At 35.4% G+C, this 57671-nt stretch carries 47 protein-coding genes and 1 riboswitch (2 of these 48 only partly in view); of the genes, 43 read left to right on the top strand and 4 right to left on the bottom strand.

Annotated elements, in window-relative coordinates; translation table 11 throughout:
- The 41 genes from truB to mutL form a co-directional block, all read left to right on the top strand.
- Positions 1-127: the 3' portion of a tRNA pseudouridine(55) synthase TruB gene (gene truB / locus ACYFX0_RS03600; RefSeq protein ID WP_460269892.1), read on the top strand. 797 nt of this gene lie to the left of the window's left edge; only the last 127 of its 924 coding nucleotides appear in the window; the start codon falls outside the window, past its left edge; the stop codon is at positions 125-127.
- 43 nt (positions 128-170) lie between these two features.
- Positions 171-1142 carry a bifunctional riboflavin kinase/FAD synthetase gene (gene ribF / locus ACYFX0_RS03595; RefSeq protein WP_106081600.1) on the top strand — a complete coding sequence of 324 codons (972 nt, stop codon included), beginning with the start codon at positions 171-173 and terminating at the stop codon, positions 1140-1142.
- A 100-nt stretch (positions 1143-1242) separates the two neighbouring features.
- Positions 1243-1512, top strand: coding sequence for a 30S ribosomal protein S15 (gene rpsO / locus ACYFX0_RS03590; protein WP_001229392.1), 270 nt, complete (start codon positions 1243-1245; stop codon positions 1510-1512).
- A 160-nt stretch (positions 1513-1672) separates the two neighbouring features.
- On the top strand, positions 1673-3811 hold the full coding sequence (gene pnp / locus ACYFX0_RS03585; RefSeq protein ID WP_000076744.1) for a polyribonucleotide nucleotidyltransferase: 2139 nt from the start codon (positions 1673-1675) through the stop codon (positions 3809-3811).
- Positions 3812-3963: 152 nt separating this feature from the next.
- A complete protein-coding gene (locus ACYFX0_RS03580; protein ID WP_000868231.1) occupies positions 3964-4863 on the top strand; it encodes a polysaccharide deacetylase family protein in 900 nt (299 codons plus the stop codon).
- An 87-nt stretch (positions 4864-4950) separates the two neighbouring features.
- A complete protein-coding gene (locus tag ACYFX0_RS03575; protein WP_000592996.1) occupies positions 4951-6192 on the top strand; it encodes a M16 family metallopeptidase in 1242 nt (413 codons plus the stop codon).
- A gap of 135 nt (positions 6193-6327) precedes the next feature.
- Entirely contained in the window at positions 6328-6579 is a 252-nt protein-coding gene (locus ACYFX0_RS03570) for a YlmC/YmxH family sporulation protein (protein WP_001239759.1), read from the top strand.
- A gap of 170 nt (positions 6580-6749) precedes the next feature.
- Positions 6750-7652 (top strand): dipicolinic acid synthetase subunit A, encoded by a 903-nt coding sequence (gene dpaA / locus ACYFX0_RS03565; protein ID WP_000954737.1) that lies wholly within the window; start codon positions 6750-6752, stop codon positions 7650-7652.
- Positions 7649-8248, top strand: coding sequence for a dipicolinate synthase subunit B (gene dpaB / locus ACYFX0_RS03560; protein WP_000053596.1), 600 nt, complete (start codon positions 7649-7651; stop codon positions 8246-8248). Before dpaA ends, dpaB begins: the two co-directional genes overlap by 4 nt.
- A gap of 150 nt (positions 8249-8398) precedes the next feature.
- Positions 8399-9445, top strand: coding sequence for an aspartate-semialdehyde dehydrogenase (asd, locus tag ACYFX0_RS03555; protein ID WP_000414849.1), 1047 nt, complete (start codon positions 8399-8401; stop codon positions 9443-9445).
- Between the two features lie 23 nt (positions 9446-9468).
- A complete protein-coding gene (gene dapG / locus ACYFX0_RS03550; RefSeq protein WP_000692458.1) occupies positions 9469-10701 on the top strand; it encodes an aspartate kinase in 1233 nt (410 codons plus the stop codon).
- An 11-nt stretch (positions 10702-10712) separates the two neighbouring features.
- Complete coding sequence (gene dapA / locus ACYFX0_RS03545) at positions 10713-11591, top strand: 4-hydroxy-tetrahydrodipicolinate synthase (protein ID WP_106081617.1); 879 nt, start codon at positions 10713-10715, stop codon at positions 11589-11591.
- A 914-nt stretch (positions 11592-12505) separates the two neighbouring features.
- A complete protein-coding gene (locus tag ACYFX0_RS03540) occupies positions 12506-14176 on the top strand; it encodes a ribonuclease J (protein ID WP_000823089.1) in 1671 nt (556 codons plus the stop codon).
- A gap of 104 nt (positions 14177-14280) precedes the next feature.
- A complete protein-coding gene (gene tepA, locus ACYFX0_RS03535; protein ID WP_000139825.1) occupies positions 14281-15030 on the top strand; it encodes a translocation-enhancing protein TepA in 750 nt (249 codons plus the stop codon).
- Positions 15027-15230: a YlzJ-like family protein gene (locus tag ACYFX0_RS03530; protein WP_000605020.1), complete on the top strand. Its 204-nt coding sequence runs from the start codon at positions 15027-15029 to the stop codon at positions 15228-15230. The genes tepA and ACYFX0_RS03530 overlap by 4 nt, the downstream gene beginning before the upstream one ends.
- A gap of 212 nt (positions 15231-15442) precedes the next feature.
- Positions 15443-17824, top strand: a complete 2382-nt coding sequence (locus tag ACYFX0_RS03525; RefSeq protein WP_001118795.1) for a DNA translocase FtsK — start codon at positions 15443-15445, stop codon at positions 17822-17824.
- Positions 17825-18026: 202 nt separating this feature from the next.
- A riboswitch (purine riboswitch) is annotated at positions 18027-18128 on the top strand.
- A gap of 233 nt (positions 18129-18361) precedes the next feature.
- Positions 18362-19087 (top strand): GntR family transcriptional regulator, encoded by a 726-nt coding sequence (locus tag ACYFX0_RS03520; protein ID WP_000114182.1) that lies wholly within the window; start codon positions 18362-18364, stop codon positions 19085-19087.
- A 92-nt stretch (positions 19088-19179) separates the two neighbouring features.
- Entirely contained in the window at positions 19180-20256 is a 1077-nt protein-coding gene (locus tag ACYFX0_RS03515; RefSeq protein WP_000725767.1) for a BMP family lipoprotein, read from the top strand.
- A 117-nt stretch (positions 20257-20373) separates the two neighbouring features.
- Positions 20374-21906 carry an ABC transporter ATP-binding protein gene (locus ACYFX0_RS03510; protein ID WP_000456928.1) on the top strand — a complete coding sequence of 511 codons (1533 nt, stop codon included), beginning with the start codon at positions 20374-20376 and terminating at the stop codon, positions 21904-21906.
- The gene (locus ACYFX0_RS03505) at positions 21899-22957 is read left to right on the top strand and encodes an ABC transporter permease (RefSeq protein ID WP_001085255.1); all 1059 of its coding nucleotides are present in this window, start codon (positions 21899-21901) and stop codon (positions 22955-22957) included. The genes ACYFX0_RS03510 and ACYFX0_RS03505 overlap by 8 nt, the downstream gene beginning before the upstream one ends.
- Positions 22958-23917 carry an ABC transporter permease gene (locus ACYFX0_RS03500; protein WP_000008857.1) on the top strand — a complete coding sequence of 320 codons (960 nt, stop codon included), beginning with the start codon at positions 22958-22960 and terminating at the stop codon, positions 23915-23917. It abuts the gene before it with no gap.
- 209 nt (positions 23918-24126) lie between these two features.
- Positions 24127-25401 (top strand): EF-P 5-aminopentanol modification-associated protein YfmF, encoded by a 1275-nt coding sequence (gene yfmF, locus ACYFX0_RS03495; RefSeq protein ID WP_016098850.1) that lies wholly within the window; start codon positions 24127-24129, stop codon positions 25399-25401.
- On the top strand, positions 25402-26688 hold the full coding sequence (yfmH, locus tag ACYFX0_RS03490; protein ID WP_106081618.1) for an EF-P 5-aminopentanol modification-associated protein YfmH: 1287 nt from the start codon (positions 25402-25404) through the stop codon (positions 26686-26688).
- 100 nt (positions 26689-26788) lie between these two features.
- Complete coding sequence (ymfI, locus tag ACYFX0_RS03485) at positions 26789-27502, top strand: elongation factor P 5-aminopentanone reductase (RefSeq protein WP_000759625.1); 714 nt, start codon at positions 26789-26791, stop codon at positions 27500-27502.
- Positions 27503-27577: 75 nt separating this feature from the next.
- Positions 27578-27826 (top strand): DUF3243 domain-containing protein, encoded by a 249-nt coding sequence (locus ACYFX0_RS03480; protein WP_000114444.1) that lies wholly within the window; start codon positions 27578-27580, stop codon positions 27824-27826.
- A gap of 138 nt (positions 27827-27964) precedes the next feature.
- Complete coding sequence (locus ACYFX0_RS03475; RefSeq protein WP_000574107.1) at positions 27965-28750, top strand: DUF3388 domain-containing protein; 786 nt, start codon at positions 27965-27967, stop codon at positions 28748-28750.
- A gap of 21 nt (positions 28751-28771) precedes the next feature.
- Positions 28772-29671 (top strand): helix-turn-helix domain-containing protein, encoded by a 900-nt coding sequence (locus tag ACYFX0_RS03470; RefSeq protein ID WP_000137467.1) that lies wholly within the window; start codon positions 28772-28774, stop codon positions 29669-29671.
- Between the two features lie 65 nt (positions 29672-29736).
- Positions 29737-30315, top strand: coding sequence for a CDP-diacylglycerol--glycerol-3-phosphate 3-phosphatidyltransferase (gene pgsA, locus ACYFX0_RS03465; protein ID WP_001052967.1), 579 nt, complete (start codon positions 29737-29739; stop codon positions 30313-30315).
- Positions 30316-30335: 20 nt separating this feature from the next.
- On the top strand, positions 30336-31574 hold the full coding sequence (locus tag ACYFX0_RS03460; RefSeq protein WP_460269881.1) for a competence/damage-inducible protein A: 1239 nt from the start codon (positions 30336-30338) through the stop codon (positions 31572-31574).
- Between the two features lie 144 nt (positions 31575-31718).
- On the top strand, positions 31719-32750 hold the full coding sequence (gene recA / locus ACYFX0_RS03455; RefSeq protein ID WP_001283853.1) for a recombinase RecA: 1032 nt from the start codon (positions 31719-31721) through the stop codon (positions 32748-32750).
- 483 nt (positions 32751-33233) lie between these two features.
- Entirely contained in the window at positions 33234-34799 is a 1566-nt protein-coding gene (gene rny / locus ACYFX0_RS03450; RefSeq protein ID WP_000099770.1) for a ribonuclease Y, read from the top strand.
- Between the two features lie 158 nt (positions 34800-34957).
- Positions 34958-35752 (top strand): TIGR00282 family metallophosphoesterase, encoded by a 795-nt coding sequence (locus tag ACYFX0_RS03445; RefSeq protein ID WP_001221092.1) that lies wholly within the window; start codon positions 34958-34960, stop codon positions 35750-35752.
- 149 nt (positions 35753-35901) lie between these two features.
- On the top strand, positions 35902-36162 hold the full coding sequence (gene spoVS, locus ACYFX0_RS03440; RefSeq protein ID WP_000404341.1) for a stage V sporulation protein SpoVS: 261 nt from the start codon (positions 35902-35904) through the stop codon (positions 36160-36162).
- A 22-nt stretch (positions 36163-36184) separates the two neighbouring features.
- Positions 36185-37144 (top strand): dipeptidase, encoded by a 960-nt coding sequence (locus ACYFX0_RS03435; RefSeq protein ID WP_003279695.1) that lies wholly within the window; start codon positions 36185-36187, stop codon positions 37142-37144.
- Positions 37145-37369: 225 nt separating this feature from the next.
- Positions 37370-39127, top strand: a complete 1758-nt coding sequence (locus ACYFX0_RS03430; protein ID WP_000625417.1) for a 2-oxoacid:acceptor oxidoreductase subunit alpha — start codon at positions 37370-37372, stop codon at positions 39125-39127.
- On the top strand, positions 39114-39980 hold the full coding sequence (locus tag ACYFX0_RS03425) for a 2-oxoacid:ferredoxin oxidoreductase subunit beta (protein ID WP_000190155.1): 867 nt from the start codon (positions 39114-39116) through the stop codon (positions 39978-39980). Before ACYFX0_RS03430 ends, ACYFX0_RS03425 begins: the two co-directional genes overlap by 14 nt.
- Before the next feature lie 428 nt (positions 39981-40408).
- Entirely contained in the window at positions 40409-41938 is a 1530-nt protein-coding gene (gene miaB / locus ACYFX0_RS03420; protein ID WP_001005392.1) for a tRNA (N6-isopentenyl adenosine(37)-C2)-methylthiotransferase MiaB, read from the top strand.
- Between the two features lie 3 nt (positions 41939-41941).
- On the top strand, positions 41942-42373 hold the full coding sequence (locus tag ACYFX0_RS03415) for a YlbF/YmcA family competence regulator (protein ID WP_000870460.1): 432 nt from the start codon (positions 41942-41944) through the stop codon (positions 42371-42373).
- A gap of 126 nt (positions 42374-42499) precedes the next feature.
- Complete coding sequence (gene cotE / locus ACYFX0_RS03410; RefSeq protein WP_001288799.1) at positions 42500-43042, top strand: outer spore coat protein CotE; 543 nt, start codon at positions 42500-42502, stop codon at positions 43040-43042.
- A gap of 180 nt (positions 43043-43222) precedes the next feature.
- On the top strand, positions 43223-45901 hold the full coding sequence (gene mutS, locus ACYFX0_RS03405) for a DNA mismatch repair protein MutS (RefSeq protein ID WP_000195990.1): 2679 nt from the start codon (positions 43223-43225) through the stop codon (positions 45899-45901).
- Positions 45902-45909: 8 nt separating this feature from the next.
- Positions 45910-47853, top strand: a complete 1944-nt coding sequence (gene mutL / locus ACYFX0_RS03400) for a DNA mismatch repair endonuclease MutL (protein WP_460269876.1) — start codon at positions 45910-45912, stop codon at positions 47851-47853.
- Positions 47854-48130: 277 nt separating this feature from the next.
- Here the strand turns inward: mutL and ACYFX0_RS03395 are convergent, their stop codons facing one another.
- Positions 48131-48316 (bottom strand): hypothetical protein, encoded by a 186-nt coding sequence (locus tag ACYFX0_RS03395; protein WP_000461138.1) that lies wholly within the window; start codon positions 48314-48316, stop codon positions 48131-48133.
- Between the two features lie 504 nt (positions 48317-48820).
- Between ACYFX0_RS03395 and ACYFX0_RS03390 the strand changes: the two genes are divergently transcribed.
- Entirely contained in the window at positions 48821-51604 is a 2784-nt protein-coding gene (locus tag ACYFX0_RS03390) for a dynamin family protein (RefSeq protein WP_001235292.1), read from the top strand.
- Positions 51605-51701: 97 nt separating this feature from the next.
- On the opposite strand, the gene ACYFX0_RS03385 is transcribed toward ACYFX0_RS03390, so the two are convergent.
- The 3 genes from ACYFX0_RS03385 to ACYFX0_RS03375 form a co-directional block, all read right to left on the bottom strand.
- Positions 51702-53621 (bottom strand): LTA synthase family protein, encoded by a 1920-nt coding sequence (locus tag ACYFX0_RS03385; RefSeq protein ID WP_086397843.1) that lies wholly within the window; start codon positions 53619-53621, stop codon positions 51702-51704.
- Between the two features lie 504 nt (positions 53622-54125).
- A complete protein-coding gene (locus tag ACYFX0_RS03380) occupies positions 54126-55463 on the bottom strand; it encodes an NAD(P)/FAD-dependent oxidoreductase (RefSeq protein ID WP_074790738.1) in 1338 nt (445 codons plus the stop codon).
- A gap of 266 nt (positions 55464-55729) precedes the next feature.
- Complete coding sequence (locus tag ACYFX0_RS03375; RefSeq protein ID WP_000771008.1) at positions 55730-56527, bottom strand: cell wall hydrolase; 798 nt, start codon at positions 56525-56527, stop codon at positions 55730-55732.
- A gap of 294 nt (positions 56528-56821) precedes the next feature.
- On the opposite strand from ACYFX0_RS03375, the gene ACYFX0_RS03370 reads away from it, so the two are divergent.
- On the top strand, positions 56822-57671 hold the 5' portion of the coding sequence (locus tag ACYFX0_RS03370) for a S8 family peptidase (RefSeq protein WP_000689211.1). 992 nt of this gene lie beyond the right edge of the window; 850 of the gene's 1842 nt are visible here — the first part of the coding sequence; it begins with the start codon at positions 56822-56824; its stop codon lies beyond the right edge, outside the window.

The following is a 57671-nucleotide window of genomic DNA, read 5'->3' as shown; positions in this document are numbered from 1 at the left end:
GGCACCATTTATTACAGTGTTTGATAAAAATGATCGGTGCTTAGCAATTTATGAACATCATCCGAAACATCCTGGCATGTTAAAGCCGATGAAAGTACTTGTGAATAATCAAGAACTAAAGCTATAATGAATTATTGGAAGGATTATTACAGAAAAAGGTGAATTCAAGCGTGAAACTTATTCATTTAACTCATCCACATGAACAAAATAAATTAGAATTACCACCTACTGTAATGGCATTAGGATTTTTTGATGGCATTCATTTAGGACATCAATGTGTAATTCGAACTGCGAAAAAAATAGCGGACGACAGAGGATATAAAAGTGCAGTTATGACATTTCATCCTCACCCATCTGTTGTTTTAGGGAAAAAGGATGCGCATGTGGAGTATATTACACCAATGCGTGATAAAGAAAAAATAGTCGAAAGCTTAGGAATCGATATATTATATGTAATTAAATTTGATGAATCATTTGCAGGGTTATTACCGCAACAATTTGTAGATGATTATATTATTGGTTTAAATGTAAAGCATGTAGTAGCAGGGTTTGATTATTCATATGGACGTTTAGGAAAAGGAAAGATGGAGACTTTACCATTTCATGCAAGAGGGGAGTTTACACAGACTGTGATTGAAAAAGTTGAATTTCAAGAAGAGAAAGTAAGTTCTACAGCATTACGAAAGTTAATTCGAAATGGCGAAATGGAACAAATTCCATCTATTTTAGGTAGAGCCTATACTGTAGCGGGAACAGTTATACACGGCGACAAACGTGGGCGTCAAATTGGTTTTCCAACAGCTAATGTAGGTTTAAGTGATGAGTATTTATTGCCATCTGTAGGTGTTTATGCAGTGAGATTAAAAGTTCACGATGAATGGTACGATGGTGTATGTAATATTGGATATAAACCGACTTTTAAAGAAGATGAGCGTCAATTATCAATTGAAGTGCACTTATTTGAATTTAACAAAGATATATACAACCAAAATGTTACAGTAGAGTGGCATATGCGTATAAGAGAAGAGAAGAAATTCAATGGCATTGATGAGTTAGTTGAACAAATCGCAAAAGATAAGAAAACAGCACAAGAATATTTTGCGAGCGAAAAGAATATACTTGCTTTTTCAAATGAAAAGTAGTATTCTATGTTATGTACTTTATGACAACCATTGCTTGGCATTGCGACTCACCGACGCTTGCTAGGTAATTGGGGGTTTAATTAATAGGAGGTGAAATAGGATGGCTTTAACACAAGAGCGTAAAAACGAAATCATTGCACAATTTAGAACTCATGAGACTGATACTGGTTCTCCAGAGGTTCAAATTGCTGTCCTAACGGAGCAAATTAACACTCTAAACGAGCACTTACGTACTCACAAGAAAGATCATCATTCACGTCGTGGTCTATTAAAGATGGTTGGTAAACGTCGTAACTTACTAACTTACCTTCGTAATAGCGATATCACACGTTACCGTGAATTAATCACAAAGCTTGGCTTACGTCGATAGTCAAAGAAGCGGGAATATTCCCGCTTTTTTGTTAGGTAAAAATATATCTTCTACGCTTTATAGCTTACTTAATTTTAGGCAATACTAGAGGTAGAATATTGTGATATACTATCCATTTACATAGAAGAATTGAATACTTTAAATTGAGAGGGGTACTTAAATGAGTCAAGAAAAGCAAGTCTTCTCGATAGATTTAGCTGGTCGCCAGCTAACAGTTGAAACTGGTCAGCTTGCCAAACAAGCGAACGGAGCAGTATTAGTAAGATATGGCGATACAGCGGTTCTATCTACAGCAACTGCATCAAAAGAAGCTAAAAATGTAGATTTTTTCCCACTTACAGTAAACTATGAAGAGCGTTTATATGCAGTCGGAAAAATTCCTGGCGGTTTTATTAAGCGTGAAGGTCGTCCAAGTGAAAAAGCAATTTTGGCAAGTCGTTTAATCGACCGTCCAATTCGTCCGCTATTCGCAGATGGTTTCCGTAACGAAGTGCAAGTTGTCAGCATTGTAATGAGTGTTGATCAAGATTGTTCTTCTGAAATGGCAGCTATGCTTGGTTCTTCATTAGCGTTATCGATTTCAGATATTCCATTTGAAGGTCCAATCGCTGGTGCGACAGTTGGTCGTATTAATGGCGAATTCGTTATTAATCCAACAGTAGAACAGCAAGAACAAAGTGATATCCACTTAGTTGTAGCTGGTACGAAAGATGCGATTAACATGGTTGAAGCAGGAGCAGATCAAGTGCCTGAAGAAACAATGTTAGAAGCAATTATGTTTGGTCATGACGAAATTAAACGTTTAATTGCATTCCAAGAAGAGATTGTACAAGCTGTAGGTAAAGAGAAATCAGAAGTGAAACTTTATGAAGTTGACGCTGATCTTAATCAAGCTGTACGTGAAATGGCTGAGAAGGATATGCATTCTGCAATTCAAGTACATGAGAAACATGCACGTGAAGATGCAATTAACGAAGTGAAAAAGCGTGTAATTGAGCATTACGAAGCTGAGGAAGCTGACGCTGATACATTAGGACAAGTAAATGAGATTTTATATAAAATTGTAAAAGAAGAAGTACGTCGTCTTATTACAGTTGAAAAAATCCGCCCAGATGGCCGTAAAGGTGACGAAATCCGTCCTTTAGCATCAGAGGTTGGTATTTTATCTCGTACACACGGTTCTGGTTTATTCACACGTGGACAAACACAAGCATTAAGTATTTGTACATTAGGTGCATTAGGCGATGTGCAAATTTTAGATGGTCTTGGTGTAGAAGAATCAAAACGCTTTATGCACCATTACAATTTCCCATCATTTAGTGTTGGTGAAACAAGACCGATGCGTGGACCAGGTCGTCGTGAAATTGGTCACGGTGCACTAGGAGAGCGCGCACTTGAGCCTGTAATTCCATCTGAAAAAGATTTCCCATACACAGTACGCCTTGTATCTGAAGTATTAGAATCAAATGGTTCTACTTCACAAGCAAGTATTTGTGGTAGTACTTTAGCAATGATGGATGCGGGTGTTCCACTTAAAGCTCCAGTTGCAGGTATTGCAATGGGTCTGGTTAAATCTGGTGAGCATTACACAATTTTATCTGATATTCAAGGTATGGAAGATCATTTAGGTGATATGGACTTTAAAGTAGCAGGTACAGCACAGGGTGTAACTGCACTGCAAATGGACATTAAAATCGATGGTTTATCACGTGAGATTTTAGAAGAGGCATTACAACAAGCGAAAATTGGTCGTGTGCACATTCTAAATCATATGTTATCTGTTATTGCAGAGCCACGTACTGAATTATCAGCTTACGCTCCAAAGATTATTACAATGACAATTAACCCAGATAAAATCCGTGACGTTATTGGACCAAGCGGTAAACAAATCAATAAAATTATTGAAGAAACTGGCGTTAAAATTGACATCGAGCAAGATGGTACAGTATTCATTTCATCAATAAATCAAGAAATGAACGACAAAGCTAAGAAGATTATCGAAGATATCGTTCGCGAAGTACAAGTAGGTGAGATCTACGAAGGAAAAGTGAAACGTGTTGAGAAATTTGGTGCTTTCGTTGAATTATTCAGCGGTAAAGATGGATTAGTTCATATTTCTGAACTTGCACTTGAGCGTGTAGGTAAAGTAGAAGACGTTGTGAAAATCGGTGATGTAATTACAGTTAAAGTTATCGAGATTGACAAGCAAGGTCGCGTAAATCTATCTAGAAAAGTATTGCTAAAAGAAGAGCAAGAAAAAGAAGCTGCTAAAGAAGAAGACAAACAAGAGCAGCAATAAGTAAAAGCCAGTTAAACTGGCTTTTTTTGTTATGTAAAAAACATGATGTTCATATATTTTTATGTCGGTATAGGTATAGTTTTCATTATAACGCTCAAATTAACAAAGATAAGAAGAAAATGTTTTTATATAGTTAATTTGGGAGGGTTTATATGAAAGTTCGTATATTGGCATACATATGTATATTTTCTTTATATGTCAGTTTAGGCTCTTATTCTGTTTTTGCACAAGATAACTTGCATGAAGAAATTCAAAAGTATGCAAAACAGTATGAGATTGCACCTCAAAATGCGATGATTGATAAAATATGGAAGGCAACACCTGGATATAATGGAAGACAAGTGGATATTGAAGCATCGTATAATAATATGAAGAAGCTAAAGGAATTTGATCAAAAATATCTTGAATTCAAAGAAGTCTCACCGAGTGTTCATTTGGAAGATTTATCACCAGCTCCAATTTATAGAGGGCATCCAAATAAAAAGATGGTAGGATTAACAATAAATGTGGCATGGGGAAATGAGTATTTGCCACGTATATTAGAGATATTGAAAAAGCATGATGTGAAGGCCACTTTCTTTTTAGAAGGACGTTGGGTGAAAGAAAATTTGCGGTTTGCAAAAATGATTGTCGATGCAAAACAAGAAGTTGGAAATCACTCATACACACACCCTAATATGAAAACGTTATCCTCAGATGAAATACGAGATCAGTTACAAAAAACAAATCGAATGATAGAAGTAGCAACGAATCAAAAAGTAAGATGGTTTGCCCCGCCGAGTGGAAGCTTTCGAGATGAAGTCGTAAAGATTGCAGATGATTTTCAAATGGGAACGATTATGTGGACTGTAGATACGATTGATTGGCAGCGACCTGAGCCAGATGTACTATTGCAGAGAGTAATGAGAAAAATACATCCAGGTGCTATCATATTAATGCATCCTACTTCGTCTACAGCAGAGGCTTTAGATATAATGATTACAAAATTGAAGGAACAAGGATATAAAGTGGGGAATATAACTGAATTACTGGATGAAAAACGTGTGGATTAAATACATTTGCATGACATTCATCCTTAAACTTGTTATCATTAAATAATAGCGTTTTATTTAGAGAAACTGGCAGTAGGAGGAAAGTTTTTGATTAAAAAATATACTTGTAAAAATGGTGTAAGAATAGTTATGGAGAATATACCAACTGTAAGATCGGTTGCAATTGGTATTTGGATCCATGCGGGATCAAGAAATGAAAATGAAAAAAATAATGGGATTTCTCACTTTTTAGAGCATATGTTCTTTAAAGGGACAGAGACACGTAGTGCACGAGAGATTGCAGAATCATTTGATAGCATTGGTGGTCAAGTGAATGCATTTACTTCAAAAGAATATACTTGTTACTATGCAAAAGTATTAGATGAGCATGCTAAATATGCTTTAGATGTTTTAGCAGATATGTTCTTTAATTCAACATTTGATGAGGAAGAACTGAAAAAAGAGAAGAATGTCGTATGTGAAGAAATTAAAATGTACGAAGATGCTCCAGATGATATTGTGCATGATATGTTAACGAAAGCAACATATGAAACGCATCCACTCGGATATCCTATTTTAGGAACAGAAGAAACGCTTAATACGTTTACAGGTGATACGTTACGTCAATATATAAAAGATCATTACACACCTGAAAATGTAGTTGTATCAATTGCAGGAAATATTGATGAAGCATTTTTACAAACAGTGGAGCAATATTTCGGTAGTTATGAAGGAACAACAAACCGTGAACAAGTACATAGCCCAATTTTCCATTTCAATAAGGTAGCCCGCAAAAAGGAAACGGAACAAGCTCATTTATGTCTAGGATATAAAGGCTTACAAATGGGACACGAAGATATTTATAACTTAATTGTATTAAATAACGTTTTAGGCGGTAGTATGAGTAGCCGTTTATTCCAAGAAGTACGTGAGCAACGTGGATTAGCTTACTCAGTATTTTCTTACCACTCTTCTTATGAAGATACAGGCATGTTAACACTTTACGGTGGAACTGGTAGCCAACAATTAGATACATTGTATGAAACAATGCAAGAAACATTAGAGACATTGAAAAATACAGGTATTACAGAAAAAGAGCTTATGAATAGTAAAGAGCAATTAAAAGGAAACTTAATGTTAAGTTTAGAAAGTACAAATAGCCGTATGAGCCGTAACGGTAAAAATGAATTGCTTCTTCGTAAGCATCGTTCACTTGATGAGATTATTGAAAGTGTAAACACTGTAACAAAAGAAAATGTGGACGGATTAATTCGCAACATGTTTACTGATGAATTCTCTGCGGCACTTATTAGTCCAGACGGAAAACTTCCAAAAGGAATAAAACTATAATCGATTTTTATAATGTATCTGATAATAACCTTCTCTCTTTTTAAATGAGAGAAGGTTATTTTTTTTATCCATATAGAATAGGTACTAATTATAGACAATGCAAATGAAAAATTCAGTAGGGGGAGTGGAGTATGTATGCGATTAAGTGAATTAAGTGGTAAAGAGGTTGTAGATATAGAAAAAGCGGAAAAAATGGGAGTCTTAGGTTATATGGATTTAGAGATTAATGAGAAAGACGGACAAATACAAACACTTATAATACCTGTAGGGAAGTGGGGAGGTTTTAAAAAGGAACCACAAGAAGTAAGGGTGGCATGGAGTCAAATAAAGAAAGTCGGACATGATATGCTTCTTTGTGATAGTATAGATCGTTCAAATTCGGAGTGAAGGATGGCCATTTTGGTCATCTTTTTTTGTATCTACATAGAAACCTGATAAAACATATATGCATTTGGATTTTCAATCACCATAAACTCGTACATTACATATGATGTGGAGGAAAAAGAAAAAGTAGGCACTTTTCTTATAAATGACAGAAAAAGAAGGTGAATTAGGGAATGTTGACTGAGATGCATATTGCTGTCATAGGAGGAGATGCAAGGCAGCTAGAAGTAATTCGTAAGCTAGTTGAATTGGATGCAAAACTTTCTTTGATAGGGTTTGATCAGTTAGATCATGGTTTCACAGGGGCAGCAAAAGAAAGTATACAAAATTTAGATTTCACTTCTGTAGACGCAATTATTTTGCCGGTTGCAGGTACAAATGCCAAAGGAGAAGTAGATACTATTTTTTCAAATGAAAAAGTTTCAATAACGAAAGAACAAATTGAAAATACACCAGAACACTTTACTATATATTCAGGTATTGGTACACCTTACTTGGAAAATCTCGTATCTACTACGAACCGAAAACTTGTTAAATTATTTGATCGTGATGATGTAGCAATATACAATTCTATTCCAACTGTAGAAGGTACATTAATGATGGTAATTCAACATACCGACTATACAATTCATGGGTCCAATGTAATGGTTCTAGGATTTGGTAGAACAGGAATGAGTGTTGCGAGAGCATTTCAATCATTAGGAGCCCATGTCAAAGTTGGAGCAAGACGATCTGAACATATTGCACGTATTACAGAAATGATGTTTTCTCCTTTTCATATGCAAGACATAGAGAAAGAAGTAGGAAATATCGATATTGTAATCAATACAATTCCGTACCTCGTTGTAACAGCGAATGTTATTGCAAAAATGCCAGCTCATACGTTAGTGATTGATTTAGCTTCTAAACCAGGCGGTACTGACTTTAGATATGCCGAAAAAAGAGGAGTCAAAGCGTTGCTAGCACCTGGATTACCAGGTATTGTTGCTCCAAAAACGGCTGGGCAAATTTTAGCAAATGTTCTTTCTCAGTTATTAGCAGCAGATGCAATTGCAAAGGAGGAGGAAAAGAAATGAGTTTGAAGGGGAAACGAATTGGTTTCGGATTTACGGGTTCACATTGTACGTATGAGGAAGTTATGCCGCACTTAGAAAAATTAATTGCTGAAGGGGCAGAAGTACGTCCCGTTGTTTCATACACTGTTCAATCAACAAATACTAGATTTGGAGAAGGAGCAGAATGGATTAAGAAGATTGAAGAAATAACAGGTTTTAAAGCAATTAATTCAATTGTTGGAGCAGAGCCACTTGGACCTAAAATTCCATTAGACTGCATGGTAATCGCTCCTTTAACAGGAAATTCTATGAGTAAATTTGCAAATGCAATGACAGACTCTCCAGTACTAATGGCAGCAAAAGCGACGTTAAGAAATGGCAAGCCTGTCGTATTGGCGGTTTCGACGAATGATGCATTAGGATTAAATGGGGTAAATCTCATGCGCCTAATGGCAACAAAAAACATCTACTTCGTTCCATTCGGTCAAGATGCACCAGAGAAAAAACCGAACTCAATGGTAGCTCGCATGGAGCTGCTGGAAGACACAGTATTAGAAGCACTGCAAGGAAAGCAATTGCAACCGGTGGTCGTAGAAAAATTCAGATATATGAATTAAAAAACGAAAAAAAACGGACAATTTTTGATGAAACCATCATTCTTACTGTAGAATATGATAAAATTAACGTTATTAAGATTAGAAGGGGTATTGTATACTCCTTCTGATTCTAAGTTATAGAAGGATTGGTATCTAGAAAGGGGCATAGTGATGGAAAAGCAAAAAACTTTTCATGTCGCTGTAGTTGGAGCAACCGGCGCAGTTGGTGAACAAATGTTAAATACTTTAGAGAAACGAGAATTTCCGATTGGGAAGTTAACGTTACTTTCATCTAAACGATCTGCAGGTAAGAAACTTGTATTTAAAGGCGAAGAATTTACAGTTCAAGAGGCAACTCCTGAAAGCTTTGAAGGAGTAGATATCGCACTATTTAGTGCTGGTGGATCTGTATCGAAACAATTAGCGCCAGAAGCAGCAAAACGCGGTGCGATTGTTGTTGATAATACAAGTGCATTCCGTATGACAGAAAACGTGCCACTTGTTGTACCTGAAGTAAATGAAAATGACTTAAAAGAACATAATGGCATTATTGCAAATCCAAACTGTTCTACAATTCAAATGGTAGTAGCTCTTGAGCCAGTTCGTCAGCAATATGGTTTAAAACGAGTAATCGTTTCCACATATCAAGCTGTATCAGGTGCTGGTGCGGCAGCTATTGAAGAACTTCATGAACAATCACAAGCAATCTTAAATGGCGAAGAAGTTAAGGCAAATGTTCTTCCTGTATCAGGTGATAAGAAGCATTTCCCAATTGCTTTTAATGCGATTCCACAGATTGATAAGTTCCAAGATAATGGATTTACATTTGAAGAAATGAAAATGATTAACGAAACGAAAAAAATTATGCATATGCCTGAATTAGAAGTAGCGGCAACGTGTGTACGTTTACCAGTTGTATCAGGACACTCTGAGTCTGTTTACATCGAAGTAGAAAAAGAAGGCGTAACAGTAGAAGAATTAAAGAGCTTACTTGCAAATGCGGAAGGTATTGTTCTGCAAGATAATCCAGAAGAGCAGTTATATCCAATGCCAGCTACTGCAGTAGGTAAAAACGAAGTATTCGTTGGAAGAATCCGTAAAGATTTAAATAACGATAAAGGATTCCATCTTTGGGTCGTATCTGATAACTTATTAAAAGGCGCTGCATGGAATTCTGTTCAAATTGCAGAGCGCTTAGTAAAATTACAATTAGTGTAAACGGCTAAGAGAAGGTGCAAAATATGAAAATAATTGTTCAAAAATTTGGTGGCACATCAGTACGTGATGACAATGGACGTAAGCATGCGCTTCATCATATAAAAAAATCATTAGCTGCTGGTTATAAAGTAGTTACTGTCGTATCTGCTATGGGCCGTAAAGGTGAACCATATGCAACGGATACGTTATTAAGTCTTGTAAATCAAGAGGAATCTACTATTTCTAAACGTGAGCAAGATTTATTATTATCGTGCGGAGAGTTAATCTCTGCAATTGTTTTCTCTAATATGTTGAATGAGAATAGTATAAAAGCAGCAGCATTAAATGGTGCACAAGCTGGTTTTGTAACGAATGATGACTTTACGAATGCAAAGATTATTGAAATGAATTGCGATCGTATACATGAAGAGTTAGAAAATGTAGATGTAATCGTCGTTACAGGATTCCAAGGGCAAACGAAAAAAGGTGATACGACAACACTTGGACGCGGAGGTAGTGATACTTCAGCTTCAGCATTAGGTGTTGCACTTCATGCTGAATACATCGATATATTCACTGATGTAGAAGGTGTTATGACTGCGGATCCTCGTATTGTAAAAGATGCACGTCATCTTCAAACTGTAACGTATAACGAAATTTGTAACATGGCTTATCAAGGTGCGAAAGTCGTTCATCCACGTGCAGTTGAAATTGCGATGCATGCAAAAGTGCCACTTCGTGTACGTTCTACGTATTCTGATAGTGAAGGTACGCTTATTTCAGCATATGACGGTGCTACAAGAGGTCGTGATGTAGAAGAACGTCCTGTTACAGGTATCGCCCACGTATCAAACGTAACGCAAATTAAAGTGCTTGCAAAAGAAACGGCATATGATTTGCAACAACATGTGTTTAAAGAGATGGCGAACGAAGGAATAAGTGTTGATTTAATTAATATTTCACCTACTGGCGTAGCATATACGGTGAGTGATAATGTATCAAGTCATGCAGTTAAATTATTAAAGAACCTTGGATATGAGCCAATTGTGACAGAACATTGTGCGAAAGTATCTATCGTTGGAGCTGGAATGGCAGGATACCCAGGGGTTACTGCGAAAATCGTTACAGCTTTAGCGGAAAAAGGTATTCAAATTCTGCAATCGGCAGATAGTCATACAACAATTTGGGTTCTTGTAAAAGAAACTGATTTAGTGGAGGCTGTAAATGCATTACATAGTGCGTTTGAGCTTTCAAAAGAAAAGCAACTGGAACAATAAGGAGTGAGACCATGATAGATTTTGGGACAATTGCAACCGCGATGGTAACACCGTTTGATATAAACGGGAATATCGATTTTGCAAAGACAACGAAATTGGTAAATTATTTAATTGATAACGGTACAACAGCAATCGTGGTAGGAGGAACGACAGGAGAATCTCCTACATTAACTTCAGAAGAGAAGGTAGCGTTATATCGCCATGTCGTATCTGTTGTCGATAAAAGAGTGCCCGTAATCGCTGGAACAGGTAGCAATAATACGCATGCTTCTATTGATTTAACTAAAAAGGCAACAGAAGTTGGTGTGGATGCAGTAATGCTAGTAGCACCGTATTATAACAAACCGAGTCAAGAAGGAATGTATCAGCATTTTAAAGCAATTGCTGAAAGTACGCCACTTCCGGTTATGCTATATAACGTTCCAGGACGATCTATTGTACAAATCTCCGTTGATACAGTTGTTCGTTTATCAGAAATAGAAAACATTGTTGCTATTAAAGATGCAGGCGGCGATGTGTTAACAATGACAGAAATCATTGAAAAAACAGCGGACGACTTTGCGGTATACAGCGGTGATGACGGTTTAACGTTACCGGCTATGGCAGTTGGAGCGAAAGGTATCGTTTCGGTAGCATCTCATGTTATCGGAAACGAAATGCAAGAAATGATTACAGCATTTCTTGCAGGAGAGTTTAAGAAGGCACAAAAATTACATCAATTACTTGTAAGAGTAACTGATTCATTATTTATGGCGCCAAGTCCAACTCCAGTAAAAACAGCGTTACAAATGGTTGGATTAGATGTAGGTTCTGTACGTTTACCACTTCTTCCATTAACAGAAGAAGAAAGAGTAACGTTACAATCTGTAATACAATCTATTCCTCGTTAATAAAAATGACCTAGTTTCACACTAGGTCATTTTTTTATTGATATGAAAATGTTTGAATCTGTTTTAAAGTAAATCTTTTATAAAATGATTTTAAGCTTGCCTTTCTCATCTGTATATGAACCTATAATATTGAAAACGAGTACATTACGCTACGCGTTCTCTACTTGATAAAGTATGATATTGTTCTTTCATTAATTTGGTTCCAACCTCTTGTCCTCGATAGTGACTGTCAAATCCCCCTAAAAATTTAACCTTATCAAATTTCTATTAGATTTTGTAATTCATAGCTTTTTGTCATGTAATACAATGTTTATAAGAAAAGGATCTTACACTTTTAATTTTGTTGAAAAGTAGTTGCTAGTACAGGAAATACTTTCGGTTATGTTTTTAGAGGAATTGCCTCAAATATGACGTAATCTATAAAAAAAAGTTTCATTTTATAAGTGTTTTTGTGCAATTCAAGAAAAAAATCTAGGAAATCCATCAAATGAAAGTAATTTAAAGTGTTTAGGGTTTTTTTTTTCAAATAACATGGAGTATAAAAGCAGCGGAAATAAGCCATATACTTTTAGTACTGTTCCTTTCTTTTACTTTTTCTTTCGCACGATTTAACTTGTGTTCTATTTCTTCTATCAGGTATAATATGGCTAAGTAGCTTAGTACGGGTATGCTTAGCAAAATTGGGAAAAATTATAATTTAATTAAATTTTCATATCATATCGAATAAGATATTTGATTTATATAATGAAAGAGAGGTGAAACCTGGTTTAAAAAATAAACAAGGACATGATATCGCATAACGGTAAGGACATTCGTCTTGGACGGTGAATATATGGTGGTTGTAGAGTTTCCCCTGGTGTCTCTGCAATTTTAGTGAAATCAGTGTTTGCAAGATTTTTAAACCAGGCAACAACATGAAGAGAAAAGAGAATGAGTCTGTTAAAGTATTTGCTCTTGGTGGAGTAGGTGAAATCGGGAAAAACATGTACTGTGTTGAAATTGATTCTGAAATCTTTATTGTGGATGCAGGGTTAATGTTCCCGGGAGATGAAATGTTTGGAATTGATATCGTTATTCCTGATATTACATATTTAGTGGAAAACCAAGAGCGAGTAAAGGGTTTATTTATTACTCACGGTCATGAAGATCATATTGGTGGTATTGTTTACGTACTTCGTAAATTATCTATTCCAGTGTATGCAACGAAATTAACAGTAGGACTTATACAAGAAAAACTTGGCGAAGCGGGTATGTTAGGTCGTGTAGACTTAAAAACAATCGATTCAAATTCAACAGTAGAGTTTAATACTACAACGGTGTCATTCTTTGGAACGACACATAGTATTCCAGATTCTGTTGGTGTTTGTTTCCATACATCAAAAGGTGCAATCGTATATACAGGAGACTTTAAATTCGATCAAACTCCAATTGGAAATAGTGGAGCAGACCTTGGGAAAATGGCTCAAATTGGAAATGAAGGCGTACTTTGCTTATTATCTGATAGTACAAACGCAGAGCGCCCAGGTTATACAGGTTCTGAAAAAGAAGTTGGTGTAGAAATTTCTAAAGTGTTCTACGGCGCAGAAGGTCGTATTATCGTTGCTTCATTTGCATCGAATGTACATCGTATTCAACAAGTATTTGATGCAGCTGCCGAAACAGGGCGAAAAGTAGCGGTAGTAGGACGTAGTATGGTGAAAGTAGTAGACATTGCAAGACGTCTTGGTTATTTAGATGTTCCAGAAGGTATGGTTATTTCATTACAAGAAGTAGACAACTTCCCAGAGAAAAAGGTAGCTATTTTAACGACAGGTAGTCAAGGTGAACCGATGGCTGCTCTATCTAGAATGGCAAAACAAGCACATAAACAAATTTCAATTCGTAAAGGTGATACTGTTATCATTGCTGCTTCGCCAATTCCGGGTAATGAAATATCTGTATCAAAAATTATTGATTTGTTATTTAGAGCTGGAGCTGAAGTTGTTTATTACGGCGAAAGAAAAGTTCATGTTTCAGGTCACGGTAGCCAAGAAGAATTAAAATTAATGTTAAATTTAATGAAACCGAAGTACTTTGTACCCGTACATGGTGAGTTCCGTATGCAAAAAGCACATGCGTATTTAGCTGAAGATGTAGGTATTACAAGAGAAAATATCTTTATCGTAGAAAAAGGCGATGTAATTGCTTTTGGTGACGATGAAGCGAACTTAGTCGGTAAAGTACAAGCTGGTAATGTTTTAATTGATGGATTAGGTGTAGGTGACGTTGGTAATATCGTTCTTCGAGATAGAAAGATGTTATCTCAAGATGGAATATTAGTAGTAGTTGTAACGCTTGGTAAAGATGAAAAGAAAATTATCTCTGGTCCAGAAATCATTTCACGTGGTTTCGTATATGTTCGTGAGTCAGAAGCGTTAATTGAACGATCTACAGAGATTGTACGTATGATTGTTGAGCAGTCAATTAAAGAATATTCGATTGAATGGTCAATGTTAAAACAAAATATTCGTGAATTATTAGGACAGTTCTTGTACGAAGAGACAAAGAGAAAACCTATGATTTTACCGATTATTATGGAAGTATAAAAAAGATCACCCTTATGGGTGATCTTTTTTTTCTTTTTAACCCTATCGAATGAAATTTATAACTTAAGAAATAATAGTTATATACGAGTGAAAGGGGATGCGAAATGACAGAACGTGATCGATATACAAATGAAGAAAAAGAAACTGAGCCAAAAGAAGCTGGAAAAGAGGCTTCAATAGTAGAAAAAATTCAACAGCTTGGACAGACAAATGTACCACAGATGAATGAATCACGTATTCATTGTTTAACGATTATCGGACAAGTGGAAGGTCATGTTCAATTACCGCCGCAAAATAAAACAACAAAATACGAGCATATCATTCCGCAAATTGTTGCGATTGAACAAAATCCGAAAATTGAAGGTTTGCTTTTAATATTAAATACGGTTGGAGGTGACGTTGAAGCTGGACTAGCAATTTCAGAAATGGTAGCTTCACTTTCAAAACCAACAGTATCTCTAGTTTTAGGTGGGGGACATTCCATCGGTGTACCGATTGCTGTTTCTACTGACTATTCGTTTATTGCGGAAACTGCGACGATGACAATTCATCCAATTCGTTTAACAGGTCTTGTCATAGGTGTGCCGCAAACATTTGAGTATTTGGATAAGATGCAAGAAAGAGTTATTCGTTTTGTGACGAAGCACTCGAAAGTAACAGAGGATCGTTTTAAAGAGCTTATGTTTGCGAAAGGAAATTTAACGCGAGATATTGGGACGAATGTAATTGGTGGAGATGCAGTAAAGTACGGTCTTATAGATGATGTTGGTGGTATTGGAAATGCGATTCGAAAATTAAACGAATTAATAGATGTTCGCGCGGAAGGTAGTGCAGAAGGGACAATGTTACAATGATTTTATATACAATTATGCCAGAGCAACTTGTGTATCCGGCCGATTATTCACAATGTGAAAGTCAAAAAGTTGTAAATATAAATGGTGTGGAATTAATGGTTTCTGAAGAGGAACATGGGTGTTATTCTATTGTACGTGTGCTAAGTACGGACCCACTTCACTATTTAGAGTTTGAGCCCGGTCAGAAAATAACCTTTTAGCAAAAAGAAGGATTTTGTTTAGAAGCTATGGTATAATATAAAAAACAAGACGGTTGAGCAGCCATGAGTAGGCTGCTTTCTTCTGTTTATTTAGCATTTTACAAGAAGTGTAAAAATAGAAGATATAAAGACCTGAAAAATAGAGAAAACAGACATATAAATAGAGTATTTTTAGGGGAGCTTTACTTATATGTAGAACACGAGGTGAAGAAATGGCAAAACAAAAGCAAAGAGGGACGAAGGCAAAGGCAAGACGTACGATAAAGCCAACTTTGTATTATGAAATCGTCGGTTTAACTCTTTTTGCACTTTCAATCATTACGATTTTACAGCTAGGCGTTGTAGGGAAATCGTTTGTGTTATTTTTTCGCTTCTTCTTTGGTGAGTGGTACATAATTGGTGTGTTAGGTGTAATAGCTTTATCGGTTTCCTTTGTTATAAAACGCGGATGGCCGAACCTTTTAAATAAACGGTTAATTGGATTTTATTTAATTGTATTGGCAATATTAATGTTTAGTCATATTACATTATTTAACCTTCTTACAAAAGATGGAGCAGTGCAAAATACTTCTGTTATTGTGAGTACGAAAGATAACTTCTTTCTTGAAATGAAAAAAGGGCCAGATAGCGTTCATTTAGGCGGTGGTATGTTTGGTGCGCTTATGTTCGCGACATGTTACTTCCTATTCGACGAAGTAGGAGCCTATATCATTGGGATTATTTTAGTTATTCTCGGGGTACTCTGTATAACAAATAAACATATTGGAGAAGTGTTAGCTCCAGTTGGTAGAATTCTTAGAAGTCAATTTCAAGTGATGCAAGTGGATTATAAAGATTGGAGATCCAAAAGAACGGCTGAACAAACAGAAAAGAAAAAAACAACAAGAAGTACAAGAAGCAAACGTGCTGCAGAACAAGAAGAAGTGATTGAGCCGATGGAAGAAATCCAAATTGATCCGCCAATTATTTCAAATTTCACTGAGAATTATCCTGCAAATGAAGAAGAGGATAAACGAATTGAAGTAGAGCAAGAAGATTTGATCACTTCACCGTTTATTGAAGAGACTCCACCAATTGAAGAATCAAAGAAAAAGCGTGGAGAAAAAATCGTTGAATCGTTAGAGAGTGAAGCGCAAGCACCTCCTATGCAATTTTCAAATGTAGAAAATAAAGATTACAAGCTTCCTTCACTTGATATATTAAAATTTCCAAAGAATAAGCAAGTTACAAATGAAAATGCGGAAATTTATGAGAATGCTCGTAAATTAGAACGTACATTCCAAAGTTTCGGAGTGAAAGCGAAAGTAACAAAAGTGCATAGAGGTCCTGCAGTTACAAAATATGAAGTGTATCCTGATATGGGGGTAAAGGTAAGCAAAATTGTCAGTTTAAGTGATGATTTAGCCCTTGCATTAGCTGCAAAGGACATTCGTATTGAGGCGCCAATTCCCGGGAAATCAGCTGTAGGGATCGAAGTTCCGAACTCAGAAGTTTCGATGGTAACGCTGAGGGAAGTTCTTGATTCTAAGGCTAACAATCATCCGGAAGAGAAGTTGTTAATTGGTCTTGGCCGAGATATTACAGGTGAAGCTGTATTAGCCCGTTTAAATAAAATGCCCCATTTACTCGTGGCTGGTGCGACAGGGAGCGGGAAAAGTGTATGTATTAACGGTATTATTGTTAGTATTTTAATGCGTGCAAAACCACATGAAGTAAAATTAATGATGATTGACCCGAAAATGGTAGAGTTAAATGTATATAACGGTGTGCCTCATTTGTTAACACCAGTTGTAACTGATCCGAAAAAAGCATCGCAAGCATTGAAAAAAGTTGTGAGTGAGATGGAACGTCGTTATGAATTGTTTGCTCATAGTGGTACACGTAACATTGAAGGATACAACGATTATATAAAAGAGCATAATAGTCAATCAGAAGCGAAACAACCCGAATTACCGTATATTGTAGTAATTGTGGACGAGTTAGCAGATTTAATGATGGTTGCTTCGTCTGATGTAGAGGATGCGATTATGCGTCTAGCGCAAATGGCTCGTGCTGCTGGTATTCATTTAATTATTGCAACGCAACGTCCGTCAGTTGACGTTATTACGGGTGTTATTAAAGCGAATATTCCATCACGTATTGCATTCGCTGTATCTTCTCAAACAGATTCTCGTACAATTCTTGACGGTGGTGGTGCAGAGAAGCTACTAGGTCGTGGCGACATGCTGTTTATACCAATTGGTGCATCGAAACCTGTACGTGTACAAGGTGCATTTTTATCAGATGATGAAGTTGAGAGAGTTGTAGAATATGTTATTGGACAGCAAAAAGCACAATATCAAGAAGATATGATTCCGCAAGATGTTCCTGATACGAAGCAGGAAGTAGAAGATGAATTATATGATGAAGCGGTTCAACTTGTAGTGGAAATGCAAACAGCATCTGTTTCTATGCTACAACGTAGGTTTAGAGTAGGTTATACGCGAGCTGCTCGTCTAATTGATGCAATGGAAATGAATGGTGTAGTAGGTCCATATGAAGGTAGTAAACCGAGAGAAGTACTCATTAATGATGTACAAGAAAAAAGTTCTTAAAAAAGCCTAATTGTTTTTACAATTAGGCTTTTTTATATAGTGTTTTTGTTATATACTATACTCAGCAATAAAGAAAGGGCTTACATTTAGAGGGTATCTTTAGAATACGAATACTTTGAGTATGTTTTATGTAAATGTTCGATATTTAATGCAGAAAAATGTTGGATTTTGTTGACACGTATGAGAGCAAGTGGTAAGATTACTTCGAAAAGAATCACTGCCTCATATAATCTTGGAGATAAGGTCCATAAGTTTCTACCTGGCAACCATGAATTGCTAGACTATGAGGGGAAAAGTGTGTAACAAAGGATGTAAAGGATCTTTGTGCCGAACTTTTTCTCGAAATGAGGAATGTTTATGGTGCAAAGTTTTTTTTATACAGTAAAGAGTGAAAATTTCATTTTAAAAAATTATTATTATTTATTCGACAATTGCGCTTATTTTTAGTGGTTAGTCATTTGTACTATGTTGTAAGTTGAAAAAAGAGAAAAGAAGTCTTACATCAGAGGTCGAATAATTGAAATGCGGGGGAGTCTTATGTCAGTAAAATCCGATAGTCGTCACCTATATTTACGGGTGATTGATCACATCAAAGAAAAAATTAAAGATGGGGCTTATAAAGAACGACAAAAGTTACCATCAGAGTTTGATTTAGCGAAAGAACTTGGCGTAAGTAGAGCGACTTTAAGGGAAGCGTTACGTATTTTAGAAGAAGAAAATGTTGTCATTCGTAGACATGGTGTAGGGACATTTGTAAATGCAAAGCCATTATTTTCTTCTGGAATAGAACAACTTTCTAGTATTACAGATATGATTTCTAGTGTGGGGAAAACACCAGGAACGATCTTTTTATCATCATCTACTACAACTTTAACAGAAGAGGAAAAAGAGAAGTTTAATAGTGAAGATGGTTTCAATGCAGTGATGATTGAACGCGTGCGTACAGCAGATGGGGAACCTGTTGTATATTGTATCGATAAACTTGCAAAAGAAATATTGCCAGATTTATCGGGTTACAATGAGGAGTCATTATTAACGGTGATACATAATAACACGCATAAGCGCATAACATATGCGGTTGCTCACATTGAGCCAATTGGCTATCACCCTAAAATCTCACCGATTTTAGAATGTGAGCCTGAAACAGCACTGCTTGTATTAAAACAAATGCACTATGATCAAAATGATGAGCCAATCTTATATTCTATCAATTACTTTAGAGCTGATAAGTTTAGCTTCCACGTATTAAGAAAGCGTATGTAGGTAAGTTCCTTTTTAGGGAGGTGACAGCAAGAAGTAAGGGACAGCAGCGAAAGAATAAAAAAATATATATCATTTTTGGAGGGGTTTCTAGTATGAAGAAAAAAGCAGGTCTTTTATTATCATTAACATTAGCAGCAAGTACAGTTTTAGGTGCATGTGGTAACTCGGATAAGGCAAGCAGTGACAAGAAAGACACGAAAGACTTCAAGGTCGGTATGGTAACGGATGTTGGGGGCGTTGATGACAAATCGTTCAACCAATCGTCTTGGGAAGGACTAAAAAAGTTTGGTAAAGATAACGGATTAAAGGAAAAGACAAATTATCGTTACCTACAGTCTGAAAAAGAAGCGGATTATATTCCAAACTTAAAGAAATTTTCAAAAGATAAGTATGATTTATCTTTCGGAATTGGTTATAAATTAGAAGGTGCAATTAAAGAAGTAGCAAAAGAATCTCCAAAACAACAATTTGCAATCGTTGATACTGTAGTAGATGCACCAAACGTAACGAGCATTACATTTAAAGATCATGAAGGATCATTCCTTGTAGGTGCGGTAGCAGCTATGTCAACAAAATCGAATAAAGTAGGATTTGTTGGTGGGATGAAGAGTGATTTAATTAGTAAATTCGAAAATGGATTTAAAGCGGGTGCAAAAGCAGTAAATCCAAACATTGAAATCGTATCTGAATATGCAGAAGCATTCGATAAACCTGAAAAAGGTACAGTTCTTGCATCAGCAATGTATGGTCAAGGCGTAGACGTAATTTATCATGCTGCTGGTGGTACAGGTAACGGTGTATTCACTGAAGCGAAAAACCGTAAGAAAAAAGGTGAAAATGTTTGGGTAATCGGTGTTGACCGTGATCAAAACCAAGAAGGTATGCCTGAAAACGTAACATTAACTTCAATGGTAAAACGTGTAGATATCGCTGTTGAAAAAGTAGCGCAAGAAGCGAAAGACGGTAAGTTAAAAGGCGGTAAAGTAGAAGCGTTTGGTTTAAAAGATGACGGTATTGGTATTTCAAAAACAACTGATAACGTGAAAAAAGTTAACCCTGAAATTTTAACAAAAGTAGAAGAATTTGAAAAGAAAATTACAGACGGTGAAATTAAAGTACCGGCTACAGATAAAGAGTATAAAGAATATGAAGCTTCTCTAAAAAAATAAATAGAGAAATAGCAAAGGTTAGTTCATAGAACTAACCTTTGTATGTATAAAACTTCCGAATTGCTTAATAAGTTAATAGTGTAATAGGGAATGTTCCCTGTTAAAAGGAGGAACACAATGGAATACGTAATTGAGATGAATAACATTACGAAAGTATTCCCAGGCATTGTAGCGAATGATGATATTACGCTGCAAGTAAAGCAGGGTGAGATACATGCTTTACTTGGAGAAAATGGTGCAGGGAAATCCACATTGATGAATGTACTATTTGGTTTGTACCAACCAGAACAAGGTGAAATTAAAATTAAAGGAAAGTCTGTAAATATTACCAATCCGAATGTGGCAAATGACCTTGGTATTGGAATGGTTCATCAGCACTTTATGCTTGTTCATAATTTTACAGTTACAGAGAATATTATTCTCGGAAATGAACCGAGGAAAAAAGGGAAAATTGCTGTTGAGGAAGCTGCTAAAGAAATTCAAAAACTGTCTGAACAATACGGTTTAGCTGTAGATCCATATGCGAAAATACAGGATATTTCAGTGGGTATGCAACAGCGTGTTGAGATTTTGAAAACTCTTTACCGCGGTGCAGAAATTTTAATATTTGATGAACCGACAGCTGTGTTAACACCACAAGAAATTCATGAGCTAATTCAAATTATGAAAAAGCTTGTGCAAGAAGGAAAATCTATTGTTCTTATTACACATAAGTTGAAAGAAATTATGGAAGTTTGCGATCGTTGTACGATTATTCGTAAAGGAAAAGGAATTGGAACGGTTGACGTTGCAAATACGGATGAAAATAAACTTGCAGAATTAATGGTCGGACGTCAAGTGAATTTTAAAACAGAAAAAATAGACGCGAAACCAAAAGAAGAGGTACTTTCAATTGCAAATCTTGTTGTTCACGATGCACGTCAACTACCTGCTGTAAAAGGCCTTGACTTAACTGTTCGTGCGGGAGAAATTGTTGGGATTGCAGGGATTGATGGAAATGGACAAAGTGAATTAATAGAAGCAATTACTGGTTTACGAAAAGTTGAGTCAGGTTCTATTGCAATTAAAGGGAAAGAAATAACAAATTGGCCTGTTAGAAGAATAACAGAAGAAGGAATTGGTCATATTCCAGAAGATCGTCATAAACACGGACTCGTCCTTGATTTTTCTGTTAGAGATAATATAGTTCTGCAAACGTACTATAAGAATCCGTTTTCAAAGAAAGGGATTTTAAATTTCAGCAAAATTACAGAAAAAGCAAAGGCTCTTATTGAACAGTTTGATGTACGTACACCTAGTGAGCAAACTTTAGCACGCGCTCTATCTGGGGGAAATCAACAAAAAGCAATTATTGCACGTGAAGTAGACCGTGATCCAGATTTATTAATCGCAGCACAGCCAACACGTGGTTTAGATGTAGGAGCAATTGAATTTATTCATAAGAGATTAATAGAGCAAAGGGATAAAGGGAAAGGTGTATTACTTTTATCACTAGAGTTAGATGAAATCTTAAATGTTAGCGATCGAATTGCTGTTATTTATGAAGGGAAAATTGTAGCAATAGTTGATGCGAAAGAAACGAATGAACAACAGCTTGGATTGTTAATGGCTGGGGGAACAAAGAAGGAGCAGGTGGGTACAAATGGCTAAAAAACTTTTAACAGAACGAACGATAAATATTTTAGTCCCAGTACTATCCGTTATTTTTGGCTTACTTGTCGGAGCGATTGTAATGTTAGTTAGTGGTTATGATCCAATTGTAGGTTATAGTGCACTTTGGACAGGGATGTTCGGTAGCGCAAGTGCGATTGGTGAAACGCTTCGTACAATGATACCGCTTATTCTTGCTGGTTTATCAGTGGCGTTTGCATTTCGTACAGGTTTATTTAATATCGGGGTAGAGGGTCAATTGCTAGTTGGTTGGCTTGCAGCGGTTTGGTTCGGTTATGCAGTTTCACTACCAGCTTTCCTTCATATTCCATTATCTATTTTATTCGCAGCATTGGTAGGAGGAATTTGGGGCTTCATTCCTGGATATTTAAAAGGAAAGTTTCAAGTTAATGAGGTTATTGTAACAATTATGATGAACTATATCGCATTATATGTAACATATGACATCATTAAGCGCTTTTTACATGAAGGTAATGATAAAACGTATGACATTAAAGAGAGTGCATCACTATCTTCAGACTGGCTTGCTAGCATTACTGATGGTTCGCGTCTTCACTGGGGAATTATTGTAGCAATATTAATCGCTATTTTAATGTGGTTCTTATTAGATCGAACAACTTTAGGCTACGAATTAAAGTCGGTAGGATTTAATCAGCATGCTTCTCAATATGCAGGTATGAAAGTTTCTCGTAATGTAGTATTCTCCATGACAATTGCTGGTGCATTTGCGGGGATTGGTGGAGCGATGGAAGGATTAGGAACATTCCAGAGTATGACCGCGATGTCTTCGTTTACAGGAGTAGGATTTGATGGGATTGCCGTAGCATTACTTGGAGGGAATAATCCGTTTGGTATAATCCTTTCAGCTTTATTATTTGGTGGTTTGAAAAGTGCTTCCCCTCAAATGAACTTTGAGGCAGATGTACCATCAGAGCTTATTAATGTAATTATTGCATGTATCATCTTCTTTGTTGCATGTAGTTATGTGTTAAGATGGGCGCTTACACGCATGAGCAAGGAGGGGAAATAAATGAGCTTTTTAGATATATTAGCCATTCTTGTGACGGGTACGTTATATACATCGGCACCTATCATTTTCACAGCACTAGGTGGAGTATTTAGTGAACGATCGGGTGTTGTAAATATCGGATTAGAAGGACTAATGCTATTTGGTGCATTTATTGGAGTTGTTACAAACTTATTAATGGGTGATACTTGGGGAACGATGACCCCGTGGATTGCGTTATTATTTGCGGCAATTGGTAGTGGATTATTTGCATTACTTCATGCGGTAGCTTCTATTACATTCCGAGCAGATCAAGTTGTAAGTGGTGTAGCAATTAACTTCTTATCTCTTGGTTTAACGGTATTTGCAATTAAGAAGATTTTTGATAAAGGGCAGACTGACTTTATTCAGTATCGTATTGAAAAGATTGATATTCCAGGCCTTTCGGATATTCCGGTTTTAGGGAAAATATTTTTCTCGAATGTACCAATAACGTCGTATATTGCCATTATTTTAGCATTCGTTGTTTGGTATGTTATTTATAAAACACCGTTCGGTCTTCGTCTACGTGCTGTTGGTGAACACCCAATGGCAGCGGATACGATGGGGATTAACGTATATAAAATGCGCTATATTGGAGTCTGTATTTCAGGAGTGTTTGCTGGAATTGGTGGAGCGATTTTTGCAATGTCAATTTCTAATAACTTCTCAGGGGCAACTATTACAGGACAAGGTTTCTTAGCTTTAGCTGCTATGATTTTTGGAAAGTGGAATCCACTAGGCGCACTAGGTGCAGCTCTATTCTTTGGTTTTGCGCAATCTCTTAGTGTAACGGGCGGAACAATTCCTGTATTAGATCAAATTCCAAGTGTTTTATTAACGATATTACCATATGTATTCACAATATTAGCGCTTGTTGGTTTTGTAGGTCGTTCTGAAGCTCCGAAAGCATTAGGAACTCCTTATGAAAAAGGAAAACGATAAGTATTTTATAAGTATAAAAAAGCTCGCACATTAGTGTGGGCTTTTTTACATAGAATATATTTAATACGGAATTTTACTATGTTCCTTACATATTAAAGTTTTTAGAAAGAATCATATGTAAGCATAATAAGGGAGAAAAGTTGATTTTTTATTTCTAAAAACTGTATATTGAAGAGGAATATTCCTATATACGTAAAGGAGGGCTATAAATGAAACTAATGGAACAACAACTACATGAGTTAGGTGGTTTGCGCGTACATATTATTCCGACTGATAAATATAAAACGAATACCTTTGTATTTCGTTTTAAAGCGCCTTTAAATGAGGAGACGGTGACAGAGCGTGCCCTATTGCCATACGTATTGCAAAGTGCCACAGAAAAATTACCTTCTGTAATTCGTCTTCGTCAATATTTAGAAGAATTATACGGGTCTTCTTTAGCGGTAGATGTAAGTAAAAAAGGGGAAGACCATATTATCTCCATTTATGTAGACATTGCAAATGAAGTTTATTTACATGATGCACCACCGTTATTTGAAAAAGCGCTTTCTATGTTGTCTGATATTGTGTTACATCCAGCAACCGAGGGGAACGGTTTCCTATCTTCTATCGTAGAAAGTGAAAAAAGAGCACTGTTACAGAGAATTGAAGCTACTTATGATGATAAAATGCGTTATGCAAACGAGCGTTTAATTGAAGAAATGTGCAAAGTAGAACCGTATCGTTTAAGTGCAAATGGAAAAAAAGAGAGTGTTACGTCTATTACAAATGAAAGTCTGTATCAATATTATCAAAAGGTGTTAGCAGAAGATGAAATGGATTTATATATTATTGGTGATATTTCAGCAAACGCCGTTGATCTTGTAAGTAAGTATTTTTCTATTTCAGCTCGTCCAGTGAGAGAAAGAAATGTACTCCTTCATAGACGAAATAATGAAGAAAAAGAAGTTGTTGAAAAACAAGAATTAAAACAAAGTAAATTACACATCGGTTATCGTACATTTGTCACATATAAAGATGAAGATTATTTTGCATTGCAATTGTTCAATGGATTGTTTGGTGGTTTTTCTCATTCGAAGTTATTCGTAAATGTGCGTGAAAAAAATAGTTTAGCGTACTATGCAGCATCGCGCTTTGAAAGTCATAAAGGTTTATTATTTGTTATGTCAGGAATCGAAGCGAAAAATTATGAAAAAGCAGTTGAGATTATTAAAGAACAAATGCTTGCGATGCAAAACGGAGAGTTTTCTGAAGAAGAAATACATCAAACAAAAAGTGTCATCCAAAATCAAATATTAGAGGCGATTGATACACCGCGTGGATTTGTAGAAATGCTATATCATGGTATTATTTCAGATCGTACACGTCCAGTTGAAGAATGGCTTACAGGTATAGAAAGTGTAACAAAAGAAGAAATTGTAAAAGTAGCTAAAAATATTGAACTAGATACAATTTACTTTTTACAAGGAACGGAGGGAGAGTAAATGGAAAAAATTGTTTATGAGCAATTAAAAGAAACACTCTATTATGAAAAACTTCCTAATGGATTAGATGTATATGTTTTACCGAAACAAGGATTTAATAAAACATTTGCGACGTTTACGACGAAATATGGTTCAGTAGATAATACATTTGTACCATTGGGGAAAGAAGAAATGATTCGTGTGCCTGATGGGATTGCACATTTTCTTGAGCATAAATTATTTGAAAAAGAAGATCACGATGCTTTCCAATTGTTTAGTAAACAAGGAGCATCGGCAAATGCTTTTACATCCTTCACACGAACAGCTTACCTTTTTTCATGTACTTCAAACGTAGAACAAAATTTAAATACATTGCTAAACTTCGTGCAAGAGCCTTATTTCTCTGAAAAAACAGTTGAAAAAGAGAAGGGGATTATTGGGCAAGAAATTCAAATGTATCAAGATAACCCAGATTGGCGTTTGTACTTTGGGTTAATTGATAGCTTGTTTGTAAAACACCCAATTAAAATTGATATTGCAGGGACAATCGAATCTATTAGTAAAATTACGAAAGATTTATTATATGAATGTTATGAAACATTTTATCATCCGAGCAATATGTTATTATTTGTTGTGGGTGCAATTGATCCAGAGAAAACAATGGATTTAGTACGTGAAAATCAAGCGGAAAAAGATTATAAAAACCAGCCAGAAATTGTGCGTTCATTTGAAGAGGAACCAAATGAGGTAAATGAAAAGAAAAAAATTATTTCAATGCCTGTGCAAACACCGAAATGTTTAGTTGGTATTAAAGCGACTAATTTAAAAGAAAAGGGGCAAGCGCTTTTAAAACAAGAAATTGCGCTTACGTTACTCTTAGATTATTTATTTGGAAAAAGTTCTGTTCATTACGAAGCTTTATATAATGAAGGACTTATTGATGATTCATTCTCGTATGACTATACAGAAGAAAATAACTTCGGTTTTGCAATGGTTGGTGGTGATACGAAACAACCTGATGAATTGGCAGATCGTTTAAAAGATATTTTATTAAAAACAGATTATGATCAATTAGATGCGGCGGCATTAGAACGAGTGAAGAAAAAGAAAATTGGTGGTTTTTTACGCTCGTTGAATTCACCAGAATATATTGCAAATCAATTTACACGATATGCGTTTAATGAATCTAGTCTATTTGATGCATTGACTGTATTAGAAAGGCTAACGGTTCAAGACTTACAAGAAGTAGCAAAATTATTGTTATCAGAAGAAAAAATGAGTGTTTGTCAGGTGTTACCGAAAAAATAACATTTTAAAGATACCCTCATCTTATCATTGAAAAATTGTAAGATGAGGGTATTATTTAGTTGTGTGAAAATTGAACTTGTAGAGATAAGAGAGGGAATTTATGAAAAAGTATGCGTTAGTAACTGGAGGGAGCGGAGGGATTGGCTCTGCTATTTCGAAACAATTAATTCAAGATGGATATACAGTTTATGTTCATTACAATAACAGTGAAGGAAAGGTATTGGAATTGCAGAAAGCATGGGGAGAAGTTATCCCTGTTCAAGCGAATTTGGCTTCTAGTGATGGAGCAGAGCAATTGTGGGGACAAATTGAACACCCTATTGATGTTATTGTATACGCAGCTGGGAAGAGTATTTTTGGACTAGTAACAGATGTAACAAACGAAGAATTGGGTTATATGGTAGAACTTCAAGTGAAGAACGTATATAAATTACTTTCAATGGCACTTCCGCCTATGATCGGGAGGAGAAGTGGTAATATTGTAATTATTTCATCTATATGGGGACAAATAGGGGCTTCTTGTGAAGTGCTGTATTCAATGGTAAAAGGGGCGCAAAATTCATATGTGAAAGCTTTAGCGAAAGAAGTTTCTTTAAGTGGATTACGTGTGAATGCAGTAGCACCAGGAGCAATTGAAACGGAAATGTTAAGTGTTTTTTCTGAAGAAGATAAAATGGGAATTGCTGAAGATATACCATTAGGTAGAATAGGATTACCAGAAGAAGTAGCAAAAACAGTTTCATTCCTCGTATCACCAGGAGCATCATACATAACTGGACAAATCATCGGAGTGAATGGCGGTTGGCACTGCTAAAAATTTCTTACATAAAAAATGAACAGTTGCACAAATTAAGGATGATTTTATTACTCAATAGTGAGGTGCTTAATTATGTCAGTATTAGATAATTTTGATCAGTGGAAGAGCTTTTTAGGAGATCGTTTAGAGCAAGCGCAAGGAAAAGGTTTAGACGGCGGTGCGGTATCAGATATGGCATTTCGTGTTGGCGACTACCTTGCTAATGAAGTAGAAGGGCGCAATGACCAAGAGAAATTATTAGCTGAGCTTTGGAAAGTTGCTGATGAACAGGAGCAACATACAATTGCAAACTTAATGGTTAAGTTTGTACAACATAAGTAAAAGTAGAGAGGAGATTCTCCTCTCTACTTTTTTTGTATAATAATTACACAGGATAGATTATACATTTAGCTTCCCTATTAAGGTGAAATCATATAATATAGTACGTAGGTGTAAAGTAAGCAAGGGGAGTGATCTTGGATGATTGAATGGTATTTTGAATATGAAATACATAAAAACCGACCTGGCTTGCTTGGTGACGTTTCTTCGTTAATCGGTATGCTCGGCATTAATATTGTCACAATTAATGGTGTAGATAATGCACGACGTGGGTTACTTCTTATGTGTGATAATCAAGAGCAAATCTCTAGACTTGAATCAATTTTAAATACGATGGATAACATAACGGTAACGAAATATCGTCCGCCCAAGCTAAGAGATAAGCTAGCGGTTAGGCATGGTAGGTACATACAACGAGATGCAGATGATAAGAAAACATTTCGATTTGTGCGTGATGAATTAGGCTTACTTGTAGACTTTATGGCAGAAATTATGAAAAAAGAAGGCCATAAACTAATTGGGATACGCGGAATGCCTCGTGTCGGAAAAACAGAATCCATTGTTGCTGCAAGTGTTTGTGCAAATAAAAGGTGGTTATTTGTATCATCTACTCTTATTAAGCAAACTGTTCGTAGTCAATTAATTGAAGATGAGTATAGCGATGACAATATTTTCATCCTAGATGGAATTGTGTCAACGAAGCGTGCCAACGAAAGACATTGGCAGCTCGTTCGTGAAATTATGAGATTGCCTGCAACGAAAGTTGTGGAACATCCTGATGTATTTGTGAGTCAGTCAGAATACACATTGGATGATTTTGATTATATTATCGAGTTGCGTAACGATTATGATGAAGAAATTCAATATAATTTAGTAGATGAAATTGAGCAAGGTACGCAAAATAATTTCTCTATGTTTGACTTTTAAAGAAATATTGAGGTGTTAGTAGTGACGGAATTGGGACAAAAGCTGAAAGAAGCAAGAGAAGCGAAAGGCTTGTCTATTGATCAGCTGCATGAAATTACAAAAATTCAAAAACGCCATCTAGTGGCAATTGAAGAAGGCAATTATGATGTATTGCCAGGAGCTTTTTATGCGCGTGCATTCATTAAACAATACGCAGATGCTGTTGGATTAAATGGAGAGGAACTGCTTGTAGAACATCAGAGTACGATACCACAATCTGAAAGGCGTGAAGTTCCACAAGTATCAACGGGACAAAAAACACAAGAAACAATGCAAAAATCTTCATCATGGCCAGTTGCAGATCACATGCCGAAAATCTTAGTTGCGCTGTTAGTAATCGCGGTTGGAGTCGTAATCTGGTTTGTGTTTCAAGCGTTAACTGGAAAAGATGATGAAAAAGTTCCGAGTGCTCAAAGTGAGAAAATTGAAGTTCAAAAAGCGAAAGATTCTCCGTTAGATACGAAGAAAGCGGAAGAGCCAAAGAAAGAAGAGCCAAAGAAAGAAGAACCAAAGAAAGAGGAGCAGCCAGCACCACCAACTGGACAGCAAGAAGTGAAAGTAGTTGGAACAACTGGTAAGGTATCTACTTTGGAAATTCATAATAATAAAACGTTAGAATTGGAAATTTCAGCGAAGGGTGCAAGTTATGTAGATGTTAAGGATGATGCGGGTAACGAAATTCTAAACACTACAGTACAAAGCGGTCAAACAGAGAAACGCGATGTATCAACATTAAAAGAAGTACGACTTAATATTGGAAGTGCACCGAATGTTGAAATTAAACTGAATGGCCAAGTGCTTGCTTTCCCGTTAGATCCACAAAAAGAATATCACCAAAGATTGGTGATTAAAAACCAAGGGATAGAGCAACCTGCACAATAACAGTCATCGCTTCGATGACTTTTTTTTCGATGAACAAATGTTTTTGATATGATGGAGGAATAGCTGTGAATTTACCAAATAAAATTACAATATCTAGAATCTTCTTAATTCCAATTTTTATGGTAATTATGTTAGCGCCCTTTGATTGGGGTTCATACAAAATTGGTGATGTTGATTTGCCAATTCAACATTTAGTAGGGGCACTTATCTTTATCATTGCTTCAGCTACAGATTGGATTGATGGACATTACGCAAGAAAGTATAATCTTGTAACGAATTTAGGAAAGTTTCTTGACCCATTAGCTGATAAATTACTTGTTTCAGCAGCACTTATTACATTGGTAGAGATGCAATATGTACCGGCTTGGATTGTTATTGTAATTATCAGTCGTGAGTTTGCTGTAACAGGTTTACGTCTTGTACTTGCTGGAACAGGGGAAGTAGTTGCGGCAAATCAGCTAGGGAAAATTAAGACATGGACACAAATTATTGCGATTGCAGCATATTTATTACACGATGTACCTTTAAATTTAATCCATATTCCAGTTGCTGATATCTTCATATGGATTGCATTAATCTTTACTGTTATTTCAGGATGGGATTATTTCTGGAAAAATAGAGCTGCTTTTGTAAACTCAAAATAGAAGTTTATGGGGGAATTAGGATGAATGCTGAGATTATTGCGGTTGGAACTGAATTATTACTTGGACAAATTGCAAATACAAATGCCCAGTTTTTATCTGAAAAGTTAGCTTCAATTGGAATTAACGTGTACTATCATACTGTTGTTGGTGATAATAATAAGCGACTGCAAAAGGCGATTGAAGCTGCGGAAGAACGTGCTGATATACTTATTTTTACAGGTGGATTAGGACCGACAAAAGATGATTTAACGAAAGAAACGATAGCGGCTAGTTTAGATGAAGCGCTTGTGTATGATGAAAAGGCATTAGCCTTAATAAGTAATTACTTTAAGCGTACAGGCCGTGAATTTACGGAGAATAATAAAAAGCAAGCGCTAGTCTTAAATGGAGCAACAGTATTTGCAAATGACCACGGTATGGCGCCTGGTATGGGGGTAAATAGGAACGGAAAAGTTTATATTTTATTACCAGGGCCGCCAAAAGAAATGAAACCAATGTATGTAAGTTACGTGGAGCCTTTTTTACGTAATTTTACAACAGGAGAAAACATTTATTCCCGTGTGCTTCGTTTCTTCGGTATCGGGGAGTCCCAATTAGAGGTGAAAGTTCAAGATTTAATTGATGGACAAACAAACCCAACAATCGCCCCGCTAGCAAATGATGGAGAAGTGACATTACGTTTAACCGCTAAGCATCAAAATGTTAGCGAAGCGGAGAAACTAATTCAACATGTGGAAGATTTGATTTTAGAAAGGGTAGGAGAATTTTTCTACGGATATGACCAAGAATTTTTGCATTATAAGGCAATCGAGTTATTGAAGAGAAAAGGGTTAACTTTAGCATGTGCAGAAAGTTTAACAGGTGGTCTTTTTGGAAATCAAGTAACTGAAAATGCTGGTGTTTCTTCTGTATTTAAAGGCGGTGTCATTTGTTATCATAATGATGTGAAGCAACATGTATTGCGTGTGCCTGAAGAAGTGTTGCATACTGATGGTGCAGTTAGTAAAGAATGTGCTCGTTATCTTGCTGAAAATGTTAAGGATTTATTAAAAGCGGATATCGGAATTAGTTTCACTGGGGTAGCAGGGCCAGATGCTTCAGAACAGAAAGAGCCAGGAACAGTATTTGTTGGATTGGCGATTAAAGGTGAACAAACTGCAGTTTTTCCTCTTAATTTAAGTGGAAGTCGTCAACAAATTAGAGAACGCTCGACAAAATATGGATTTTATCATTTATATAAAAAGCTAGAAGAGATATAAGTTTCTTCTAGCTTTTTTTATAGTTAAATTACGTATTTATGTAATGGAAAATAAAAAAATCGAATAAATGTTCGATTTTTGTTGGCAAATTGAATTGAAAATAGGTATAATAAGATTAGCAATTCAGTTAAGGAGGAATTTTGAATGAGTGATCGTCAAGCGGCATTAGATATGGCGTTAAAACAAATAGAGAAGCAATTTGGTAAAGGTTCAATTATGAAATTAGGAGAACAAGCGGAACGTAGAATTTCTACAATTTCAAGTGGTTCTTTAGCACTTGATGTGGCATTAGGGGTAGGCGGATACCCACGTGGCCGTATTATCGAAATTTACGGACCTGAAAGTTCAGGTAAAACGACAGTTTCATTACATGCAATTGCAGAAGTACAACGTCAAGGTGGACAAGCAGCATTCATCGATGCGGAGCACGCAATGGATCCTGTATATGCACAAAAATTAGGCGTTAACATAGATGAATTACTATTATCACAGCCTGATACAGGGGAGCAAGGATTAGAAATCGCGGAAGCTCTTGTACGAAGTGGTGCGGTTGACATTATCGTAATTGACTCTGTAGCAGCTCTTGTACCGAAAGCAGAGATTGAAGGCGACATGGGTGACTCACACGTAGGTTTACAAGCACGTTTAATGTCACAAGCACTTCGTAAGCTTTCAGGAGCAATCAACAAATCAAAAACAATTGCAATCTTTATTAACCAAATTCGTGAAAAAGTTGGGGTTATGTTCGGAAACCCAGAAACAACTCCAGGTGGTCGTGCGTTGAAATTCTATTCAACTGTCCGTCTTGAAGTGCGTCGTGCGGAGCAATTAAAGCAAGGTAACGACATCGTTGGTAATAAAACAAAAGTAAAAGTAGTGAAAAATAAAGTAGCGCCACCATTCCGTGTTGCTGAAGTTGATATTATGTACGGAGAAGGTATTTCAAGAGAGGGTGAAATCTTGGATATGGCTTCTGAGCTTGATATCGTTCAAAAGAGCGGTGCTTGGTATTCTTATAATGAAGAACGTTTAGGACAAGGTCGTGAAAATTCGAAGCAATTCTTAAAAGAGAATACGGACTTAAGAGAGGAAATTGCCTTCTTTGTTCGTGATCATCACGGAATTGGTGAAGATTCTGGTGTGGAAGACACGGAAGATGCAACTCTTCAAGATTAAAAAATAAAAGACACGGGTCCCGTGTCTTTTATTTTTTTACCTTCTATTAAAGGGGTATCTATCGTAGTGGTTAAAATATTTTTTTGACTCAAATGGGATGTGTAAAGAGGAATATTCATACGTTTTAAGGGAATAAAATGGTATTTACTAAGGTTTTCCAGGATAGTATGCTATCAATTTTTCAAATTCAGATAACATTAAGGACTGAAGGTAAAGAAAGTAAAAGTAGACAACGCTTGACAATGAAAATTACGATAGATACAATGAGAATGTATATTTTTTCTTATATACGATATACTCTTCTCAAGAAGAGAAGTAATATTCGGAGTAAGGTTTAAATCTTACCGAAATAATAATATGACATTTTAATTGTGAAATGAAGAAAGTCCCTTAAAAAAGCGGGACGACGGTCTTTGCTGTATATTGTAATTTAATGTACATGCCGACAGTCTTTTTTCATTCATAGCAAGGGGAGGTGAAATCATGAGTAGTACAGTTTGGATACTCATCTCCATTTTGCTTGCAACAACAGTCGGTGCAGTTGTTGGCTTTTTTGTTCGAAAGTCTATTGCTGAAGCGAAGATTAATGGTGCGGCTAATGAAGCGAAACGTATTTTAGACGAAGCGAATCGTGAGGCTGAAGCACTTAAGAAAGAAGCGCTTTTAGAAGCAAAGGATGAAATTCATACACTTCGTACAGAAGCTGAATTAGAAATTCGTGACCGTAGAAGCGAATTACAAAAACAAGAAAATCGTTTAATGCAAAAAGAAGAGAACCTTGATCGTAAAGACGAAACGCTCGATAAACGCGAGCAGCAGTTAGAGAAGAAAGAGGAATCTCTTGTAGCGAGACAACAACAGATTGAAGAGTTGGAAAGCAAAGTGGGAGAGTTAGTTCAAAAGCAACAAACAGAATTAGAGCGCATTTCCAATCTGACACGCGAACAAGCGAAAGCAATTATTCTTGGTAAAGTAGAAAATGAAGTTTCTCATGAAATCGCTGTTATGGTAAAAGAAAGTGAAGTTCGCGCGAAAGAAGAAGCGGATAAGAAAGCAAAAGAGATTTTATCTCTTGCAATGCAAAGATGTGCAGCTGATCATGTTGCTGAAACAACCGTTTCGGTTGTAAATCTTCCAAATGACGAAATGAAGGGACGTATTATCGGGCGTGAAGGTCGTAATATTCGTACGTTAGAAACGTTAACGGGTATTGACTTAATTATCGATGATACACCAGAGGCGGTAATTCTTTCTGGATTCGATCCAATTCGTCGTGAAACAGCTCGTATCGCTCTTGATAAACTAGTACAGGACGGACGTATTCACCCAGCGCGTATTGAAGAGATGGTCGAAAAATCAAGACGTGAAGTGGACGAGTATATTCGCGAAGTCGGAGAGCAAACAACGTTTGAAGTGGGTGTTCACGGATTACACCCAGATTTAATTAAAATTTTAGGTCGTTTAAAATACCGTACAAGTTATGGACAAAACGTCTTAAAACACTCTATGGAAGTTGCATATTTAACTGGACTTATGGCAGCAGAGCTTGGTGAGGATGAAAAACTAGCAAGACGTGCTGGTCTATTACATGATATCGGAAAAGCGATTGACCATGAAGTAGAAGGTAGCCACGTTGAAATTGGTGTTGAACTCGCAACGAAATATAAAGAGCATCCTGTAGTTATAAACAGTATCGCATCTCACCATGGTGACACAGAACCAACTTCTATCATTGCAGTTTTAGTTGCAGCAGCAGATGCTTTATCAGCTGCAAGACCGGGAGCTCGTAGTGAAACGCTTGAAAACTACATTCGTCGTCTTGAAAAGTTAGAAGAGATTTCAGAGTCTTATGAAGGCGTTGAAAAATCATTTGCAATTCAAGCAGGACGTGAAGTTCGTATTTTGGTAAAACCAGATACAATCGATGACTTAGAAGCTCATCGTTTAGCTCGTGATATCCGAAAACGTATTGAAAATGAACTGGATTACCCAGGACATATTAAAGTAACTGTTATTCGTGAAACACGTGCAGTGGAATACGCAAAATAAAGTGGTGAAACACCACTTTATTTTTTTGTGTTGGAATTGGATAAAATAAAGACAGTTATTTAGCATAAAAGTGAAACAAACTTATAATAAACATATTATAAGGAATTTACTTGATGCTATAGCAATAAAAAATGCAGTACATAGAAAGGGTAAGACATATGAGAATATTATTTGTTGGGGATGTAGTAGGATCTCCTGGTAGAGGTATGATTCAACAGTACGTACCGGCATTAAAGAAAAAATATACACCTACAGTAACAATCATTAATGGAGAAAACGCAGCAGGTGGCCGTGGGATTACAGAAAAAATATATCGAAACTTTTTAGAGTGTGGGGCACAAGCAGTTACACTTGGAAACCATGCTTGGGATAATCGTGAAGTATTTGAATTCATCGATGATGCAAAATATCTTGCAAGACCAGCTAACTTCCCAGAAGGAACTCCAGGAAAAGGACTTATCTTTGTGAACTGTAATGGAACAGAAGTTGCAGTTATTAACTTACAGGGGCGTACTTTCCTTCCTCCGATTGATTGTCCATTCCGTAAAGTGGATGAATTAATTAATATTGCGAAAAAACGTACGAATATTATCTTTATTGATTTCCATGCGGAGACTACAAGTGAAAAACAAGCGCTAGGTTGGTATGTAGATGGACGTGCTACAGCAGTAGTAGGTACGCATACGCATGTCCCTACAGCGGATAACCGTATTTTACCAAGCGGAACGGCATATATTACAGATGTTGGGATGACAGGGCCATATGATGGAATTTTAGGTATGGACCGAGAAGCAGTATTGAAGAAGTTTTTAACGAACTTACCGGTACGATTTGAAGTAACAAGTGGTAGAACGCAATTAAGTGCAGTGTTAATTGATGTGGATCCAAATACAGGAAAAGCAAAGAAAATTGAGCGCATTTTAATTAATGACGATCAACCATTTTTTGAGTAAATTTCCGTTAAATTTTAGATAAGTTATTATATTTTAATTTTTTAGAAAAATTACGAAAATTTAGCAGGAATACGCGCCATTCCTCGTGAATATAAGTTAAAGTGAAATAATTGCTAATACTTTTTAAAGAAACGAGGAGGAAACGCGGAATGGAAATATTAAAAGTTAAAGCAACGTCGGTCCCTAATTCTGTAGCTGGTGCACTTGCAGGTGTTATTCGCGAACGCGGAACAGCAGAAATTCAAGCTATTGGTGCAGGTGCATTAAACCAAGCGGTAAAGGCAGTAGCAATTGCAAGAGGGTTTGTAGCGCCTAGTGGTTTGGACCTAATTTGTATCCCAGCGTTTACAGATATTATGATTGATGGCGAAGAGCGTACAGCAATAAAATTAATTGTAGAACCTCGTTAAGTTTAAACAACCTGTTTGCAGTATGCAAACAGGTTGTTTTTATAATGGAGGAATGAAAATGAAAATTTTTGATGCTCATTGTGATGTGCTCTTTCAGTTATGGAGTGCAAAGGGAAAAAAGAATTTTAAAAACGATCCGCAATTACATATTACATTTCAACAGTTAAAGGAAAGACAAGGAAGTATACAATGTTTTGCAATATATGTGCCAGAAACAGTGACGTATGAAAAACGATTTGAAGCGGCATTACAAATGATAGATATTTTTTATAATGAAATTCTATCGCTACCAGGTGTGAGATTTATCCGAACGAAAGAGGATATAAATAGATTAAAACAAGACGAGGTTGGCGCGCTATTAACGTTAGAAGGGTGCGAAGCAATTGGCAAAGAAGCGATGAAATTACGTTTGTTTTATCGGTTAGGTGTACGTTCTTTCGGATTAACATGGAACTATGCGAATTTGTTAGCTGATGGGGCGCTAGAGACGCGTGGAGCAGGTTTAACTACTGTTGGTAGACAAGTTGTACAAGAGTTGAATACTTTGCAATTATGGACGGATCTATCACATTTAAATGAGAGAAGTTTTTGGGATGTGATAGAAATTGCAAATAACCCAATTGCATCCCACTCAAATTGTTATAAACTGTGTGAGCATCCACGCAATTTAAATGACGAACAAATTAAAGCGCTTATACAGAGAAATAGCATAATCGGTGTTACTTTTGTACCGCAGTTTCTAACAAGTGAAAGACAAGCAAATATAACAGATATAGTAAAACATATCGAATATATTTGCTCGCTAGGTGGAGAAAACAATATAGGGTTTGGTTCAGATTTTGATGGGATTGTAGATACGGTTGTCAATGTATCTGCCTACGGAGATTATGAAAATGTCATGAATGAGCTTTATAAATACTATGCTGCATCTACTGTAGAAAGATTTTTATATGATAATTTTGTTGAACATATGAGTTTTTAAGTTTTTGGTTTAAAATTCAGAATAATTAAAATTAATTCATTTGATTTTATTGCTTTTTTTAAGACCTAATACTAGAATGAAAAACAAAATAGCTTTATACTAAAGATTCAGGGAAATCAGAAGAGGCATAATTTGCGTCCGTTGTAGTTTATTTGCATAAAAAATGCTAAACTATTACTGTAAAAAAATACACTACAATGAATGCAGCCAAAAGGGGTGTAGGAGATGATTAGTCAACTTTCATGGAAAGTTGGAGGCCAACAAGGTGAAGGAATTGAAAGTACAGGAGAAATCTTCTGTATTGCATTAAACCGATTAGGATATTACCTATACGGTTACCGCCACTTCTCATCACGTATAAAAGGCGGCCATACAAATAATAAAATTCGTGTAAGTACAACAGAAGTACGAGCGATCTCAGATGATTTAGATATTTTAATTGCTTTTGACCAAGAAACAATTGATTTTAACTTCCACGAACTACGTCCAGGTGGAATTGTAGTTGCGGATGCGAAATTTAATCCAACAATACCTGATAATACAGATGTAAATCTATATGTGATACCGTTTACAGATATTGCTTCAGAATTAGGCACATCATTAATGAAAAACATGGTTGCTGTTGGAGCATCAAGTGCAGTATTAGGATTAGACGAAACAGCTTATTTAGATGTTGTTGAAGAAATCTTTGGTCGTAAAGGAGAGCAAGTCGTTCAAAAGAATATGGACGCAATTAAACGCGGCTCTCAATATATGAAAGAATTACTAGGTGAGAAAGTAAACATGATGCAGCTTGAAAAAGCTGATGGTAAAAAACGCATGTTTATGATTGGAAACGACGCAATCGCATTTGGTGCGGTAGCTGGTGGTGCTCGTTTTATGTCAGCATACCCAATCACACCTGCATCAGAAATTATGGAATACTTAATTAAAAAATTACCGAAAGTCGGCGGAACAGTAATCCAAACTGAGGATGAAATCGCAGCTTGTACAATGGCAATCGGTGCAAACTATGCTGGTGTTCGTACATTAACTGCATCTGCTGGTCCTGGTCTTTCATTAATGATGGAAGCAATCGGTTTAGCAGGTATTACAGAAACTCCATTAGTAATTGTTGATACACAACGTGGTGGTCCAAGTACGGGATTACCAACGAAACAAGAACAGTCTGACTTAATGGCGATGATTTACGGTACGCATGGTGAAATTCCAAAAATCGTAATGGCGCCAAGTACAGTTGAAGAAGCTTTCTATGACATTGTAGAAGCATTTAACTTATCTGAAGAATATCAAGTTCCTGTTATTTTCTTAACAGATTTACAGCTTTCGTTAGGAAAACAAACAGTAGAACCACTTAAATTAGATAAAGTGGAAATTCGTCGTGGTAAGCTTGATTTAGAAGCGGAATTACCAGAACGTGAAAATAAAGCATACTTCAAGCGTTATGAAGTAACTGAAGACGGCGTTTCACCGCGTGTTTTACCTGGTATGAAAAATGGTGTTCACCATGTTACAGGTGTAGAACATGATGAAACTGGAAAACCATCGGAATCAGCAATAAACCGTAAAGATCAAATGGACAAACGTTTCCGTAAAATGGAGAACTTGAAGTTTAATACCCCTGTTTATAAAAATGTTAAGCATGAAGAAGCAGACGTATTGCTTGTTGGATTTAACTCAACTCGTGGTGCGATCGAAGAGGCAATGACGCGTTTAGAACAAGAGGGTATGAAAGTAAACCATGCTCATGTACGTTTAATTCACCCGTTCCCAACAGCTGAAATCGATCCACTTGTGAAAAAGGCGAAGCGTGTTGTAGTAGTAGAAAACAATGCAACAGGTCAGCTTGCTAACATTATGAAAATGAATCTTGGTAATGGTGAGAAAATTTCTAGTCTTTTAAAATATGATGGAAACCCATTCTTGCCGAAAGAGATTTACAACGAATGCAAAAAAGGGGTTGTATTAAATGGCAACATTTAAGGACTTTCGTAACAGTGTAAAGCCAAACTGGTGCCCAGGTTGCGGAGACTTCTCAGTGCAAGCTGCAATTCAACGTGCGGCAGCTAACGTTGGTTTAAATCCAGATGAACTTGCTGTTATTTCTGGTATTGGCTGTTCAGGCCGTATTTCAGGTTATATTAATTCATATGGTGTGCATAGTATTCATGGTCGTGCCCTTCCGATTGCACAAGGTGTAAAAATGGCAAATCGTGATTTAACAGTCATCGCTTCAGGTGGTGATGGTGATGGATTTGCGATTGGTATGGGACATACAATCCATTCTATTCGTCGTAATATCGATATTACGTACATCGTAATGGATAACCAAATTTACGGATTAACAAAAGGGCAAACTTCACCACGTAGTGAAGCTGGATTTAAAACGAAAAGCACACCGCAAGGTTCAATTGAACCATCACTAAATGTAATGGAAATGGCTTTAACAGCTGGTGCGACATTTGTGGCGCAAAGCTTTTCGAGTGATTTAAAAGAATTAACACAAATTATTGAAGCTGGTATTAACCATAAAGGATTTTCATTAATTAACGTATTTAGCCCATGTGTTACTTACAATAAAGTAAATACCTACGATTGGTTTAAAGAGAATTTAACGAAACTAAGCACAGTAGAGGGATATGATCCATCTAATCGCATGATGGCTATGCAAACTTTAATGGAAAATAACGGTTTAGTAACAGGTTTAATTTATCAAAATACTAAGCAACCATCATATCAAGAACTTGTTAAAGGCTATAGTGAAGAGCCTTTAGTGAAATCTGATTTAAATATGGATCAGAAAATGTTTGATGAGCTTGTTGCTGAATTTATGTAATATAAGAAGAGGAGGTTGCCATGTGGCAACCTTTTTTTATTAGAAAAATATAGGGTAGTCTTATTTACTTAGAAAATTCAGAATGGTAAAATAATATATAAATCGTTGTATGAAAATGGCAAGTTCATTGCTTATGAAATGTAAGATAATAAAGGGCCTCTGTATTGTTAAAATTGGCGAAACAGGTCATACTATGGTAATGTTTATAGGGATAAAGCAATATGCTTTTGGGTAGGACAACAAGAAATAATAAAAAGGGAATGTCTATTTGCGTGGGGAAGACTTCATTCTTATGAATGATTAGATTGATTACTCAAGTTTCAAAGGACAAGTTATCTCTCAAGCTATCTAACCATTTTTGAGGTGAATCTAGGCGCATTAAAATGGACTATAGAGTGTGTATAGTTAAGGGTGAAAGGAGATTACCGATGAACGAGCAACAACGATTAGCAAGTCAACAAGCAAATTCCTCTACGAAAAAAGAAGAGAAAGATTATAGTAAATACTTTGAAAGTGTATATCAACCACCTTCCTTAAAGGATGCGAAAAAGCGAGGGAAAGAAGAAGTTAAAATTGAACGGGATTTTGGCTTACCTGAAGAGTTTCGCAATTTTGGTACAGGAAGAAAGTTCTATATTCGTACATATGGTTGTCAAATGAATGAGCATGATACGGAAGTAATGGCAGGTATTTTCACAACGCTTGGATATGAACCAACTTTTTCGACTGAGGATGCAGATGTAGTTTTATTAAATACTTGTGCAATTCGTGAAAATGCTGAAAATAAAGTGTTTGGTGAACTAGGCCATTTAAAGTCACTAAAGCGAAGAAATCCGGACCTTTTAATTGGTGTATGTGGTTGTATGTCTCAAGAAGAATCTGTTGTAAATAAAATTATGCAAAAAAATCAGCATGTAGATATGGTATTTGGAACGCATAATATTCATAGATTACCGTACATTCTAAAAGATGCGATGTTCTCGAAAGAGACGGTAGTTGAAGTATGGTCAAAGGAAGGCGACGTAATTGAAAACCTTCCGAAAGTACGTCGTGGTGATATTAAAGCTTGGGTAAATATTATGTATGGCTGTGATAAGTTCTGTACGTATTGTATTGTACCGTATACGCGCGGAAAAGAGCGGAGCAGACGTCCAGAAGATATTATCCAAGAGATTCGTCATTTAGCTGCGAATGGTTATAAAGAAATTACATTACTTGGACAGAACGTAAATGCATATGGTAAAGACTTTGAAGATGTAGAATACGGTCTTGGTGATTTAATGGACGAACTTCGTAAAGTTGATATTGCCCGTATTCGTTTTACAACGAGCCATCCACGTGATTTCGATGATCACTTAATTGAAGTGCTTGGCAAAGGTGGCAACTTAGTAGAACATATCCATTTACCAGTTCAATCTGGAAGTACAGATATGCTGAAAATTATGGCGCGTAAATATTCACGTGAACATTATTTAGAACTTGTAAGAAAAATTAAAGAAGCAATTCCAGATGCAGTATTAACAACAGATATTATCGTTGGTTTCCCAAATGAAACAGATGAGCAATTTGAAGAAACGATGTCGTTATATCGTGAAGTAGGATTTGATACTGCCTTTACATTTATTTATTCTCCTCGCGAAGGTACACCAGCTGCAAAAATGAAAGATAATGTACCTATGGAAGTGAAGAAAGAACGTCTTCAACGCTTAAATACACTAGTAAATACGTTGGCAATTGAAAAGAATAGTCGTTACAAAGGTCAAATTGTAGAAGTGTTAGTTGATGGGGAAAGTAAAAATAATCCGGAAGTACTTGCAGGTTATACTCGCACGAATAAACTTGTAAACTTCGTCGCTTCAAAATCTTTAATTGGTCAGCTTGTGAAAGTAAAAGTAACGGAAGCAAAAACTTGGTCTCTTAACGGGGAATTAGTTGAAGAGCCGATTGAGGTGAAATAATAGATGAAAGTATATTCGAAAGATGACATTGTTGAACAAGCAAAAGAATTAGCAAAAATGATTTCTGAAACAGAAGAAGTTGATTTTTTTAAGAAAGCAGAGGCGCAAATTCATAAAAATGAAAATGTAAAGCGCGCAATCGATGAAATTAAAGCACTGCAAAAACAAGCAGTAAACTTGCAGCATTACGGGAAGTGGGAAGCTTTAAAAAAGGTAGAAGCTGAAATTGATGCATTGCAAGATAAGTTAGACAGTATTCCAGTCGTACAAGAATTTAAATCTTCACAAACATATGTAAATGACTTATTACAGTTAGTTGCTAGTACAATTTCTAACAACGTAACAGATGAAATATTAATTTCAACTGGTGGCGATGTACTTAAGGGTGAAACTGGCGCAGCGGTAGAAAGTAAAAAAGGAAATTGTGGTTGTTAAAGAGATGTCATATTGACATCTCTTTTTTTTAGTTGATTAAACGTAAGTTCTTCTCAAAAAAAGAATGACACATTCCGCTATTGTCACGCATATGATTAAGTGAATAGTGATTGAGGAGGGTTACGAATGTCCGAATTTAGAGAGATTATTACAAAAGCAGTGGTTGGAAAAGGACGTAAGTATACAAAGTCAACGCATACATGTGAATCGAATAATGAACCAACAAGTATTTTAGGGTGCTGGGTAATTAACCACTCGTACGAAGCAAGAAAGAATGGGAAGCATGTGGAAATTGAAGGTTTCTATGATGTGAACACTTGGTATTCATTTGATGGAAATACAAAGACTGAAGTTGTAACAGAACGCGTGAACTACACGGACGAAGTAAGCATTGGTTATCGTGATAAAAACTTTTCTGGTGATGATTTAGAAATTATTGCTCGTGTTATTCAGCCACCAAATTGTTTAGAAGCGCTTGTATCACCAAACGGTAATAAAATTGTTGTAACTGTAGAACGTGAATTTGTAACAGAAGTAGTTGGAGAAACGAAAATTTGTGTAAGTGTAAATCCTGAAGGCTGCGTAGAATCAGATGATGATTTCCAAATTGCTGATGATGAATTTGAAGAATTAGATCCGAACTTTATCGTTGATGCAGAAGAAGAGTAATAGAAAGCTAGGGAGAAGTTCTTCCTAGCTTTTTACTTTACATAAGTGGCGCTGAATGAACATGATTCTTTATGAAATATGTTATAATAAAGATAGACTCCTGAAATAGGAGATATGGATGTCCGTGAAATGTGACATATATGAAAATTGATTACTATGTAAGAATTATGGAGGAAAAGTATGACGCAATATACCCCTATGATACAGCAATATTTAAAGGTTAAGGCAGACTATCAAGATGCCTTTTTATTTTTCCGATTAGGCGATTTTTATGAAATGTTCTTTGAAGATGCCGTTAAAGCAGCTCATGAACTTGAGATTACATTAACGAGCCGAGATGGTGGCAGTAGTGATCGTATACCGATGTGCGGTGTACCGCATCATGCAGCTAAAAACTATATTGAACAACTTGTTGAAAAAGGATATAAAGTTGCTGTTTGTGAGCAAGTGGAAGATCCAAAAACAGCTAAAGGTGTAGTGCGCCGTGAAGTAGTACAACTAATTACGCCAGGAACGATGATGGAAGGGCGTACAATTGATGAGAAAGAAAACAACTTCTTAGCCGCATTAACACATTTTGAAGATGGATCATATGCTTTAGCTTGTAATGATTTAACGACTGGACAAAATACAGTAACGTTGTTAACTGGTTCAGTAGAAGATATTTTATTGGAAGTGTATGCAACTGGTTCAAAAGAAATTGTTGTAGATTCTTCATTTTCTAAAGATGAATTAAATAAATTAACTGAAACGTTAAAAATGACAATTTCATATGAAGATGCAACGGCAATTCCTGAAGGATTAGAACATCTTGTGAAAAATGTTTCGCAAGCAAAGTTAATTAAAGCAATTGGACGCTTATTTAACTATGTGATAAGAACGCAAAAACGTTCATTAGATCATTTACAGCCTGTAGAAATTTATTATACGAATCAATTTATGAAAATTGATGTGCATTCAAAGCGAAATTTAGAGCTGACAGAAACACTTCGAACGAAAGAAAAAACAGGATCATTATTATGGCTATTGGATAAAACAAAAACAGCTATGGGTGGTCGTATGTTAAAACAGTGGATGGAACGTCCACTTATTCAGAAAGAAAAAGTTGAAGAGCGTTTAGAAATGGTTGAAACATTTGTAAATGATTACTTCTTACGTGAAGATTTAAAAGAAAAACTAAAAGAAGTATATGATTTAGAACGTTTAGCAGGAAAAGTTGCATTTGGTAATGTCAATGCAAGGGACTTATTACAGTTAAGACGATCTTTACTTCAAGTACCAGCTATTTTAGAAGCGATTAGTTTGTTAGATAATGCTTATGCAGCAAGGTTAATTCAAGGAGCGGATCCATGTGAGAGCTTAACTGAATTACTAGGAAGAAGTATTCAAGAAAACCCACCGCTTTCTATTAAAGATGGAGATATTATTAAAGACGGTTATAATGACAAGCTTGATCAATATCGTTACGTTAGTAAAAACGGAAAAACGTGGATCGCTGAGCTTGAAAAACGAGAGCGTGATATTACAGGAGTTAAATCGTTAAAAATCGGGTACAACCGTATTTTCGGCTACTACATTGAAGTGACGAAGGCGAATCTTGCAGCACTTCCAGAAGGCCGCTACGAACGAAAACAAACGCTTGCTAATGCTGAACGTTTCATTACAGATGAACTGAAAGAAAAAGAAACGTTAATTTTAGAAGCAGAAGAAAAAATTGTACAGCTAGAATACGATTTATTTACAGCACTTCGTGAAGAAGTAAAAGTATTTATTCCGAAATTACAACATTTAGCAAAAGTAATTAGTGAATTAGACGTACTGCAAAGTTTCGCGACAGTTAGTGAAGAAGAACAGTTTGTAAAACCTGTACTAACAACGAAGCGTGAAATCTTTATTAAAGATGGTCGTCATCCTGTCGTTGAAAAAGTATTGAACGGAAAATTGTATGTACCGAATGATTGTATTATGCCAGAGAAGATGGATGTCTTTTTAATTACAGGACCGAACATGTCTGGTAAAAGTACGTATATGAGACAGTTAGCACTTGTAACGGTTATGTCACAAATTGGTTGTTTCGTACCAGCGACAGAAGCAGTATTACCTGTATTTGACCAAATCTTTACGAGAATTGGTGCAGCAGATGATTTGATTTCAGGTCAAAGTACATTTATGGTCGAAATGTTAGAAGCGAAAAATGCAATTGCAAACGCATCAGAAAGAAGTTTAATTTTATTTGATGAAATTGGACGAGGTACATCTACGTATGATGGCATGGCACTTGCACAGGCAATCATTGAACATATTCATGACCAAATTGGGGCAAAAACGTTATTTTCTACACATTATCATGAATTGACTGTGTTAGAAGAGAGTTTAGATCAACTGAAAAATGTACACGTTTCAGCAATTGAAGAGAATGGTAAAGTAGTATTCCTTCATAAAATTCAAGATGGAGCAGCAGATAAAAGTTACGGAATCCACGTTGCGCAACTTGCAGAGCTTCCAGATAGCTTAATTGCCCGCGCGAAAGAAGTGTTAGCACAACTAGAAGGACAAGAAGAAATTATTATTCCAAAGCGTGTAGAAGTGAAAGTGCAGGAGCAAGAAGTTATTCCAGAACCTGTAGTTGTAAAAGAAGAGCCAGTAGAAGTACTAGAGGCGAAAGTAGAGACTGAGGAAGAATCACAACTATCTTTCTTTGGAGGAGAACAGTCTTCGAAGAAACAAGACAAGCTTGCGTTAGATCAAAAAGAAACAGCAGTACTGGCGCAAATTAAAAAAATTGATTTACTTGATATGACGCCTTTAGAAGCGATGAACGAACTGTATCGCTTACAGAAAAAGTTAAAGAAAGGATGAGTAAGTAGATGGGGAAAATTCGCAAACTCGATGACCAACTCTCTAACTTAATTGCGGCAGGAGAAGTAGTAGAGCGTCCTGCTTCAGTCGTAAAAGAACTTGTGGAAAATTCTATCGATGCGAATAGTACATCTATTGAAATCCACTTAGAAGAAGCTGGTTTATCGAAAATTCGCATCATTGATAATGGAGATGGCATTACAGAAGAAGATTGCATCGTAGCTTTTGAACGACATGCGACAAGTAAAATTAAAGATGAAAACGATCTGTTTCGCATCAGAACACTCGGTTTCCGTGGTGAGGCATTGCCGAGTATCGCCTCAGTTAGTGAATTAGAATTAATCACTAGCACAGGTGATGCACCTGGTACACACCTTATTATTAAAGGTGGAGACATTATAAAGCAAGAGAAAACCGCGAGCCGAAAAGGAACAGATATTACAGTACAAAACTTATTCTTTAATACACCAGCGCGTCTTAAATATATGAAAACCATTCATACAGAGCTTGGTAATATTACAGATATTGTGTATCGTATTGCAATGTCACATCCAGAAGTATCGTTAAAGCTGTTTCATAATGAAAAGAAATTGCTTCATACGTCAGGTAATGGTGATGTAAGACAAGTACTTGCATCGATTTACAGCATTCAAGTTGCGAAGAAACTTGTTCCGATTGAAGCTGAATCTTTAGATTTCACAATTACAGGCTATGTAACATTACCAGAAGTAACGAGAGCATCTCGAAATTATATGTCAACAATCGTAAATGGCCGTTACGTTCGAAACTTTGTATTAATGAAAGCAATTCAGCAAGGATATCATACATTACTGCCAGTCGGACGATATCCAATCGGATTTTTATCGATTGAAATGGATCCAATGCTTGTTGACGTTAACGTACATCCTGCAAAATTAGAAGTTCGTTTTAGTAAAGAACAAGAATTGCTAAAGCTTATCGAAGAAACATTGCAAGCTGCATTTAAAAAAATACAGCTCATTCCAGATGCAGGCGTAACAACGAAGAAAAAAGAAAAAGACGAGAGTGTGCAAGAACAGTTCCAGTTTGAGCATGCGAAGCCGAAAGAACCATCCATGCCGGACATTGTTTTACCAACTGGCATGGATGAAAAACAAGAAGAACCGCTGCCTGTGAAACAGTCAGCACAACTGTGGCAACCGCCGAAACAAGAATGGCAACCACCACAGTCGCTCGTAAGAGAAGAACAAAGTTGGCAGCCATCTACTAGACCGATAATGGAAGAACCAATTCGAGAAGAGAAATCGTGGGACAGTAATGAAGAGGACTTTGAATTAGAGGAATTGGAAGAAGAAGTTCGGGAAATCAAAGAGATTGAAATGAACGGTAATGACTTACCGCCACTTTATCCAATTGGACAAATGCATGGAACATATATTTTTGCTCAAAATGATAAAGGCTTATATATGATTGATCAACATGCTGCGCAGGAACGTATCAACTATGAATATTTCCGTGATAAAGTAGGAAGGGTAGCGCAAGAAGTACAAGAACTGCTTGTACCGTACCGTATCGATTTATCTCTTACTGAATTTTTACGTGTTGAAGAGCAACTAGAAGAACTGAAAAAAGTCGGTCTATTCTTGGAGCAATTTGGCCATCAATCCTTTATCGTCCGCTCGCACCCAACGTGGTTCCCGAAAGGACAAGAAACAGAAATTATCGATGAAATGATGGAGCAAGTTGTTAAACTAAAAAAAGTTGATATTAAAAAATTACGTGAAGAAGCAGCCATCATGATGAGCTGTAAAGCATCTATTAAAGCAAATCAATATTTAACGAACGATCAAATATTTGCTTTGCTGGAAGAACTACGTACAACAACAAACCCGTATACATGCCCGCACGGAAGACCGATTCTTGTGCATCATTCTACTTATGAGTTGGAGAAGATGTTTAAGAGGGTTATGTAGAGTGAATAAATTATATTTCAAAAGGGGGCAACATTTACTGTTGCTCCCTTTTAATATGTAGATTTAATTGTTAAACGAGAATATGGTGAAGTAATTTTGCAGTTTATTTCTTGGCTGCGTTAGCTTATATTTATCTATGTATAAAAAAGCGCTGTATACAGCACTTTTTAAAAGGTGCATGAATAGTATAATGAAGATTTTTACATTATTAAAGACATAACTATGCATGGCCTAATATTGATTCTTATTTGGTTAATTGTCATAAGGATCTATACGATTATTTATTTTTATTATTATTAATTTTTTCAGTGTATAGAACTTGCTCTTTGTAGTGTTTCTTAATTGGAAAGTTATGTGTACCTGTGCCGTTCTTGAATTTTTTATCAATGGGGTTCTTTAGAGGAACTGTTGTGGTTTCAGTAAATTCATATGGGTAATTTATTTTAGATTTATCTTCAAACATGAAAATGCCTCCTTTTAGGATTTCCTAAATTCTTTACTATAACATGATATGCATATAGATTTTTTTTGGACTAGTTATTTATATAGGTTAATGGAATTTAATTACATAACCACTGAAGCCTTTTAAAGGAAAATAATTTGAGAAAGAAATGGTATGAATAGCCGTTGGCTCCTATTGTTATTTTTTTGTTTGACAGCGCAGTGAATAATGCATATAAATTCAATATAGATTGTTTTTATAATATGGTTTATATGAGATTTTCTTGATAATATAATGTGGAATATTATAGTATTATTAGGTTATTAGGAACATTTAATGCTGTTTCATAACTGAAAGGGAATTGAAAAAAAACTGAAACTTTTCTCATAAAAATTCAATCTAACTTGAAAAATGAAAGGAAAATGAAATTTTCCAAAAGATATTCTTTGTTAAGATAAAAAGCATACATACAAAAAGTATTGGTATATCTTAAAAATGTATTTTCAAGATATAGTGGGGGAAAAGATGAGATTAGAAAAAAAATTAATAAAAAAGATGTATTATGAAACATTCCTAATGGAGAATGAAACAAAACCAACTCTTGACGTACTTGGACAAGCTTATGTAAACGATGAAAAAAATGAGATTTCTGATGGGTCTTATATTCGTTTTGCACAAGGTGAATTTTATTATCGTCATCAAGATTTTGAAGCAGCTATTTTTAAATGGGAGAAGGTTAGTAATGAATTAGCACCATGGGCACAAAAAAATATTGCGGATGCTTATTTCGAACTTAATCAATTATCATATGCTGAAAATATTTATACTTCTATTACTACTGATAATAAAATATTGATGATCGAAATTAGACTACAATTACTTTCTCTTTACATTGAGCAAAATAATTTTGACTCAGCTTTCGGTGTTATTAAAGAAGCAGTTTCTTTAAATCCTGATTATCCGAATGTCACAAAAATTGCCCGTTCCTTTTATGAGGAACAGCAAGATTTTGATAGTGCAGTAGAGCTTGCTGTGAATGAGTTAATTCGAATAGAATCGTATCCGTGGTTTGAGGTATTAAAAGGATATATTGATAAAGGGTTTACTAAACATATTTCACCAGATTATTTTTATAATGCATTAGCTACATTAAATAATGTAGATCAAGTACAGTTTACGCAAATGGTTTCATCACTTTGGAACAGTTATAAAGATGAACAAAATTATTTATTATGGCTTAATACAATAAATGAATTTTTCTTACATATTGAAATACATTCGTCCGATATATGGAACAAAGTTTCTGCTCTTTACGAAGAAACTTACTTTGCATTAATTCAAGGTCAATATACGCTTAGACAATTAAACGATATCATACCCAATCTGTTAGCAAATTGGTTAAAGGTAGTTAATCCATCTTATGCTGTATTTCCATCTGCAGCTGTATTGGCATGGGATGAGATTTTCCCTTCCAAAATAGATTCAGCAAATATAGAGCATGCGGAAAACTTACTGTCACATTCTATTAATCATGTAAATGGCTTAGAGTACAGCTTACACCTTTTTGAATCTATTACACAGTGGGCACAAAAGCACAATATAGAAATAGGTCACCGATTTAAATGGTTAGTTGACGAACTCGCAGATTTAAGAACAAATCGTATTTTAGTAACGGGTACTTCAGGAAATGGAAAAACTACATTTATTAACTCTATATTAGGAGAAAACATATTAGAAAAATCAATTTCAAATGTAGTAGTTTTAAAAAATGATGCTCATATAGAAATAAACGCTATAACAGACTCGGCAATTACAACAACGGAAGATGTCTCTGATTACCATAATATGATGTCTCAGCACCATCAAACATATAGAGATAGAGCGTGTGTTGAATTTAAATTACCATGCAGATTTTTAAATGAAAATAAACTTACATTTGTAGTGACACCTGGCTTTAATAGGAATAACGACACTAGAGATGAGATATTCGAATATTTAAATTCTGTAGACGAATTACTGTTCGTATTGAATGCGGATTCACCTTTTACTGACAAAGAACGTGACATTCTATTAAGTATTCAAGAACATACGCCAAATTTACAAATTCATTTCTTATTAAATAAAATCGATAACATTTACAGTGAAGCAGAAGTGAAAAGGGTATTACATGATACGGCAACGAGAATAAACACATATTTCCCGCATGCGAGAATTTTCCCTTATTCCTCGTTATATACAAGTAGTAAACAATTAAATGATTTAACTGAGTTTATTCATTTTAACTTTAATCATAAAAATATCGATGCAGAACGTACTGAAAAGTTATTATTTTTCATTCGAAAAACAATTACATATCTTTTGGATAAACGTGTTGAGAAAGAAAATAATCTAGTAGATGCTATTAATTGGAATGAAGATATGCTAGTGAAACTAAACGGTAGCATTAATAACCTTACTGCATTTGAGAGGGAAAAAATTCATTTCATTACACAATCATATCGTTCAATGAAGACTGAAATTACAAATGATCTTACTGAAAATATTCCGAAGATATTAAAGAGCTGTTCTAATTTAATTAGTGAAGAAAGTGATTTCGGGCACATGGATACGGAACTAAATAAAGCAATGAATGAAAAAGTGCATAAATATTTAGAACAAACTGTATTACCTAATCTCGCTCTTTCTATGCAAAATTGGATTGCAACTTCTAATAATGAGCTTCTTCAAAGTCAAACGTATTTAGAAGAACTTAGTGAAGGGCTTAATTCACTATTTGGAGAAAATAGAATACAGTTAGAATGTGATTTTAAAGTGCTTGATGACTGGCGCAGAGATACTGACAGGATGACGACTAGAATACAAATGGATGAAGTAAATATTTTACGTCGATTTACGCCAGCACAATTTTTGTTGAAAAGTGCCGGTAAATTATTTGGAGTTCTTCCTAAAAATAAATCTATGCTATATAACAAATACAAACAGTATGTAGAAAATGAAGATTATACTGAAGTAACGGCTTCTATTATGAAGAAATTTTTCTTGCAATTTGAGCTGTTTGAAAACACACAAGAGCGAGATATTAATATATTCTTTAGGAATCCATTTAACTCCTTAAAGCAAGCTGTAGAAAACACTCATTTAGAAATACAAGAAAAACAAGAGATATTACATAAGATGAAATCAAATCCTGAAATCTATCATGATTCTATCATGCTCTTTGAATTGAGATTGCGTCAATGTGAAGTAATTTTAAATATAGGTGATGATAATACCTATACGGATGTAGCTTTAGAAACAAGCGTAGAATAAAAGTAAACACATCAGATTTTTTATATAAAAAATCTGATGTGTTATAAGAAAGTAAAAAGGAGCAATTGTAATAAGTTGCTCCTTTTTCATATATAGATTATTTTTCTGTTTCTTTAATTTTAGTTTGTACTTCGCCAGTTTTAATTTTATTACTTTCTGAGAAGCGTAATAAATCGCCTTCAATAATTTTGTCAGACATTCGTAATTCATTTTGTGCACGTTTAATGAGGGCTTGAGCTTCTTTTTTTGGTAAATCTACAATTTCCCCTGTTATACGGTCGTAGAAAGTGTTGTTTTTGTATGCATACTTATCTGTAACGAAGCTACCATCGCGTAAAACAACAAAGCCAGTATATTCATCTGAAAACATATCATGGCCAAAACGGATATCATTCGTAGAACCAACACCTAATAAATTTAGAATAGTAGGTTTCATATCGATTTGTCCCGTAGGCTTTGAAATAGTTTGACCTTCTGTTTGTCCAGGAATATGAATATATAAAGGTGTACGTTGTAAATTTAAAGTATCAAATTCTGTTATTTGATCTTTGTCTAAAAACTGTGCCATTGCACGATTATGTTTTTCGGAAATGCCATAATGATCACCGTATAACACAATAATAGAATCATCATACATTCCCTCGGCCTTTAAACGCTCAATAAATTTTTTAATTGATTCGTCTAAGTAACGTGCAGTTACGATGTAACGATCGAATACGCCATTACCAGAGTTGTATGGTTCAATGAATTTTGTATCTTCATCATACGTGAATGGATAATGGTTTGTTAAAGTAAGGAAACGAGCATAGAATGGTTGATCAACAGTTTTTAATATATCTACTGATTGATCAAAGTATTCGATATCTTTTAATCCCCAATTTAAATTTGTTTCTGGCGTAATTTTGTAATCAAGCTCATTATAGTAACGATCATAACCAAGAGCGGAGTACATAATATTACGATTCCAAAATGTTGCGTTATTCGCATGGAATACAGAAGTGAAATAACCTTGCTGACGTAAAATTTCTGGAGTCGCAGTATAATCATTGTTACCGTGTGTGAAGAATACAGCCCCTCGATTTAATGGATACAACGACGTATCGATTAGAAATTCAGAATCGGATGTTTTCCCTTGACCAGTTTGATGGAAAAAGTTATCAAAGTAATAACTTTCATTTATGAATTCATTTAGGAATGGTGTAACTTCTTGCCCATTGACTGATGCGCCTATTAAGAAGGTCTGCAAGGATTCAAGAGTGACGACAATTACATTTTTTCCTTTCGCTGCACCAAACATATTAGGGTTTGGCTCGCTTTGGTTTGCTTTTACGTAGTTTTCAGTTTCTTGTAATTTACTACTATCAGCAAGTGCTTTTTGTGACCCAGCTTTTACTTGCAGTGTTAAGTCATATACTTGGTGAGTATATAAGCCTAAATTTTTGACAAGCATTACCCGGTCGAATGATCTCGTTAATAATTCAGGGCGCTCTTTTTCTGCAAGCTGTAGATTCGCAAAGAATACACCAATCGTTAAAAGAAAGTATAACAAGCGTGTAGAATGAGTTACACGTTCTGTTTTAAAGACCAATGATTTCTTTTTTAATAAAATAAAGAAGAAAACAATGTCTACGAATGCGAGTATAATTTTGTAGTTTAATATCTCTATAATACTGCCGCCTAATTGGCCAAAGTTTGAGGTTTGTCCAAGTACTGGTAATGTAACGAAATCATTATAAAAATCATAGAACATTACATTTCCAACAAGCACGATCGTTAATAAGAAATTAATACATAGCGCTATATAATTTCGTTTTTCACCAGTTGCAAATAATGCTAATCCAACAAATGCTAATGATGCGGCTAGAGGGCTAATAAACAAAATAAGCTCTTGCGTTGAAGACTCAATTTTTAAATCAAAACTGAATCGCGTAATAAGATATGTTTTTAACCATACTGCTAAAGCCATTATTATAACAAAACTTATATTTTGCATTTGTAAATTTATTTTATTCTTCATTTTTACACCTTCTTTATACAATTTATTTAATTGAAGTTATATATTATGTTTTTATAACTATTAGAGTTTAATGAACCATTTAGATTATGTTTTCTAAAGGGAATAATTTGAAGTATTCATATACATACAATGGGGATTTTTAAAGCGTAGTAGCATAAATATAACTCTTTTTGAGAAACGGGCAGAACAAGTCATAGTTGTAGTGAAATTGACTTATAGACATCCTACCATATTAAACACTATGATGATGTTACAAAATATCGAACAAATGAAAGTGAAAATGGATAGAGACTTTTAAAACTGTTGACATTCAATTTATTAGAATTGAATGTCAATCGTTTTAAATATACAGTTATGTTACATATGTATTTTGTAAAATTCCGTTTCTTTGTCAGTTAATCATTAGCCGGGAAGGATAGGAGGGATTATTAAAACACTTTTACTATATATAAGTAAAAGTGTTTTGGAATTGAAAATATTTGACTGACATCTTAATGATAGAAATTAAATGTCAGATAAGTACTTTCCAACATACAGACCACTTGCAGCAGCTTGAGATAAGGAATGAGTGACGCCGGAACAATCTCCAACTAAAAATAGTCCATGCACACTTGTTTCAAAAGAGTTATTGATTTTTATCGTAGGAGCATAGAACTTTCCGTCAATTCCATATAGTAAAGTATGTTGATCAATAGGCTCTTGTATAAATTGTTCTAAACGTAATAAAAATTCTTTCAGCCCTTCAATATATAATTGAGGAACTTCTTGATTCAAATCTCCATAATCCCCCTGTAGTGTAGGTTGTATACGATTATGTTCCATGCTGTTTTCCGCCGTAGGTTGTTTCTTTAATAAGTCCTCTAAGCGCTGTATAACAATCCGATCTCGTCCTTGGTTAATGCCTTTAATAATTGAACTTGCGTATACATTTGCTTCTTTGAGAGTTGGAAAATAGCGAGGAATAAATAAAGTGAAGTTTAAATTAGAAGTGCCAGTTCCTTGCTCTCGAAAATTTTGACCGTCAGGCATAACTAAACCTTCTTCGTACTTTCGAATGATGCGTCCTTTTGGATTCATACAGTAAGTAGTTGCTGTGAAATGCTCACCTTGATAAGAAAGTTTTGTTTCAAAAGTATCTTTTAATATAGAACGTAATTGATGTTCCTTCATTTCTACTCTAATTCCTAAATCTACACGTGTTTGCTCCTGAGAAATACTTAGAGAACTGCATATTTCTTTTAACCAATCGGCCCCTGAACGCCCAGTTGCAAATACTAGTTGCTTAGTTTGAACTGTTCCTTGATTTGTCTCTATTGTAAAATAATCTTCCTGTTTCAGAATATGTTGTACATCTATTTGAAATTTGATCTTTATTTTCGTCAGTAAAAATTCATAGAGCTGCTGAAAAATGTTATTGGAAAGGGGAGTACCAAGATGTCTTACTTCTGTTGTTAGCATTTGTAAACCACACGCTTCAGCTCTTTTAGTGAGACTTGAATTTTCAGTACAATATTTTGAGACAGAACTTCCACCAAACTGACATAGAATTTCATCTACTTCAGCCATGAGCTGTATAAAGCCCTCTTTACCGATTTTTTGCTCAAGTTCTCCGCCAAATCCGTTTGTATAATTAAATTTCCCTTCAGATCTTCCTAAACCACCAAACCCGAAATATTTATCACATGTAGTACAATTACACACTTTTCCTTCGTCTAAAGGACAATGGCGATCTTCTAGCGCTTTACCTTTATCAAGAATTAAAACTTTTTTGTTACTTTTAGCTAGTGAATAAGCCATAAAAATGCTACTTACTCCAGCGCCGATAATTGTAACATCATACATATTCTTTCACCTGCTAACGAATAGTTTGTTTTTTATTTTTCTAGTGTATAACAATTTTATGAAGTTAAGAAATAGCTTTTATTAATAAAGTGGGAGTTTTTGAACTTGATGCTGTATTAACTTCTCCGAGTGGTGGAGTAAATACAAAAATTTTTATTTGAAAGAAGAAATAGTTTGAAAAATCACTATGTCATATGATTAATAACATCTTACATAGAAAAAAAACAGACCTTTTAAGTGAAGAGGTCTGTTAATGATTTTAAATCTTATTTAGCAAACACATGGTTACCAATTACTGCTACTGTTTGACGTGTCGTAATCCACTTGTCTGTTGATGTTTTTGGATTGTAGAAATAAATCCAGTCAGAATGTACTCCATTTGTGGAGATAGCCTCTTCTACAGCCATTTTTGCTTCTGCACTTGCAGGCTGATTAATTCTGCCATCTGTAACAGGAGTAAATGCATATCCGTATTTAATAGGTTCATAAATAACACCTGTTATTGTATTTGGAAAACCTTTTGCATTTACACGATTTAGTATAACTTTTGCTACTGCTACTTTTCCTTTATAGGATTCGCCACCTGCTTCAGCAGTAACTAAGCGTGCCATTAAGTCTTTTTCTTTTTGTGAAATGCTTGAGTTAATTTTTAAATGTTGTCCTGTATAAAGCTTGTTTCCGACTGTATTGTTAATTTGTTTTATAGATTGGACGGTGACATTGTAACGCTTTGCTATCGTTTCTAATGAATCCCCCGGTTGTACTTGATAAATAATTTGTCCAGAAATGCTCGCAGGCTTGGCGTTTTGAGGAACAGTGATTTCATTTGATTTCACGGACCCTGGAATATGTAACTGTTCGCCAATAAAGGTTTTATCGTTTCCTTTATTATTAGCCTGTTTAATGGATTGTATTGAAACTCCGTATTGTTTACTAATGCCCCAAAGTGTATCGTTCTTTTTTACTGTATGAATGGTAGAAGCTTCAGCTGTACTTTGACTACATACGAATGTAATTGCAGCCGCGGATAAAGGGATTATATGTTTTATTTTTAGTAATTTCATTGTAAATCCTCCTAAGAAAAAATTAAGGTGAAACTATTAAGTAATGTAGTTCAGAATGTGTATATGCGTAATATATTAATGTAAGTATATTAGCACATATAAAATAAATAATCACTATAAGTTTCATATTCGTGTAGTGTAGAGTCAGAATATGAAATATTGCATATGAAAATACATTGAAGTTCATATTTCTGATTACTATAATCTATTTAGTAGAAAGGGAATACGTTATAGAAATAAAATCATTATAGATTAATATAATGATTAATAATTATTAATAGGAGGATTGATGTAATGAAAATATTTCAAAAAATGTATGCGTCAACTGTAATCATTACAACACTTTTAGGAACAGGAGGCACTATCAATAGTGTACATGCTGATTCTATAGAACAGCAGAGTAAATTAGGGATAGAACAAGAAACAGATAAGCAAATCATTGTAAAATTTAAAGCAGATTTGGATTTTCCATATGAAGATGGTATTGAAAAACAAATACAATCTCAAACGAATGATAAAGTAATAAAAGATCTTTTGACAGAATATCCAGATGTAACATTTACTCGTTTATTCACATCTGTAAGCCCGGAACAAATACAAAACCTTGAAGTGAAAGCACCTAATCATGTATCTACAAGTTTATTAAACTACTATATTCTTCAAAATCAAAATAGTGGGTATGAAGAAGAAATAGTAGATAAGTTAAAGGCATCTTCTTTAATAGAAGATGCGTATATGAAGAAACAAGAGAAAATAATGCCACCTGAAGTGCAATCATCAAGTGTAGCTCTTAATCCTAATAAAAATCCTAGATTTAAAAAACAAGGTTATCTTGAAGCAGCCCCATACGGTATTAATGCGCCTTTCGCCTGGGGAGTTCAAGGCGGTAATGGAAATGGTATCACTTTTGTTGATATGGAATACGGATGGCTATTAAATCATGAGGATTTATTACATCAAAATATTGAATTAATGTCTGGAAGAAATATAAATCAGCATGTCGGTCATGGGACGTCTGTACTAGGAATTGTATCCTCTGAGGACAATGAAGTCGGGAATATTGGGATTGCGCCAAAAGCGAAAGCAAAGGTTATCTCTCAAATAAGAGATAACGGACAGTATAATACGGCTGATGCAATATTAA

This window comes from Bacillus sp. NEAU-Y102 (genome assembly GCF_054788175.1).
Note: the sequence above shows the minus strand (reverse complement) of the source record. Positions and strands in the feature narration are given on the sequence as shown.

Coding starts and splice junctions, on each gene's coding strand:
- rpsO (WP_001229392.1), top strand. CDS start 1,243: ATGGCTTTAACACAAGAGCGTAAAAACGAAATCATTGCACAATTTAGA.
- pnp (WP_000076744.1), top strand. CDS start 1,673: ATGAGTCAAGAAAAGCAAGTCTTCTCGATAGATTTAGCTGGTCGCCAG.
- ACYFX0_RS03580 (WP_000868231.1), top strand. CDS start 3,964: ATGAAAGTTCGTATATTGGCATACATATGTATATTTTCTTTATATGTC.
- ACYFX0_RS03570 (WP_001239759.1), top strand. CDS start 6,328: ATGCGATTAAGTGAATTAAGTGGTAAAGAGGTTGTAGATATAGAAAAA.
- dpaA (WP_000954737.1), top strand. CDS start 6,750: ATGTTGACTGAGATGCATATTGCTGTCATAGGAGGAGATGCAAGGCAG.
- dpaB (WP_000053596.1), top strand. CDS start 7,649: ATGAGTTTGAAGGGGAAACGAATTGGTTTCGGATTTACGGGTTCACAT.
- asd (WP_000414849.1), top strand. CDS start 8,399: ATGGAAAAGCAAAAAACTTTTCATGTCGCTGTAGTTGGAGCAACCGGC.
- dapG (WP_000692458.1), top strand. CDS start 9,469: ATGAAAATAATTGTTCAAAAATTTGGTGGCACATCAGTACGTGATGAC.
- dapA (WP_106081617.1), top strand. CDS start 10,713: ATGATAGATTTTGGGACAATTGCAACCGCGATGGTAACACCGTTTGAT.
- ACYFX0_RS03540 (WP_000823089.1), top strand. CDS start 12,506: ATGAAGAGAAAAGAGAATGAGTCTGTTAAAGTATTTGCTCTTGGTGGA.
- tepA (WP_000139825.1), top strand. CDS start 14,281: ATGACAGAACGTGATCGATATACAAATGAAGAAAAAGAAACTGAGCCA.
- ACYFX0_RS03530 (WP_000605020.1), top strand. CDS start 15,027: ATGATTTTATATACAATTATGCCAGAGCAACTTGTGTATCCGGCCGAT.
- ACYFX0_RS03525 (WP_001118795.1), top strand. CDS start 15,443: ATGGCAAAACAAAAGCAAAGAGGGACGAAGGCAAAGGCAAGACGTACG.
- ACYFX0_RS03520 (WP_000114182.1), top strand. CDS start 18,362: ATGTCAGTAAAATCCGATAGTCGTCACCTATATTTACGGGTGATTGAT.
- ACYFX0_RS03515 (WP_000725767.1), top strand. CDS start 19,180: ATGAAGAAAAAAGCAGGTCTTTTATTATCATTAACATTAGCAGCAAGT.
- ACYFX0_RS03510 (WP_000456928.1), top strand. CDS start 20,374: ATGGAATACGTAATTGAGATGAATAACATTACGAAAGTATTCCCAGGC.
- ACYFX0_RS03505 (WP_001085255.1), top strand. CDS start 21,899: ATGGCTAAAAAACTTTTAACAGAACGAACGATAAATATTTTAGTCCCA.
- ACYFX0_RS03500 (WP_000008857.1), top strand. CDS start 22,958: ATGAGCTTTTTAGATATATTAGCCATTCTTGTGACGGGTACGTTATAT.
- yfmF (WP_016098850.1), top strand. CDS start 24,127: ATGAAACTAATGGAACAACAACTACATGAGTTAGGTGGTTTGCGCGTA.
- yfmH (WP_106081618.1), top strand. CDS start 25,402: ATGGAAAAAATTGTTTATGAGCAATTAAAAGAAACACTCTATTATGAA.
- ymfI (WP_000759625.1), top strand. CDS start 26,789: ATGAAAAAGTATGCGTTAGTAACTGGAGGGAGCGGAGGGATTGGCTCT.
- ACYFX0_RS03480 (WP_000114444.1), top strand. CDS start 27,578: ATGTCAGTATTAGATAATTTTGATCAGTGGAAGAGCTTTTTAGGAGAT.
- ACYFX0_RS03475 (WP_000574107.1), top strand. CDS start 27,965: ATGATTGAATGGTATTTTGAATATGAAATACATAAAAACCGACCTGGC.
- ACYFX0_RS03460 (WP_460269881.1), top strand. CDS start 30,336: ATGAATGCTGAGATTATTGCGGTTGGAACTGAATTATTACTTGGACAA.
- recA (WP_001283853.1), top strand. CDS start 31,719: ATGAGTGATCGTCAAGCGGCATTAGATATGGCGTTAAAACAAATAGAG.
- rny (WP_000099770.1), top strand. CDS start 33,234: ATGAGTAGTACAGTTTGGATACTCATCTCCATTTTGCTTGCAACAACA.
- ACYFX0_RS03445 (WP_001221092.1), top strand. CDS start 34,958: ATGAGAATATTATTTGTTGGGGATGTAGTAGGATCTCCTGGTAGAGGT.
- spoVS (WP_000404341.1), top strand. CDS start 35,902: ATGGAAATATTAAAAGTTAAAGCAACGTCGGTCCCTAATTCTGTAGCT.
- ACYFX0_RS03435 (WP_003279695.1), top strand. CDS start 36,185: ATGCAAACAGGTTGTTTTTATAATGGAGGAATGAAAATGAAAATTTTT.
- ACYFX0_RS03430 (WP_000625417.1), top strand. CDS start 37,370: ATGATTAGTCAACTTTCATGGAAAGTTGGAGGCCAACAAGGTGAAGGA.
- ACYFX0_RS03425 (WP_000190155.1), top strand. CDS start 39,114: ATGGCAACATTTAAGGACTTTCGTAACAGTGTAAAGCCAAACTGGTGC.
- miaB (WP_001005392.1), top strand. CDS start 40,409: ATGAACGAGCAACAACGATTAGCAAGTCAACAAGCAAATTCCTCTACG.
- ACYFX0_RS03415 (WP_000870460.1), top strand. CDS start 41,942: ATGAAAGTATATTCGAAAGATGACATTGTTGAACAAGCAAAAGAATTA.
- cotE (WP_001288799.1), top strand. CDS start 42,500: ATGTCCGAATTTAGAGAGATTATTACAAAAGCAGTGGTTGGAAAAGGA.
- mutS (WP_000195990.1), top strand. CDS start 43,223: ATGACGCAATATACCCCTATGATACAGCAATATTTAAAGGTTAAGGCA.
- mutL (WP_460269876.1), top strand. CDS start 45,910: ATGGGGAAAATTCGCAAACTCGATGACCAACTCTCTAACTTAATTGCG.
- ACYFX0_RS03395 (WP_000461138.1), bottom strand. CDS start 48,316: ATGTTTGAAGATAAATCTAAAATAAATTACCCATATGAATTTACTGAA.
- ACYFX0_RS03390 (WP_001235292.1), top strand. CDS start 48,821: ATGAGATTAGAAAAAAAATTAATAAAAAAGATGTATTATGAAACATTC.
- ACYFX0_RS03385 (WP_086397843.1), bottom strand. CDS start 53,621: ATGAAGAATAAAATAAATTTACAAATGCAAAATATAAGTTTTGTTATA.
- ACYFX0_RS03380 (WP_074790738.1), bottom strand. CDS start 55,463: ATGTATGATGTTACAATTATCGGCGCTGGAGTAAGTAGCATTTTTATG.
- ACYFX0_RS03375 (WP_000771008.1), bottom strand. CDS start 56,527: ATGAAATTACTAAAAATAAAACATATAATCCCTTTATCCGCGGCTGCA.